The 57,671-nt window shown below is 40.6% G+C and carries 41 protein-coding genes (2 of these 41 running past the window's edge); 24 read left to right on the forward strand and 17 right to left on the reverse strand.

Annotated elements, in window-relative coordinates:
• The 3 genes from fba to AC1EU0_RS02010 all read left to right on the forward strand — a co-directional run.
• Nucleotides 1-324 carry the 3' end of a class II fructose-bisphosphate aldolase gene (fba, locus tag AC1EU0_RS02000; protein WP_480300208.1) on the forward strand. 744 nt of this gene lie to the left of the window's left edge, so the window shows 324 of its 1,068 coding nt (coding positions 745-1,068); its start codon lies off the left edge, out of view; the stop codon is at nucleotides 322-324.
• 552 nt (nucleotides 325-876) lie between these two features.
• Nucleotides 877-1,686: an ion transporter gene (locus AC1EU0_RS02005; RefSeq protein ID WP_480300209.1), complete on the forward strand. Its 810-nt coding sequence runs from the start codon at nucleotides 877-879 to the stop codon at nucleotides 1,684-1,686.
• A 188-nt stretch (nucleotides 1,687-1,874) separates the two neighbouring features.
• Nucleotides 1,875-2,612 (forward strand): DUF481 domain-containing protein, encoded by a 738-nt coding sequence (locus AC1EU0_RS02010; RefSeq protein WP_480300210.1) that lies wholly within the window; start codon nucleotides 1,875-1,877, stop codon nucleotides 2,610-2,612.
• 57 nt (nucleotides 2,613-2,669) lie between these two features.
• Here the strand turns inward: AC1EU0_RS02010 and AC1EU0_RS02015 are convergent, their stop codons facing one another.
• The 5 genes from AC1EU0_RS02015 to pepA all read right to left on the reverse strand — a co-directional run bounded on the left by AC1EU0_RS02015 (nucleotide 2,670) and on the right by pepA (nucleotide 8,135).
• Nucleotides 2,670-3,932, reverse strand: a complete 1,263-nt coding sequence (locus AC1EU0_RS02015; protein ID WP_480300211.1) for an alkaline phosphatase — start codon at nucleotides 3,930-3,932, stop codon at nucleotides 2,670-2,672.
• A 10-nt stretch (nucleotides 3,933-3,942) separates the two neighbouring features.
• Entirely contained in the window at nucleotides 3,943-4,893 is a 951-nt protein-coding gene (gene gshB, locus AC1EU0_RS02020; protein WP_480300212.1) for a glutathione synthase, read from the reverse strand.
• A gap of 74 nt (nucleotides 4,894-4,967) precedes the next feature.
• A complete protein-coding gene (gene rsmE / locus AC1EU0_RS02025; protein WP_480300213.1) occupies nucleotides 4,968-5,696 on the reverse strand; it encodes a 16S rRNA (uracil(1498)-N(3))-methyltransferase in 729 nt (242 codons plus the stop codon).
• Between the two features lie 13 nt (nucleotides 5,697-5,709).
• Nucleotides 5,710-6,438, reverse strand: a complete 729-nt coding sequence (locus AC1EU0_RS02030) for an endonuclease (RefSeq protein WP_480300214.1) — start codon at nucleotides 6,436-6,438, stop codon at nucleotides 5,710-5,712.
• 185 nt (nucleotides 6,439-6,623) lie between these two features.
• Nucleotides 6,624-8,135, reverse strand: a complete 1,512-nt coding sequence (gene pepA / locus AC1EU0_RS02035) for a leucyl aminopeptidase (RefSeq protein WP_480300216.1) — start codon at nucleotides 8,133-8,135, stop codon at nucleotides 6,624-6,626.
• A 251-nt stretch (nucleotides 8,136-8,386) separates the two neighbouring features.
• Between pepA and lptF the strand changes: the two genes are divergently transcribed.
• Both lptF and lptG read left to right on the forward strand, forming a co-directional pair.
• Nucleotides 8,387-9,499, forward strand: a complete 1,113-nt coding sequence (gene lptF, locus AC1EU0_RS02040) for an LPS export ABC transporter permease LptF (RefSeq protein ID WP_480300217.1) — start codon at nucleotides 8,387-8,389, stop codon at nucleotides 9,497-9,499.
• A complete protein-coding gene (lptG, locus tag AC1EU0_RS02045) occupies nucleotides 9,496-10,554 on the forward strand; it encodes an LPS export ABC transporter permease LptG (protein ID WP_480300218.1) in 1,059 nt (352 codons plus the stop codon). The genes lptF and lptG overlap by 4 nt, the downstream gene beginning before the upstream one ends.
• Before the next feature lie 31 nt (nucleotides 10,555-10,585).
• Here the strand turns inward: lptG and AC1EU0_RS02050 are convergent, their stop codons facing one another.
• Nucleotides 10,586-13,273, reverse strand: coding sequence for a hypothetical protein (locus tag AC1EU0_RS02050; protein ID WP_480300219.1), 2,688 nt, complete (start codon nucleotides 13,271-13,273; stop codon nucleotides 10,586-10,588).
• A gap of 209 nt (nucleotides 13,274-13,482) precedes the next feature.
• On the opposite strand from AC1EU0_RS02050, the gene AC1EU0_RS02055 reads away from it, so the two are divergent.
• Genes AC1EU0_RS02055 through AC1EU0_RS02065 form a run of 3 tightly spaced genes read left to right on the forward strand, consistent with a single transcriptional unit; the run spans nucleotide 13,483 to nucleotide 18,944 of the window.
• Nucleotides 13,483-14,799 (forward strand): hypothetical protein, encoded by a 1,317-nt coding sequence (locus AC1EU0_RS02055; protein ID WP_480300220.1) that lies wholly within the window; start codon nucleotides 13,483-13,485, stop codon nucleotides 14,797-14,799.
• Between the two features lie 18 nt (nucleotides 14,800-14,817).
• Nucleotides 14,818-17,634, forward strand: a complete 2,817-nt coding sequence (locus AC1EU0_RS02060; RefSeq protein WP_480300221.1) for a hypothetical protein — start codon at nucleotides 14,818-14,820, stop codon at nucleotides 17,632-17,634.
• Nucleotides 17,635-17,672: 38 nt separating this feature from the next.
• Nucleotides 17,673-18,944 carry an endonuclease/exonuclease/phosphatase family protein gene (locus tag AC1EU0_RS02065; protein WP_480300222.1) on the forward strand — a complete coding sequence of 424 codons (1,272 nt, stop codon included), beginning with the start codon at nucleotides 17,673-17,675 and terminating at the stop codon, nucleotides 18,942-18,944.
• 81 nt (nucleotides 18,945-19,025) lie between these two features.
• Here the strand turns inward: AC1EU0_RS02065 and AC1EU0_RS02070 are convergent, their stop codons facing one another.
• The gene (locus AC1EU0_RS02070) at nucleotides 19,026-20,489 is read right to left on the reverse strand and encodes a hypothetical protein (RefSeq protein ID WP_480300223.1); all 1,464 of its coding nucleotides are present in this window, start codon (nucleotides 20,487-20,489) and stop codon (nucleotides 19,026-19,028) included.
• A gap of 325 nt (nucleotides 20,490-20,814) precedes the next feature.
• On the opposite strand from AC1EU0_RS02070, the gene AC1EU0_RS02075 reads away from it, so the two are divergent.
• Together AC1EU0_RS02075 and AC1EU0_RS02080 are read left to right on the forward strand one after the other, a co-directional pair.
• Nucleotides 20,815-22,938: a bifunctional 2',3'-cyclic-nucleotide 2'-phosphodiesterase/3'-nucleotidase gene (locus AC1EU0_RS02075; protein ID WP_480300225.1), complete on the forward strand. Its 2,124-nt coding sequence runs from the start codon at nucleotides 20,815-20,817 to the stop codon at nucleotides 22,936-22,938.
• Nucleotides 22,939-23,152: 214 nt separating this feature from the next.
• Nucleotides 23,153-25,276, forward strand: coding sequence for a bifunctional 2',3'-cyclic-nucleotide 2'-phosphodiesterase/3'-nucleotidase (locus AC1EU0_RS02080; RefSeq protein ID WP_480300226.1), 2,124 nt, complete (start codon nucleotides 23,153-23,155; stop codon nucleotides 25,274-25,276).
• 43 nt (nucleotides 25,277-25,319) lie between these two features.
• On the opposite strand, the gene AC1EU0_RS02085 is transcribed toward AC1EU0_RS02080, so the two are convergent.
• Nucleotides 25,320-25,556, reverse strand: coding sequence for a hypothetical protein (locus AC1EU0_RS02085; protein ID WP_480300227.1), 237 nt, complete (start codon nucleotides 25,554-25,556; stop codon nucleotides 25,320-25,322).
• A 173-nt stretch (nucleotides 25,557-25,729) separates the two neighbouring features.
• Here AC1EU0_RS02085 and AC1EU0_RS02090 point away from each other — a divergent pair, with 173 nt between their 5' ends.
• From AC1EU0_RS02090 to AC1EU0_RS02105, 4 genes are all read left to right on the forward strand, one after another.
• Nucleotides 25,730-27,256 (forward strand): YifB family Mg chelatase-like AAA ATPase, encoded by a 1,527-nt coding sequence (locus tag AC1EU0_RS02090; protein ID WP_480300228.1) that lies wholly within the window; start codon nucleotides 25,730-25,732, stop codon nucleotides 27,254-27,256.
• Nucleotides 27,257-27,349: 93 nt separating this feature from the next.
• A complete protein-coding gene (locus AC1EU0_RS02095; RefSeq protein WP_480300229.1) occupies nucleotides 27,350-28,234 on the forward strand; it encodes an acyltransferase in 885 nt (294 codons plus the stop codon).
• An 8-nt stretch (nucleotides 28,235-28,242) separates the two neighbouring features.
• The gene (locus tag AC1EU0_RS02100; RefSeq protein WP_480300230.1) at nucleotides 28,243-29,163 is read left to right on the forward strand and encodes an acyltransferase; all 921 of its coding nucleotides are present in this window, start codon (nucleotides 28,243-28,245) and stop codon (nucleotides 29,161-29,163) included.
• A 523-nt stretch (nucleotides 29,164-29,686) separates the two neighbouring features.
• Nucleotides 29,687-31,258 carry a ricin-type beta-trefoil lectin domain protein gene (locus AC1EU0_RS02105; RefSeq protein WP_480300231.1) on the forward strand — a complete coding sequence of 524 codons (1,572 nt, stop codon included), beginning with the start codon at nucleotides 29,687-29,689 and terminating at the stop codon, nucleotides 31,256-31,258.
• A 280-nt stretch (nucleotides 31,259-31,538) separates the two neighbouring features.
• On the opposite strand, the gene AC1EU0_RS02110 is transcribed toward AC1EU0_RS02105, so the two are convergent.
• Nucleotides 31,539-31,796, reverse strand: a complete 258-nt coding sequence (locus AC1EU0_RS02110; protein ID WP_480300232.1) for a hypothetical protein — start codon at nucleotides 31,794-31,796, stop codon at nucleotides 31,539-31,541.
• A gap of 275 nt (nucleotides 31,797-32,071) precedes the next feature.
• Between AC1EU0_RS02110 and AC1EU0_RS02115 the strand changes: the two genes are divergently transcribed.
• The 6 genes from AC1EU0_RS02115 (at nucleotide 32,072) to AC1EU0_RS02140 (ending at nucleotide 40,409) form a co-directional block, all read left to right on the forward strand.
• Complete coding sequence (locus tag AC1EU0_RS02115; protein WP_480300233.1) at nucleotides 32,072-32,776, forward strand: GntR family transcriptional regulator; 705 nt, start codon at nucleotides 32,072-32,074, stop codon at nucleotides 32,774-32,776.
• Nucleotides 32,773-33,651, forward strand: coding sequence for a methylisocitrate lyase (prpB, locus tag AC1EU0_RS02120; protein WP_480300234.1), 879 nt, complete (start codon nucleotides 32,773-32,775; stop codon nucleotides 33,649-33,651). Before AC1EU0_RS02115 ends, prpB begins: the two co-directional genes overlap by 4 nt.
• A gap of 185 nt (nucleotides 33,652-33,836) precedes the next feature.
• On the forward strand, nucleotides 33,837-34,961 hold the full coding sequence (gene prpC / locus AC1EU0_RS02125) for a bifunctional 2-methylcitrate synthase/citrate synthase (RefSeq protein ID WP_480300235.1): 1,125 nt from the start codon (nucleotides 33,837-33,839) through the stop codon (nucleotides 34,959-34,961).
• Between the two features lie 259 nt (nucleotides 34,962-35,220).
• Nucleotides 35,221-37,812: a Fe/S-dependent 2-methylisocitrate dehydratase AcnD gene (acnD, locus tag AC1EU0_RS02130; RefSeq protein WP_480300236.1), complete on the forward strand. Its 2,592-nt coding sequence runs from the start codon at nucleotides 35,221-35,223 to the stop codon at nucleotides 37,810-37,812.
• Between the two features lie 342 nt (nucleotides 37,813-38,154).
• On the forward strand, nucleotides 38,155-39,324 hold the full coding sequence (gene prpF / locus AC1EU0_RS02135) for a 2-methylaconitate cis-trans isomerase PrpF (RefSeq protein WP_480300238.1): 1,170 nt from the start codon (nucleotides 38,155-38,157) through the stop codon (nucleotides 39,322-39,324).
• Nucleotides 39,325-39,800: 476 nt separating this feature from the next.
• Nucleotides 39,801-40,409: a DUF6988 family protein gene (locus AC1EU0_RS02140; RefSeq protein ID WP_480300239.1), complete on the forward strand. Its 609-nt coding sequence runs from the start codon at nucleotides 39,801-39,803 to the stop codon at nucleotides 40,407-40,409.
• 63 nt (nucleotides 40,410-40,472) lie between these two features.
• Here the strand turns inward: AC1EU0_RS02140 and AC1EU0_RS02145 are convergent, their stop codons facing one another.
• Both AC1EU0_RS02145 and AC1EU0_RS02150 read right to left on the reverse strand, forming a co-directional pair.
• A complete protein-coding gene (locus tag AC1EU0_RS02145; protein ID WP_480300241.1) occupies nucleotides 40,473-41,702 on the reverse strand; it encodes a hypothetical protein in 1,230 nt (409 codons plus the stop codon).
• A 216-nt stretch (nucleotides 41,703-41,918) separates the two neighbouring features.
• Nucleotides 41,919-45,215, reverse strand: a complete 3,297-nt coding sequence (locus tag AC1EU0_RS02150) for an ankyrin repeat domain-containing protein (protein ID WP_480300242.1) — start codon at nucleotides 45,213-45,215, stop codon at nucleotides 41,919-41,921.
• A 167-nt stretch (nucleotides 45,216-45,382) separates the two neighbouring features.
• On the opposite strand from AC1EU0_RS02150, the gene AC1EU0_RS02155 reads away from it, so the two are divergent.
• The 3 genes from AC1EU0_RS02155 to AC1EU0_RS02165 all read left to right on the forward strand — a co-directional run bounded on the left by AC1EU0_RS02155 (nucleotide 45,383) and on the right by AC1EU0_RS02165 (nucleotide 48,330).
• Entirely contained in the window at nucleotides 45,383-45,943 is a 561-nt protein-coding gene (locus AC1EU0_RS02155; RefSeq protein WP_480300243.1) for an isochorismatase family protein, read from the forward strand.
• 42 nt (nucleotides 45,944-45,985) lie between these two features.
• Nucleotides 45,986-47,110: a PQQ-dependent sugar dehydrogenase gene (locus tag AC1EU0_RS02160; protein WP_480300244.1), complete on the forward strand. Its 1,125-nt coding sequence runs from the start codon at nucleotides 45,986-45,988 to the stop codon at nucleotides 47,108-47,110.
• A gap of 77 nt (nucleotides 47,111-47,187) precedes the next feature.
• The gene (locus AC1EU0_RS02165) at nucleotides 47,188-48,330 is read left to right on the forward strand and encodes an ankyrin repeat domain-containing protein (RefSeq protein ID WP_480300245.1); all 1,143 of its coding nucleotides are present in this window, start codon (nucleotides 47,188-47,190) and stop codon (nucleotides 48,328-48,330) included.
• Here the strand turns inward: AC1EU0_RS02165 and AC1EU0_RS02170 are convergent.
• Both AC1EU0_RS02170 and pmbA read right to left on the reverse strand, forming a co-directional pair.
• Nucleotides 48,327-49,490: an ankyrin repeat domain-containing protein gene (locus AC1EU0_RS02170; RefSeq protein ID WP_480300246.1), complete on the reverse strand. Its 1,164-nt coding sequence runs from the start codon at nucleotides 49,488-49,490 to the stop codon at nucleotides 48,327-48,329. The genes AC1EU0_RS02165 and AC1EU0_RS02170 overlap by 4 nt on opposite strands.
• Nucleotides 49,491-49,570: 80 nt before the next feature.
• Nucleotides 49,571-50,914 carry a metalloprotease PmbA gene (pmbA, locus tag AC1EU0_RS02175; RefSeq protein ID WP_480300247.1) on the reverse strand — a complete coding sequence of 448 codons (1,344 nt, stop codon included), beginning with the start codon at nucleotides 50,912-50,914 and terminating at the stop codon, nucleotides 49,571-49,573.
• Nucleotides 50,915-51,306: 392 nt separating this feature from the next.
• On the opposite strand from pmbA, the gene yjgA reads away from it, so the two are divergent.
• Nucleotides 51,307-51,834 (forward strand): ribosome biogenesis factor YjgA, encoded by a 528-nt coding sequence (gene yjgA, locus AC1EU0_RS02180; RefSeq protein WP_480300248.1) that lies wholly within the window; start codon nucleotides 51,307-51,309, stop codon nucleotides 51,832-51,834.
• Between the two features lie 351 nt (nucleotides 51,835-52,185).
• Here yjgA and AC1EU0_RS02185 read toward each other — a convergent pair whose 3' ends face one another.
• The 4 genes from AC1EU0_RS02185 to AC1EU0_RS02200 form a co-directional block, all read right to left on the reverse strand.
• Entirely contained in the window at nucleotides 52,186-54,420 is a 2,235-nt protein-coding gene (locus AC1EU0_RS02185; RefSeq protein ID WP_480300249.1) for a hypothetical protein, read from the reverse strand.
• 159 nt (nucleotides 54,421-54,579) lie between these two features.
• Nucleotides 54,580-56,022 carry a metalloprotease TldD gene (gene tldD / locus AC1EU0_RS02190; RefSeq protein WP_480300251.1) on the reverse strand — a complete coding sequence of 481 codons (1,443 nt, stop codon included), beginning with the start codon at nucleotides 56,020-56,022 and terminating at the stop codon, nucleotides 54,580-54,582.
• A 5-nt stretch (nucleotides 56,023-56,027) separates the two neighbouring features.
• Nucleotides 56,028-56,870: a carbon-nitrogen hydrolase family protein gene (locus AC1EU0_RS02195; RefSeq protein ID WP_480300252.1), complete on the reverse strand. Its 843-nt coding sequence runs from the start codon at nucleotides 56,868-56,870 to the stop codon at nucleotides 56,028-56,030.
• Nucleotide 56,871: 1 nt separating this feature from the next.
• Nucleotides 56,872-57,671: the end of a YhdP family protein gene (locus tag AC1EU0_RS02200; protein WP_480300254.1), read on the reverse strand. It continues 3,301 nt past the right edge of the window; the window shows 800 of its 4,101 coding nt (coding positions 3,302-4,101); the start codon falls outside the window, past its right edge; the stop codon is at nucleotides 56,872-56,874.

The following is a 57,671-nucleotide window of genomic DNA, read 5'->3' on the forward strand; positions in this document are numbered from 1 at the left end:
GGCGGAGAAATGCCAGAAACATATGGTGTACCAGTTGAAGAAATCGTAGAAGGCATCAAGCACGGTGTGCGTAAAGTTAACATTGACACTGACTTACGTTTGGCCTCTACTGGCGCAGTGCGTAAGTTCCTTGCTGAAAACCCAAGCGAGTTTGACCCTCGTAAATTCCTAAAAGCGTCTATGGAAGCCATGGCTCAAATCTGTACTGACCGTTACGAAGCCTTCGGTTGTGCGGGAATGGCATCAAAAATCAAGCCTAAATCATTACAGGCAATGTACAAGTCATACCAAGCGGGTGATCTTGATCCTAAGATCAACTTGTAAACAGTATTAACTCTTACCAAAAGCCTGCATCATGCAGGCTTTTTTGTTAACGAGATTTAAGCATAGCAAGTACTAAGAACAGCTAAGCTTTTGAGTATTGGATCAATACTACCTGATTTTACCGACACTAATATCAAGTCTTTATTCATTGAGACCGGAAGGTAAATTAATTGGAGCTTAGACATCATGGCGGCTGTAAATCAATCAACTTCATTATCCAAATCAGGCTGGTCGATTAACATTGAACGATCGAAGGCTTACGCTGATGAGGCTTGCTTTGATGGTATAAGTCGCACAATTATGGCCAAAGCTATTCGCTCACTAAAATCTCATGTCTAACGACTTATTAGCAAACTAGATTCGAATGCAATTAGCTGTGTTTTTATCAAGAAAGCGTTAAAGTAGAAGACGCAATGCCAATAAGCTGCAAAGATATAGTTAGTTGGCACGAATGGTGTTACATAAAATTACAATCTTGTATTTTTTAATTCACTTACTCTCGTTAAACTATGCCATTAGATTAAACCAATATCGCTACGCAGCCGTCAAAATATGAATACCCTCAGACTCCAAGCCCGTTTTTATAAATTACGCACCAATAAAGCCTTCGAGCTTTTTGTGATCAGTGTCATTATCCTTTCAGCCATGATGATAGGTGTGAAAACCTATGAACTACCGACTCAGGTTGAAGGGGCTATTCGCCTATTAGACTTTGCCATCACCCTCTTCTTCCTTTGTGAAATCAGCGTGAGGTTTATTGGTGAAAATCGAAAATTAAAATTTTTCAAATCGGCGTGGAATGTCTTTGATACCACCATTGTGATTTTGAGTTTAGTGCCAATTGAAAACAGTGAAATGGCAATGATCGGGCGTTTGATCCGTGTATTTAGAGTGCTGAGAATGGTGTCTATCATTCCAGAATTGCGCATGCTGCTGAACTCATTACTAAAAGCCTTGCCACAACTGGGCTATATCGGCTTATTGATGTTCATCATCTTCTACATTTATGCCGCCATTGGAACTACGTTTTTCGCCAGCATCAACCCTGAACTCTGGGACAATATATCCATCAGCATGCTGACCTTGTTTAGGGTAATGACTTTTGAAGATTGGACGGATGTAATGTACGAGACTATGGCACATTACCCGTTAAGTTGGATTTACTATTTAAGTTTCATCTTCCTAACAGCATTTGCTTTTTTAAATATGATCATCGGTATTGTGGTCAATGTACTGGAAGATGAACGCCAAAAAATAACTGCTTTGAAAGCTAAGAAAGAAGCACAATCACAGCCAAGCTTAACTGACTTACAAACGCAACTTGAAGAAGTAAAAGCCTTACTGTTAAAACAACAAAAATAAAGGTTATTCTTGCACCACTGGCATAGCTCTGCACTGAGCGCTTTTTAATCAAGATTGGTATACGCCAGCTCTCGAAGCTGGCGTATATTCAACCAAAAAAATCTAATTTTATCGGAAAGTGGCATTGACAATTATGCCCAAAAAATTAACCTATGCAGACTTTGATCACACTATGGGTTACTCACGTTATGAAACACATCATCGGTTCTTTATTTATTCTTCTACCTTGCACAGCCTTGGCTAACAGTAATTGGGTGCCTGGTCCAGCTACTTTTGGTGGTACGACAGAATTCGGTGGCACTTTTACAACGGGAAATACAAAAACCACCTCAATAAAAGGTAAAGTCGATCTAAAGCATGAGCTTGGTAACTGGGAGAATGAATATATTCTCGAAGGACTATATAAGAAAGACGAATCTAACGGTGAAAGTGAAACCACTGCATCACGTTATCAAGTAGGCGCACAAGGCAACTATCGTTTTGATGAAGGTAACTATATGTTTGCCAATGGTACCTATGAAGACGATAGATTTAGAGGTTTTGACTACAGAATCTCTACTGCGGCTGGTTACGGCCACAAATTCATCGATGAAGGTGGCGATCTTCTAAAAGCTGAATTTGGTCCTGGTTATGTGTACACCAAGCCATTAGCTGATAGCTCAGCAAATAAAAACGATAAAAATCTAGTTGCTCATATCAATGCTGAATTTCAAAAGAAAATCAGTGAAAGCGCTACTTTTTCACAGAAAGTCACCGCTGACTGGGGCGATCGTTTAGATGTTGTCGCTGAATCAGCATTAAGCACTAAAGTCATTGGCGCCTTAGCAATGAAGTTTGGAGTAACGGTTCGCTACTCTAATAAGCCAATAGATGATAAGAAGAGTACTGATACTGAGACAACATTAACCTTGTTGTACTCATTCTAGCTTCTCAAGGTTTCGATCAAAAAGAGGAAGCTTGTGCTTCCTCTTTTTGATTTATGTCTAAAGAAAACTTGCCAGCTTCTTAGCTAAATCAGTGTTGTCCTGTGAGCCAATAAACTGTTCATAACCTTTACCGAAAGCAAACACTTGAACATCAGTCGCTGTATGACTTCCAGTAGTCCAGCCAGTATTACTGCGAATATCAATGACACGTTTGATCTCATCAGTAAACTCACTTTCACCTTGACCACGAGCTTTGTTCAATGCTTTCCATTCGTGCTTATTGGGTTCAAATCCAAGCAATGAGGTTAATTCAGGCTGCCACTTTTTCACTTCTTTTAGCTCACTGACAATATGATCCGGTGACGCTTTTACATTTCGAAGTACTTCAGGGTGCCACGCTTTTTTGCCGTTAGCACCGACAGTAAGGCCGCCTGTCGAATGATCGGCGGTCACAACCAATAAGGTATCTGGGTTTTGCTTTACAAATTGTTCAGCCACTTTGATTGAACGAGCAAATTCATCCATTTCGCCCATAGCGGTTACAATATCATTGTTATGTCCAGCCCAATCGATCAAAGAGCCTTCCACCAGCAGTACAAAGCCTTTTTTATCTTGAGATAGCAACTCTAAAGCTTTTTGTGTCATTTGACTTAGTTTATGAGCTTTAGGCTCATTGACCACCCAAGGTAATTGAACATCAGCAAACAAACCCAACACTTTGCCCGATTTAACACTATCCAACTTATTGATGTTATCCAAATAGCGGTAGCCTTTGCTCTTAAATTGGTTGACCAAGTCTTTTGAGAAATACTTTTGCCCACCACCTAAAATAACATCGGCATCTGAATCTAAATATGCTTTAGCAATTTCAACATAGTTACGACGGTATTCATTGTGGGCTAAAAAGCTCGCTGGCGTGGCATGGTTTACTTGTGAAGTAACAGCAACCCCCGTAGCTTTGCCTTTGGCTTTTGCTTTTTCAAAGAGAGTTTCTACAGGATGCTTATGTTCATCTACCCCAATTGCACCATTATAAGTTTTTACTCCCGTCGCCATTGCGGTAGCAGCAGCCGCTGAGTCTGTGATGTAACCATCAACCTTGGCTGGAGAAGTCCGCGACATGCCGACCAAAATCCTATCAAATACGGTTGTTTCAATATCTTTAGTAGCAGGATCGTCCTTATAAAAACGATAAGCCGTGGTATACGTTGGTCCCATACCATCGCCAATCATAAAGATGATGTTTTTAGGTGAGTTATCGGCTTGTGCCGAAAACGACAAACATAAACTTAGCGCAAGTAGGGTAGATTTTATTTTCATTAAGATATCTCTAATTCATTTTTAATTTTTGCTCAATGGCCTCGTACATCATACCTGTAATGTCCACATCATATGCCGCTTCAATTTGAACAATACAGGTTGGGCAAGTGACATTGATTTCTGTTAATTTGTCACCAATCACGTCAATACCAACAAACAGCAATCCACGTTTTTTAAGCTCAGGTCCTAAGGTGTTTGCAATCTTCCAGTCTGATTCAGATAGTGGTTGAGCGACACCTCGTCCACCAGCCGCTAGGTTGCCACGAGTCTCACCTTTAGCCGGAATACGCGCTAACGAATACGGCACAGGCTCACCATCTACAATCAGAATACGTTTATCACCTTCTGTTATTTCAGGGATATATGCCTGAGCCATCGCATAAGTTTGACCGTGATTGGTCAAGGTTTCAGTGATCACACCAAGGTTCGGATCACCGGCTTTCACTCTAAAAATAGAAGCGCCCCCCATGCCATCCAGTGGCTTCATGATCAAGTCACCTTCAGCGTCGTGGAACGCTTTAATTCGAGCCGCATCTCGGGTTACGATGGTCTTTGGTGTAAACTCACTGAACCATGCCGTAAACAGCTTTTCATTGGCATCACGTAGGCTTTGAGGCTTATTTACAACAAGTACTCCTTCCATCTCTGCACGTTCAAGCATATAAGTGGCGTAGATAAACTCTGTATCAAACGGTGGCTCTTTACGCATTAAGATCACATCAAGATCGGCAAGAGGAGCTTCTACTGCTTCCCCTAACTCATACCACTTATCATCATTTTGCTCGACGGATAGCGGGAACATGCGAGCGATCGCTTTGCCATTTTCTAAGGCTAAATGTTGCATTTCCATATAAAACAGCTGATAGCCACGAGCTTGTGCGGCCAGCAACATTGCAAAGCTAGAATCTTTTTTGATATTGATGTCTTGGATGGGATCCATCACGATGCCGAGCTTGATCATTTAATTGTTTACCTTATTACGTCAGCGGTAAAACCGCTGAGATGAGAATATTGAAGCTATGTGACAGTTTGATGTTACAAATCGCCAAATTTAAGCTGAAGCGCACTGATTGCCGTTAATGCCGCTGTTTCTGTTCTTAGTACACGTGGACCAAGCAAAATATCGGTGAATTGATATTGCTCTGTCATTGCAATTTCTGTGGCAGACAAACCGCCTTCAGGTCCAATTAATAGACGCACTTTTTTATCAATTAATTTCAAACCATTAATGCCGTGGTTTGCTCTTGGGTGCAAGTTTAACTTAAGCGCATTTGATGGTTCTGCGCACCAAGCTTCAAGCGACATCGCTTCACGCACTTGTGGCACATGACTTCTGCCTGATTGCTCACAAGCACTAATGACTATCTTCTGCCACTGCTGAATTTTCTTTTCTAATCGTTCACCGCTGAGTTTTACTCCGCAACGTTCTGAAAACAGTGGCGTAATTGTATTCACGCCAAGCTCCACCGATTTTTGCAAAGTAAAGTCCATGCGATCGCCACGAGAGATCACTTGCCCTAGGTGAATGTTTAATGGTGATTCTGAAGGATTTTCAGTTTTTGATTGGACTTCAACCGAAACATTTTTTTTGTTCGCGGCAATGATATGACACAAGTAATCGTGACCATCACCATTAAATAATGCAATTGATTCGCCTTCACCCATGCGTAATACACGACCAATATGGACTGCACCATCTTCATCTAATTGAGTTTGCTGCCCAACGAGCAAATCACCAGACTGATAAATTCTTGGAATTCTCATTTCAATTTAATTCTTAATTGTTATAACAATGTTTCGCCACGAAAGGATTATGATTGCCTTGCTTGTTAGCAATGAGTGAATCGCGTTTGCACTCAAATCGAGTCACAGGATAACTGTTATTCCATGCTTGAAACAACCTTAGCTGCTGTTTAGCAAGACGAAAACCATACTGTTTTTGCATATATAAGTAGGTGCGAGCGATTTGTCCACGAGTTTCGGATGGCGGTTGGACTTTTCTGCCCTTAAAATCCACCAGCATTTGGCATTGTCCATATTGGTTTGGGCGGCCATTCCACTGACTGAATCGGTAATTACTACGATCACCATTCACTTCGCCAATGGCAGGCACAAGGTTATGTAAATCCGATTCCATTACCTTAAATTCAACACTGTTTCGTTTACAATTTTTGCGGCCACCCTTTTGCCAGCATTGCAATTGATGCCCCATCTCCCAAGCAGGCACAACATGCTCCCATTCAATGCGATTCGCTCTGCGCTGTTGCTTTCTAACTTTATAGCCACAGGAAGACAAAGTAGGCGACCATTTTTTGCCTTTAATTTTTATATCACAACCACAGTAAAAACTTCGATGAGCGGGCAGAGATTGATAAATGGTTCTCGCTTGTTTTTTTGCTTGAGTAAAACTTGATGGATGCTTAGGTGAAGCTTGCACACCAAAGCAAAGTAAAGATGCACTGATCCCACATAAAAACATACAGCTTAATTGTTTTTGATACCACATCTACAACAAACCACAGATGACGACTGATAGGTTAATGGTAGGGTTTAGCGGGTGCTAAATCAATTTTAATACTTTGGAGCTAAAACTTCTCAGACAAAGATGATATATGCCAATTCATCATATCCTAGACAAAAAAATACCCGATATTAATATCGGGTATTTGATTCAGGCAAAACCCAAACGGTTTACTCGCCGTTTTGCTCTACACCTGAACGATTCAATAGGAATTGAGCTAAGATTGGAACAGGACGACCTGTCGAGCCTTTATTCTTACCACTGTTCCAAGCGCTGCCTGCTACATCTAAATGCGCCCAGTTATACTTTTTAGTAAAGCGAGATAAGAAACACGCTGCAGTGATAGAACCCGCAGGACGACCACCTAAGTTAGTGAAGTCAGCAAATGGACTGTCTAGCATATCTTGGTACTCATCCCACAATGGCATGCGCCATGCGCGGTCACCCGATTGCTCGCCCGCATTTAAAATCTCATGTGCAAGTGGGTTATGTGATGAGAATAAACCAGAAGCATGCTTACCGAGTGCAATCACACATGCTCCCGTTAGGGTTGCTGTATCGATCACAAGCTCAGGATCAAAACGCTCAACGTAAGTTAATGCATCACACAATACCAAACGACCTTCAGCATCAGTATTTAGCACTTCAACCGTTTGACCAGACATGGTCGTTAGAATGTCACCCGGGCGGTATGCGTTACCCGCAGGCATGTTTTCACAGCCAGCCAGAACACCAATCACATTGATAGGAAGGTTCATTTCGCAAAGCGCGCGCATGGTACCGATAACGCCTGCTGCACCACCCATATCGTACTTCATTTCATCCATGCCTTCGCCTGGCTTCAGTGAAATACCACCTGAGTCAAAGGTTAGACCCTTACCAACAAGTACAATCGGCTTTTCGTCAGATTTAGCTGCACCTTTGTACTCCATAATGGTCATAATGGATTCATTGGCGCTACCACGACCTACCGCTAAGTATGAGTTCATACCCAGTTCAGCCATTTGCTCTTCACCTACCGTAGTGACGTTAAGTGAATCATAGCTTTCTGCCATTTGGCGTGCTTGAGATGCTAAATAAGCAGGGTTACAAATGTTTGGTGGCATATTAGCTACGTCACGACATAAATGAGAACCTGAAGATACTGCGTTTCCATGCTCAATTGCGCGCTCGCCGATGGTTAACTCTTTACGAGTAGGTACGTTAAAGACTAGCTTACGAAGTGGGCGACGAGTTTCACCTTTGTTCGACTTCAATGCATCAAAGCTGTATAGCGTATCATTGGTGGTTTCAACCGCTTGGCGAACTTTCCAATAAATATCACGGCTCTTCACGTGAAGTTCAGATAAAAAGCATACCGCTTCCATCGAACCCGTTTCATTTAAGGTATTGATGGTTTTAGCAATAATTTGCTTATATTGGCGCTCATCAAGTTCGCGTTCTTTGCCGCAACCTACCAATAATACTCTTTCGCTCAGTACGTTAGGTACATGGTGCAAAAGTAGCATTTGGCCAGGTTTACCTTCGAGATCACCTTTGCGAAGAAGGTTACTGATGTAACCATCACTGATTTTATCAAGTTGCTCAGCGATACCCGATAATCGACGTGGTTCGTATACTCCAACCACGATGCAAGCTGAACGTTGCTTTTCTGGGCTACCGCTCTTTACGCTAAACTCCATGAGCACTCCTAGATTCTTAAAGACAAATATTTATATTTATAAGATAATGTCGAACTGTAGTAGCCTTTTCGGCTAGTATTACAGCGCGATATTAATGAATTAATTTCTATGTACCCATGCTTCATATTTAAAGACAGAATTATAGGGAATTCTAATAATGCGCACAGGTCAGAACACATTGGAAGTCGACAGTTTACATGATTCTTATTCCGATAACAGTAAAAAGACAAGCTTAAATTCCGGACTCACTAGTGATTGTATTTAAATATTTAATCCGAGAAGTTTCAAAGGCTCAACTGGCCGTTTTAACCGTACTTCTTACTATTTTTGTTAGCCAGCATTTCGTTCGTATTTTGGCAGACGCCTCTGACGGCGATTTTCCTGCTTCATTAATTATGACCCTATTGGCACTCAACCTCCCTGAGCTTGCCATGCTCATTTTACCTTTGAGTTTATTTTTAGGGATCATGTTGGCACACGGCCGTATGTACGCCGAAAACGAAATGGTGATATTTCATAGTGTTGGCATTAGTGAATGGTACGTCACTCGAGTAACGTTAGTCGTCACTTTAATTAATATTATCGTCACTGCCACATTATCTCTTTATATCGCTCCTTGGGCCGAAGAACAGCAAAATGTTGTGTTAGAAAAAGCACAATCTGAAGCAGGGCTTTCTTCCCTAATAAAAGGCCGCTTTCAAACCAGTGCCAACGGACAAGCGGTATTATTTGTTGAGGATATCAACAACAAAAATCACTTATCTAATGTATTTGTAGCCCAAATTCCTAAAGCCGATGATACCAGTGGCACCACTAACTTAGTGGTTGCCAATAAAGGAAAAGTTGTTGAACTCGCTGATGGTCAGCAGCAATTGCAGTTAGAGTCAGGTACTCGTTATCAAATATCTCCTCAACGTTTGGACTATCAAGTCATTGAATTTGGTGGATACCAAATGCAAATTAAAGATCAAGAAGTGGAAGCTAGACGCCGCAAACTCTCCGCCATGCCCACTAGCCAGCTGTTATCCATTCCAGGTCCAGAAGCAGCGGCTGAATTTCATTGGAGATTAGCGATTCCGATAGCCATTTTGATGATGACCTTTATCGCCGTACCTATGTCCCGTGTGAATGTTCGTCAAGGGAAATTCGCCAAGATGTTCCCTGCTATCTTACTGTTCCTTGGTTACTTTGGAATGATGATCGCAGGCCGAAAGGCTATCGCAGATGAAGTCCTCCCAAGCTATCTTGGCTTATGGTGGATCCATGCTTCAGCTTTCATAATGGGCATGTTATTGCTCAGTAAAGAGCGACCTATAGGAGCTAAAATTAAAGGCATATTCGGTGCGAAAGGGGCTAAACAATGAAAATAATCGACCTCTATATTGCACGGGTTTTAGTTAGCTCTTCTGCACTTTGTTTATTGGTACTCACTGGTCTTTCAGGGATCATTAAGTGGATAGATCAATTACGTCACGTCGGAAGAGGCAGTTATAACCTTGTCGATGCCGGTATCTATGTGTTGTTTCTTGTACCACGTGATATTGAAATGTTCTTTCCCATGGCGGTACTACTGGGTGGCTTAATTGGTCTTGGTATGCTGGCTTCTAACTCTGAGTTAGTAGTAATGCAAGCTTCAGGCATGTCCCGTTTGCAAATCAGTTTATCCACAATGAAGACAGCGATTCCTTTAATGCTTCTGGTTATGGCATTAGGTGAATGGGGGGCTCCAATCGCTGAGCAAAAAGCCAACGAATTGAAAGCCACCAAAATTTCTGGTGGTAGCCTAATAAAATCTCAACAAGGCGTATGGGCAAAAGATGGCGATTTGTTCGTAAATATTGGCCAAGTGGATGACATCAACCGTTTGCGCAATATTACTCTTTACCGTTTTAATGGGCAGCATAAGCTCACAGATTTAACCTTTGCCAAACGAGCCGATTTTATTGATGGAGCATGGCGTATGCATCAAGTCACCATCTCTCATATTGGGCCGCAAAAAGTAACGAAAAAAGAGTTAATTGAATACGACTGGCACTCATCGCTAACTCCCGATAAATTAGGCGTGGTTTCGGTGAAGCCTGAATCTTTATCCATTCAAGGGTTAGTCGGATATTTAGAGTATTTGAAAAATAACCGCCAAGATCCTAGCCGCTATGAATTGGCATTATGGCGAAAAATCGTGCAACCCGTTACGGTGGCTGTGATGCTATTAGTTGCTTTGTCATTTATTTTTGGGCCGCTACGAACTGTAACAATGGGCGCTCGCGTATTACTTGGTGTCATTGCTGGCTTTAGCTTTTACATCAGTAACCAAATCTTTGGTCCATTGAGTATTGTGTATTCAATACCTCCAGTTATTGGAGCCATCGCTCCTAGTATATTATTTACGGGTATCGCGGTTTACTTTATTAGAAAGTAGATTCGAATTGAGTGAAAAGTTAGGAGGGATTCTAACTTTTCAATTTCAGATGCGTATTAAACTTTTTCAATTTTTCAGTAATTTCACGCCATTGAAAAACCAAATCTAAAACTTCAACTTTTACATATTGAGCTTTCTCAAGCGGTTGAGCAGACAGTAATTGCTGTTGAGGTTGAGTTTGGGGTTTATGCTGGTGCTGCGATTGAGTTTGAAAAAAATCACCTAATGTGGCTCGTGGCACTTGCCGAGGCGGCAATCTTTGCGCTTTTTCGAGGGCTCTCTCTATGTTTGCACTATTATCGGCACCGACAAGATAGTGTTCTTGAAATCTTCGACTGTATGTATCTCCCTCACCTCTTTGAACTCTTTGCCTAATTGGAGGGCAAGGTCGCGCAGTCGATGCTGCGCTTTTAGCCTCAGATTCTTTCACTGTTACAGACCAATAAGACTCTTGAATTCTCTGCCTTACCTCATCAGTTTTGGCTATCGATACTTTATGTTCTTTGGTTTGATAGGTTAACAACGCTGATAATTTCGATTCTCTATCTTGCAAAGACTCTAAGGTAAGCTCTACTGCGATTTGAAAATCGCCCTCTAATCGTCTGATATCACTCTTAAGTAATTCAACTAGCGAAGCATTGGCATCTTTTACCATGTCTTCAAATTCTTCTTTCAAGCTTACTAATTGCTGTTGTCGCTCGTTTCTTTTTTGTTTAATACTATTGAGTTGCTGTACCTCTAAACTTGTCTGCCATGCAGAACCTACGTACTTTTTCTTACACCGGACAATGGCCTTAATCAAATCAAAGCTATGGCATAAACAGCAATCAATCACATACAGGTGGGCTTTCAATTTATGAGTTGGAGGGTTACGACGATCACTAATATATTCCTTTAGGTCGTTAAGGCTAGTTTTATAAGTTTCCCTAACCTTACTGCCCAATTGATCTACGATGTCTTCGACTTCAGGAGTTGCTTCAGTTGCAGCAAGCAATAATCCATCCATACTATCGTTTTTTTCTTCCTTAGTTACCATGGGGCGTTTAGCGTTTGCTTTTTTCTTATTGCTTTTCTTGTGCTTTGATTGTTTTTGAGGAGGGTTCGCTCTTATCTTTGTTTTGTCTTTTTTCATCCATTGAGGAAGTTCATCTTGCCCTTTTTCAAGGAGCTGTTGGCTTTCGATCTCTTTCGCCCTTTCAGCCTCAACTCGAGCTATTATTTCCGATTCAAATTTTAAAACCGTATCGATAATTTTAATCACTGATTCATTGAACATGTTTACGCCTTCAACAACAGCCTTTAAATGCTGAAGTTTAATAGAACTAGGATCAGTTTCTTGTGCTCCTTCCTCATCCATTGCTTCCTTTTGCGCCGTCATATACCGCTGCAGTTCTGGAGTAAAAAGTGCTGAATATGAATGCTCAAGGGTGCCCTTATGAAAGCTCTGATTCAGCATTCGAGCAATGCAAATAGTGTTATAGAAGTCAGGAAAACTCGTATCAGGATCACAAAATGCAGAGAGTAGAAAATCGCCAAGTTGTGTAAGTTCATGGGAATATTCTTCCAATTTCAAACATTCGCCCCCCAATTGATCTAATTGGCTAAAAACCAAGGCTACCGAATCGAAATCATTGGCTCTTAAACAAATCTTGAGCCGTTCAAACCAATACACTTTTGCTTTTGGCTCTGTGTTTTCGCTCCAGCTGAAATCCATAAAATCAAGTGTCGTTCTGCAATAGCCACCAAGAAATAATCTTACTTCTGAGGTTTCAGCTTCACTTAATGATTCTTGAGTCATCCATAAAGCATCTGACATTACCCCTAGAGCCAATATTAAGTTTAGAGCGTGGATGCGAATTGACGGGATGTGGTAAGCAAAAATGCCCTGATCGGATAAATAGTTAGGAGGGAACTGCTTATAAATTTTATCAAGACACAATGAATGATCAAATTGCTCGAACCAAAAGTCAATATAGGTTTCAAATAATTCTCTTACTCTCTTATTTGTGAGGGGCTCGACCCTAAACGCTGATACTACGTCATTCACTCTAGGGAATTGCTTCTCCGACTTCCACCCCCTAATGCTTAAGATGGAAATAAGGCTTCTAATGTGTTGCAGTCTAATTCCAGGGTCATATTGTCCATCATGTAACACATAGACATACTCCCCTTTATTTATCTTATTAAAGCGGCGATAGCCCTCTATAAGCTCAGAAAAGTGCTGATAAAACTTCTGTAATTGATCTTCATTCTCCTTTTTGACCATTCTTATTCGGTTGAACTCTTCAAACGCTGTTCTCAGCCCTACAGCAATTCCGTTCAATACTTCTGGCCCTGCCCCATCAGAATAACCTCGAATAAATGAGTTTTTACCACTTGCTTGCCTTAACTTTTCCATTAAATCTGCTCGACAAAGCTTATTCGAAACATGGTCAGGGTTAAGTTTCACCCTAAACTTTTTATCGCTTGCCGAGACTGGGAGCGGCTCAGGAAATGGTGTCGTAGATTTATGGCAAGCTGCTGTTTGCTTAATATCTTTTGGTTTCGTTAATTTCGATTCATCATGAGAAGCGCTGGAGTGAAAGCTATGGATTAATTGTGAAGATTCAACAGGCTTGACGCACCTTTCATCTTCCTCTTGTTTACGAGAGAGTTTATGTTCAAATTCTGGCCAGCACTCTTTAACCAGTTCTTTAGATTCATCTATTGCGGAAGCCATAGCTACTAACGATTTACCAATATCTTCAATGACTTTTGTAACATAGATACAAACCGTTCGTGATTAAATATCGTACATTTTTAAATAATCGAAATGTTCCATAAAATGCCCATTCAGCAATGGTTAAGCATCTGAATAATATAGTTATGTAATGCAACCGTTAACGAATATTTATCACCTTGTCTAATCTGATAACAAGCAGTCAATTCATGCAGCCATTCCAAATGGCACAATCTCTAGGGGTTACTGAAAGTAATAAATACACTTTTGGCTGTAGTTTACCCATATCGCCCTATTTGATTAAAACTACGGCTAAGTGCGCTGTACACAGCTTGGTTGCCAATTTTTTTGGCGGACCCATTGCGGCTACCGCTGTAGGAATTACTTATCTCGGTGGCTGCATTCTTGACTGCGCTTTCCCTAGCGATGGCAATCCCCCACAAATCACAACTCACCATGAATCTAAAAAAAGTAAAAAGTATAGACAGATTGCAGCCTATCAGACACTTCAAAGCTCAAGCGCCGGAAAAAAAAGCACAAAAGAGGGACAGCAAAATACAACATTACGCATAGCTGAAAGTTTTTTTCGAGGCCAAGGCTGTACTCAGTCGATGATAAAGGCGTCAAAAATACTATTACCAGTAGCAACAAATTATGTAATTTCTTTGGTGATTGTAGGGCCTAACTTGAGTATTTTTGAGCAAATTCCCGTTGCGCTGCTAGCACGCGCACTACAAGAATACGGTGAGCAAAAACTCGATGAGTTGCTTAAAGATACGGTTTTTAAGAAAAGTAGAGTGTTAAGATTTGTTGCCGTAAAGTTGGTTGGTATTGCTATTCAATCTAGTGTGCATTCTGGATATCAACATTCTAAAGCTTTAGCAATACAAGCTGCATCTAGAGCTTATCAATATACTGTGGATTCATTCACCTCACATGTTGAACCTCAAGACTTTAATCCATTAGCCGTAGCGTTGTCATCAGAAGAAATCCTTAACTCAAAAATTGTAGACTATCACTTGATAGGAGTTATAGACGAAAATGATACTCAGCAACTCATTGATGGTAAGGATTACATTTCATATAGGGGAGTACAAGCTTTTGAAACAATAGATCCACAAGGCATTCGTGAAGCGTATAAGACAAGTGATGGAATGGGCAACTCTCGCATTGCTGATACTGAGTTATCAATTGATTTACTTAGAAAAGTAAGCGGTCAAGAAGTCAAAGCAAAAATGAGCTGTTATATCAAAATTTCACCAGAGCAAGTCTCACGCTTAACTGAAGGACAACAGTTTTACGTGCCTAAAAAATACATATTTTCACGCCCTACTCCAAGTGAATTAAAGCACACTCATCCTATCGGAAATTGCCGTATAAAATATTTAGGGAGTACTGATAGCAATGGAGAACTTATTCGCCAGTTCAGTGTTTATCACCAACGAAAGCCAGAGTTTTATGAAATGCCAGTTGATGATATTTACCGGAGCCTTAAAGTAACTCCAGACGATCAACAGCAAACTTAATACGGGAGATCAATGTCAATGGCCAGTCTCGACGCTCTCCTACTCAAGGCTCAAACAAACCCTAATATTTCAGAGAGAAGCAAAGTTGATGCTCCACAAGATTGCGCCCCTTTTAAAGACGTAACCTTAACACCTGCAAAATCCGAAAAAATTACTGATTTTTTATCTCATGAAAACAAAGACGATGCCAAAATCCCCGCTTATGAAGCAATAGCAGTTACTCTTTTAAGGCATTACCCTGGTCAAATTACTGACTTCCCAGAGTTATCAACAAATCATGACGCAAGCGGTCCCCTCGTAACCTCAGGAAGAAAACCAAAAACAGAGCATCAAAAAACAAAAGAGCGAGAGAGAAAAAAACGAGCTAGAGAAAGAAAGAAAAACCAAATGCTCACTACCATCGATGAACAAGACCCTACCATTTCAACCTCAGATACAAAGCCTAAGCGACTTGAAGCAGCACCAAAAGGGCAATTACCTGTTACTGAAATACAATCGGTAGACCCCTTAAAAAAGCAATCAAGCGATGTCAGTACCCCTGTATCTTCTAAAGATGCTTACTTTATCAAAGTGAATAAGCTGCAAAATCTTACACAGGAAGTCTCTGATAAAGAAGCAGTGTCTGCAAAACTTGAAGCCGAAACCGTTGAATTAAAGCGTCGCCTCGCCGACAGCACTATTAAGCATCAGCAGCAAAGTGGACGATTAAAGCCTAGCCACCAAACTGGGGACAACTCCACTCTTAGCTGTGAAATAAAGGGACTAGAAGTGCTAGTAACAAGCAGTAATGAATGGAGGATTTTAGCAAGAAAATCAGCAGCCCGCAGTCTATCAGACGATCTAAAGATACGGCTAAAAAACCTACTTGAAAGGTACCAAAAATATTTAAATGACCATCCCAATGCACAATATGCCATCTTTACTCAAGGGCAGTGCACCCCAGAGGTCCTTAATGCTCACCTTAATGTATCCTTAACCATCCTCATTGGATATACCGACTTAGTTGCACAAAGCTCTGACAATTTTGAAAGTTTCGCAAGCAGTTTGTATCGACAAGAAAAACCTTTTGAGTTGATAGTATCTGAACTCCTTGATGCAACAATATTGTTAAACATCCATAAATTACAGGCTCAAGGCCGAGTGATTGGACTTTACAATGCTTTCACTCCAAGCCAACGCCGGCATTGCGTATGTAAGCCTGAACAACTACCCGACATAAAACGCCATTCCGTTGCCACCTTATGTGCAGCCATTGAGGTGATAAATCGGTATGATGACTTAGGCAATACATTACTCCCAACTCAACAAGCCCAGCTCTATATTACTCTCAGAAATCAAATCATCGATATATTTGGTGACGAGTTCACCAAAATAGATTGTGTATGGAGTACTTGGGATGAAACAACAAAATCAGAAGCACTCAATTATTGGATATGGCGTTTACGGTTTTCTTTACTTTGCCATGATTTAATTTCAATGACTTATATCTTCCAAAAATTAGATCAATGTGCTGATGTTGCCATAGACTTATCAATGCTAACGAACCCCATATCAACATTCAGCAAGAGCTTGGAATGCTTCTGGCAAACACATCTGAAGGGACAAAGATTTGACCATACGGTGCATCAGTTTGTCATGGCAATAAAATGCAGTAATGAACAGGGATTTTTAAAGTTATATGGTGTCTACGAATTTGATTTCAATAGTTTCCTAACCCAATTTCGTGAAGTAGACACAAGCACCTTATCATTAGAGGAAACAACAAAAGCATCAGCAGAGCTAAGAAAATACAAACTCAGACGAAGCTTGTACGACTTATTATTTCTTTGTCAAGAGATTGAGGCTGACAGCTTGATGCAAGAACAGAGGAGTTTTCTTGCCGAAATCAATGCACAGCAACAATATGACGCTTATTTACACGCAGAGTATCAAAAAGCTGAGCAAGCAAAAGCTGAGCTAGAACGATGCCTAGCAGAGCAAAAACCACAAAAACCAACCCCCTCACATCATCGTAAAAAAACAAAAATTCATAACCGTTCTAAACCTAGTGCTGCTTACAATAAACAAAGAACTCATTACAAAACTCCCGACTCACTTTCTGAAAAGGAAACCAAAGACGTTGAAGAAAGTGAACTCATCATGGCGTTTGAATACAACCATAAAGATTTAAAATCCAGCTTAGCTAAGTGCATCCAAACGATAGACTCAGCTGAAGATAAATTTAGAAAGCAGCAAGCTCAGTTAAATCTTTTAGAACTCTATCTACTTTTAGGGGGAAACACCACTGACAGCCTGTTATTGCACCGAAGAAAGGTGATGCGATATCAAGAACATATATTAAATGGGAAGCTAGCTCCAAAGCACTTAGACGACAGTTTTCAACAAGCAATAACTGAGCTGCCTGAATTAAAAGCTTCAGCAGACACTTATTTAACAGAAGGAATAAAAGTATTAAGGGTTATCAACACGTTTGACTTAACTTCACTTCCCAAGGAGTTTTTAACTTCAATCACATTATTAGTTGAGAAAATAAAGCCATTAGAAGATAAATACACCACATTGGAAAAATTTACTGTCGATCTCCTTAATATTTACCAACAAAGGGGGCAGGTATTAAATTTGCACAAAATACACAAACAAGGACAAGATGGATTAAGGACTATCTCTTTACATAAAGTAACGGTTGAAGTGGCAGCTCAAGCTGATAAAGACATTATTCACTCTATTGCTGATTGGAAAAAATTTACAGAGCAGACTCGGCAGTTTATCGAAAGCGTTAATTTGGTCGATGAAGAGGAGTGGCCGGCTCTGCCACCAGCATCAAAACCTCTTTAAAGAGCTGTTCTCGTTCACGTCATCAAGCTGTTATAGTTATGCCAGAAAATACCCTATACGCCAAAACAATAATCATAACTATGAAACTTAAAACCCTTGCAGCCGTTTGCTTAGCAATAGCTGTCACCACAGCTTGTAACCAAAAAGAAACTGAGACTAACGTGAACAAAATCACTGTCCGCTTTGCCACTTTTAATGCCTCTTTTGATCGAACATCTGCGACTCAGCTCGCAAATGAAATGGCACAAGGTACACACCAACAAATCAAAAACGTGGCCGAAGTCATTCAACGAGTGCGTCCTGACGTTCTACTCCTTAATGAGTTTGATCATGATGGCATAGGCAAAGACGATAAAGCCGTTCAAGATTTCTTAAGCAACTACTTAGCAAAATCTCACAATGGTTCAGAGCCCATTGAGTATCCTTACTTTTACATTGCACCAACCAATACAGGCTTAGCTGAAGTTGACCTTAATGGTGACGGTAAGGTTACTATTCCCGCTGACACTTATGGCTTTGGCATGTATCACGGTCAATATGGTTTTATCGTACTTTCCAAATACCCATTAAAAAACGACCAACTGCGTAGCTTCCAAACCTTCCGCTGGAAAGATATGCCTAACGCGGCACTACCAGTGAAAAAAGACGGTTCTAGTTACTATTCTGCCAACACGCTAAAGCACATGCGCTTGTCATCTAAAAATCACATCGATTTACCCGTGACTATTGGTGATAAAACCATTCATGTACTGGCGATGCACCCTACTCCCCCCGTATTTGATGGCCCTGAAGATCGCAACGGACGTCGTAACCATGATGAAATCCGCTTATTCAGTGATTACATCAGTACTGATAACAATCAATATCTTGTTGATGACCAAGGCAATAAAGGCGGTTTAAAATCTGATGATGCCTTTGTGATCATGGGCGATCTGAATGCCGATCCTATCGATGGTGATTCTTATCAGCGATCCATATTGCAATTATTAACGCATCCTAGAGTTCACCAAAAAGCGGCTCAATTTGTGGACGTTCCGTCATCAAAAGGTGGCTTGTCTTACAAAACCAAAAAAGAGACCAAAGGTAACCCAGCCTACTGGACTCACACCTTTCCATTGCGCCTAGATTATGCTCTGCCGTCAGCCAATCTAACCGTAAGTGACACGGGAGTATTCTGGCCTGAGAAAGGTTCTAAGCTGCGTTACTTGGTTGAAGATAAACAAGGCAATCAAGGCAATCAAGGCAATCAAGGCAAAGCAGTATCATCCGATCACCGCTTAGTTTGGGTTGATGTTAAGATCAGTAAATAGCAGTATTTAAAGCGTGGCTTCTTATTAGGAGCCACTTGTATTTGCCTAAACCGCCTTAAGAGATTACCAACGTTCTCTGACTCATGACGTTTCAGAAATTTTCAGCGTTAATCCATATTCCTCACTCTGCTGTGAAATTTGAATTAACGCTTCAGCGGAAAGGCCTTGCATAAATTCATTTATTTCTTGCTGAGTCAAGCCAGCAACATAAGTAACCAAGCATTGTAAATTAGGTTTACCTCTCCACATTAATGACTCGATTAAGCCTGAAACTTGTTTCGCAAGAGTTTTGACAGGAAGATTTCTAAAGAATGAAGACTCATTAAAATTAAGTATGTTATCAAACAAGCATATTGTGACTGGATTAGATTCCTTAAAAATAGATTGCATATTTTCAAGTGACACTTGCTTTAATAATTCATAACAATTAGTAAAACTGAGCTCTCTACAATACAGTCTTAAATCCTGAGTCGGTATTGAATTAACATGCGAGAACAAGCATTCTTGATGACTCATCGCCAAGTCTTTCATGAAGTCATTGATTTCTTTTATAGCAAAAAAACCAGCTTGCAATAATGATAACTGGATGTCCTGTTTAAACATCCAAAAAATTATTAGTTTTAGTTTAGTCCCTTGTCTATTTAATAAGTGTGCTATCACCTTTGCAGATAACTTTGATAAATGTGTAATCACTTGTTGCTGTTCTAACCTTCCCCATAAAGTAGCGAAATAGTCAGGACGATGGCAATGTATATTTTGAACGGTTAACAAAGGAACAATGCCATCGTTTGCACTATTTCCTTTGAGCTTTATATCTGTAAATAGCGCTAAAAATGCCTCGGGGCTATCAGAGAATAGATGCTGATAAAGGCTAATATTAACTTCAGATGGTCCCGCATAGTTACATAGTGATTTAAATAATTTCAATGGAAAAGAATGGCTTAAATAGGTTACCAAAGGGCCTGTGGCCGAGCTTAAAAGATGATAAACCCTCCCATAATGATCCTGACCACACGCATTTACAACGGCTGAAAATAGGCTATTAACCGTATTCCCAATAACTAGACCATCAGGCGTATCTTTCTCAATCATCATTAACGACTGAAATATTAATGCGAACCTAGTACCATTTTGTTTTGATTTATCATAGAAATCACGACCCGAAAATAATAAAAAATCAACACAAAACTGTTCTGCAACTTCTGATGAGGTTACCGCTAGCGTTCGCGCGGTAACTTCAGGGGCCGCATATTTATACAATACTTTAAGAGTGATTGCTTTTTCTGTTTCATTGTTAGGAGTGGTAGTCGTTTCTAATTTAGCGTATTTCAGCTGTCGATCACCAAAAAAAGTAGACCACAGCTCAGTTTCAATTTGATTATTTTTCAAAGTAACACGATATTGACTACCAAAAAAACTTGCCTTTCCCATAACGCTTACTTCAACACCATCACTTTCATTTTTTATTTCGGCAAGACGAGTACTATGTTCTTCCAAACCACTTAAATCAAACTCTTGAACAAACTGATCGAAATTAACAGTCATAACACTATTCGGTGTATTTGATAACGAATATGGCATCAAACCATCGAATAAAGCAAAAAACCAATGAATATTAGTTTAAAAACAAGACAAAATTGAATCAGCAATTTAAAAAAATAGGCTTGTAACACTAATGATTTATTTTGTGTACATTAACAACTCACCTTTATAACTTTTAAACAACCGATTGTTGAGTATTTATTCAATTGAATACAATATTCATAGCGTCATCCATATCTCGTGATATAAGTCTCAACGCCAAAAAAAGTGATAGATAATAATCGCCAAGAAATTTGCATTATAAATACGATAAAAACAGGGGTATAACATGAAGGCAAAGAAACTGCCTATGAATTCAGGTAAAGCGCTACTCGCGTTAGCCATTTCCGCTTCATTGGGTTTAACCGCTTGCGGTAGTAATGATCACCATAAAGACACGGTTAAATTACGTGTATTAGAAACCACAGATCTTCACACCAACATCATGGATTACAACTATTACAGAGATGATGGTAAAAGTTCACACAGCGGTGACGATCCAACGATTGGTTTTGCACGTGTTTCTAACTTGGTACTCGCCGCACGTAAAGAAGTCAAAAACTCTGTATTAGTCGACAATGGAGATTTACTTCAAGGTAGTCCAATGGGTGACTACATGGCTGATGAGTTTAAGAAAAACGGCAATACATTACCTGATACTCACCCTGCTTATAAGGCAATGAACCTACTAGATTACGATGTAGGCAACATCGGTAACCACGAATTCAACTTTGGCCTTAGCTTCCTAGATGCTTCGTTAAAAGGGGCTGATTTCCCTTACATCAACTCTAACGTAGTGTGTGATACTGAGTGTGAAAAAGAAGACGCTAAAAAAGGTGACAATCGCTTCACACCATACATCATCAAAGAAAAACAAGTCATGGATACCGATGGCGATATCCACACCATCAAAGTCGGCTACATTGGCTTTGTGCCACCACAAATTATGTTGTGGGATGCCAAAAACCTAACAGGTAAAGTGACGGCAAATGACATTTTAAAATCAGCGAAAAAATATGTACCTGAAATGAAGGCTAAAGGCGCTGATGTTATCGTTGCCATTCCTCATTCAGGAATTGGTGAAGAAGATACCACCAGCAAAGATGCGGAAAATGCGGTTTGGGCATTATCAACCGTTGAAGGTATTGATGCCATTATGTTTGGTCACAGCCACGCCGTATTCCCAAGTGCAAAGTTTGAAAAAGTCAAAAATGCCGACATTGAAAAAGGTCAAATCAATGGTACAGCAGCAGTTATGCCAGGCCGCTGGGGTAACAACCTAGGGATCGTTGACTTAACGCTCGAGAAAGATGGCGATAACTGGAAAGTCGTTGACTCTCAAAGCACTACCCGTCCAATTTTTGATGGCAATAAAAAAGAATCACTAGTTGAAACCAACTATGAAGTGCGTGACACCATTTCTTCAGAGCACGAAGGCACTCGTCAGTACGTCAACGCTCCTATCGGCAAAGCCTCAGCTGATATGTACAGTTTCTTGTCAATGGCACAAGATGATCCAAGTGTACAAATCGTTGCTGATGCACAGAAGTGGTATGCCGAAAAGAACTTAGATGTTTTGAAAGAGCATAAAGACCTTCCTATTCTTTCAGCAGCAGCGCCATTTAAAGCAGGCGGTCGTTACTCTTCTGCCGATGACTCCTACAGCTATGTTCAAGTACCTGCGGGTAAACTCGCCTTTAAAAACGCAGCGGATTTATACCTGTACCCAAATACCATGGTTGCGGTAAAAGTCACTGGCGCAGAATTAAAAGAATGGCTTGAATGCAGTGCGAATCAATTTAAACAAATTGATCCTAATTCAACTGAACCACAAAGCCTTGTTGAACGTGAAAATCATCGCACATACAACTTCGACAGTATCGAAGGAGTGACTTACAAAATTGACGTAACCAAGCCATCAAATTACGACAATGATTGTAAAAAGCTAAACGTAGACGGTGGTAGCCAGCGCATAGTTAATTTAACTTACACCAAAGGTGACACAAAACTCCAAGGTGAAGAGCTAGCAAAACAAGACTTTATTGTCGTGACCAACAACTACAGAGCTTACGGGGCTAAGTTTGCAGGCACAGGTAAAGATCATATTGTTGCGGACTATGCGATTGAAAACCGCCAAGTATTGATTGATTACATCAAAGAAAAGTCAGGCTATAAAGCTGACACTGGTGAGTCTTCAGGTGAAGTTGTCACTTCTGCCGACAATAACTGGGATTTCAAAAACATCGAAACTGACACAGCTTTGGATATTCGTTTTGAAACTCAAGACAGTAAAAAAGCGGCTAAATTTGTAGAGCAAAATAAACGTCGTGCAATGAAAAAAATAGATGCTAAAGCCAAGTTTCCAGGCTTTGCGGTATACAGCATCGATATGAAGAAAATTATAGAAAAGTAAACCTAGAACTTATATCCCCCTCCTCACTTCTGAGTGAGGGGAATACTTAAACATCCACGTAACTCTCACTACTATTCAGTTACATCTCCTACCTTAAAATGTGACAAGCTTAATTAATCATTGTTGTTATGTGATCTTTCCCTCTTTTTTAACTTGAACCAAGCACAATAATTGCCCGATTCCTTTTTTCAATAAATAGCAAAAGGGTAAGACGATGATAAAACAAAAGGTAGCAACAGGATTATTGTTAGTTGTAGCTGTAACACTAGGCCTAACAGGGTGTGGTGGTAAAAGCCATAAACATCACAATGATGTTGTTAAACTTCGGATTTTAGAAACCAGTGATCTTCATACCAATATTATGGATTACAACTATTACAAAGATGATGGTAAAAGTGATCAGAGTGGTAATGACCCAACCATTGGTCTTGCACGTGTTTCTAGCCTAATTAAAGCAGCAAGAAAAGAAGTAGATAACTCAGTTACTGTCGATAATGGTGACTTACTCCAAGGTAGCCCAATGGGCGATTACATGGCTGATGTCTATAAAAAAAATGATAACTCACTGCCAGAGACACACCCTGCTTATAAAGCAATGAATATCATCGACTACGACGTTGCTAATTTGGGAAACCATGAATTCAATTACGGTCTTGGCTTTTTAGATGCCGCTTTAAAAGGAGCCAAGTTTCCTTACATCAATTCAAACGTAATTTGCGATACCGACTGTGGCGTAGACGGTAAAAGCAAGGGTGATAATCGCTTTACACCTTATGTCATTGAAGACAAGCAGGTGAAAAATAAAAACGGGGATATGGAAACCCTAAAAATTGGCTATATCGGATTCGTACCACCGCAAATTATGCAATGGGACTCTGAAAACTTAACCGGTAAAGTCACTGCCAACAGCATCATTGATTCAGCGAATAAATATGTTCCTGAAATGAAGCAAAAAGGCGCTGATATCATCATTGCCATTCCGCATTCAGGAATGGGTACGCCAAACGACGATAATAAAATGATGGAAAATGCCGTATGGGCACTATCAAAAGTCGCTGGAATCAATGCCATCACCTTTGGCCACAGTCATGCGCTCTTCCCAAGTGATAAATATAAAGACGTCGATCAAGTCGATATAGCAAAAGGGACGATCAATGGCGTAGCCGCTGTCATGCCAGGGCGCTGGGGAGATAACTTAGGCGTTATCGATCTCACGTTAGAAAAACAAAATGGAAAATGGAAAGTTACTGATTCAAAAAGCGCTACTCGTCCAATTTATGACGGAAAAGATAAAAAAGCATTAGTCGACTCAGATCAGCAAATTCGCGACGCGGTTTCCAAGGAACATGCGGGCACTCGTACATACGTGAATGCCCCTATTGGTAAAGGATCATCGGACATGTTCAGCTTCTTATCAATGGCACAAGATGATCCAACAGTTCAAATCGTTGCGAATGCCGAAATGTGGTACGCCACCAACAATAAAGATGCAATCAAAAACGAAGCCGACAGAACCCTCCCCATTCTCGCAGCCGCGGCGCCATTTAAAGCAGGAGGTCGGTTTGAAACCAGCAATGACGCGGATCAATATGTACAAGTCGCTTCTGGTGACTTAGCATTTAAAAATGCGGCCGATTTATATCTTTACCCAAATACCATGGTGGCGCTAAAAGTCACCGGAGCACAAGTCAAAGAATGGTTAGAGTGCAGCGCTAACCAGTTTAATAGAATCGATCCCGCATCTACTGCGCCTCAAAATCTAATCAATAGAGCAGGTCACCCAACCTATAACTTTGATACGATTAAAGGGATTACTTACAAAATTGATGTCACTCAGCCATCCAACTATGACCGAGATTGTAAAATTCAAAATGTCGCAGGTGGCAGTCAACGGATCAAAAATTTAACTTACACGCCTACCACTGGAGACCCCATTACTGGCGATGCCTTCGCTAAACAAAACTTTATTGTCGTTACCAATAACTACCGTGCTTTCGGTGGTAAGTTCGCTGGAACAGGCAGAGACAATGTTGTTGCTGACTACGCTATTGAAAATCGTCAGGTTCTCATTGACTACATCAAAGATCAGTCTGGATTTGATCCCGCTACAGGAAACTCATCAAAAACGATAAATACCCAAGCAGATAACAACTGGGATTTTGACAATATCACTCCAGCTTCAACGCTTGATGTTCGCTTCGAAACCCAAGATAGCGACAAAGCAGCTCAATACATTACAGCCAATCAACGACGAACGATGAATAAACTGGATGTCACAAGTAACGTTCCAGGCTTTGCGATTTACAGTATTGATATGACCAAATTAAAAACTCAGTAATATTTTCTTCGAGTGCAGGTTAAACAGCCTGCACTTTTTAAACTCATTTTTGTTTCAAAAACTGATTTACTACTTCAACCACTTGACCAACTACTGTATTGAAGCGTAACTCAGGTAATTTTTCATCTCTCTCAATACGCTCTGTCATTCGTTGTTTACGAGATTCAGAACAGGCATAAATAGCCTTACCATCTATAAAGAACACTTCAAATTCTTTGTTTATTGCTAACCTGCAAGTCCACCATTTAGACGAAAACTCAGCACCAATATCAGTTTTCATAAACTTCAAATCTTCTATCGAAGATTGTGATAAACACACATGAGGTATCATTTCTATCTCGCTTTAAATATGTTGGCCGAGCATTTTTCGTATATTCACCTTAGGGACTTTCGGTTTACAAGCATCCTCTTTTTCCATAATCTGTAACAAATCGAACAACATAAGGATATGTTATGGCGATCGCCTGTGTTCATACGCGAGCCAGTTGTGGAGTAGAAGCGCCTGCGGTGACGGTAGAAGTACATTTAAGTAACGGATTACCCGCATTTAATTTGGTAGGTTTGCCTGAAACCTCAGTAAGGGAAGCCAAAGAGCGAGTTCGAAGCGCACTAATAAACTCAGGCTTTGAGTTTCCGATGCAAAGGATCACCGTAAACCTTGCCCCCGCTGATCTTCCTAAACAAGGTGGGCGTTACGATCTCCCTATCGCTATTGGTATTTTAGCGGCATCAAACCAAATTCCTCCACAAAGTTTAAAAGATCATGAATTTATTGGAGAATTAGCTTTATCAGGTCAAGTCCAAGCCTGCACGGGTATTTTACCCGCCATAATTTCCGTGAAGGACTGTAATCATACTCTGATAATGCCACAAAACAATCGACATGAAGCAGAGTTAGTCGATTACCAGAAAGTCAAATTTGCCAACCATCTGAGTCAAATATCGGCTTACCTTCACGGTCAACAACCGCTACCGGGAATAGAAAACGGCGCAGAATGGTTATCAGATAATGATGAAGTAACGAGCCAAGTTTGTTTAAGTGAAGTGATCGGTCAATATCAAGCCAAGCAAGCATTAGAAATTACGGCTGCTGGAGGTCATAACCTTCTGATGCTTGGTCCTCCAGGAACAGGTAAGACTATGCTTGCCAGTCGTATCATGTCGTTATTACCTCAGATGAACTATGAAGAAGCCTTGGAAGTTGCCGCCATTCACTCTGTGGCTGGGATGCATTTATCACCAAAGCAGTTTTTTCAACGTCCATTTCGTTCGCCACATCACACCAGTTCTTCTATCTCATTGGTTGGCGGTGGAAGCGTGCCAAAACCCGGTGAGATCTCATTAGCCCATCGTGGTATCTTATTTTTAGACGAAGTGGCCGAGTTTCCAAGAAAAGTGCTCGACTGCTTACGTGAGCCAATGGAAACCGGAGAAGTTATTATCTCTCGCGCTGCAGCCAAACTTAAATTCTCCAGCCGTTTTCAACTTATTGCCGCGCTTAATCCAAGCCCTTGTGGTGATGCCGAGGGCAACAGTCGAGCCTCACTCAATGAAATAAAACGTTATCTTGGTCGATTATCTGGCCCATTTATAGATCGTTTTGATCTCACCATCGATGTACCTAAATTGCCAAAAGGCACTTTAACCCAAGTTCCTACCAACAATGAAACCAGCGCAGACATAGCCAAGCGAGTGCTCAACGCTAGGGAAACACAGTTGTCACGAGCTGGAGTACTTAATAGTCAACTTTCAGGCAAGCTATTAAAGCAAACCGGTGGCTTTAACAACGATGATTTGGTGTTTTTAGAAAACAGCGTCAACAAACTAGGCTTGTCAGTTCGTAGCTATCATCGCCTTCAGCGGGTCGCAAGAACCATTGCAGATCTTCAAGGGGAGCAAAACGTCAGTCGCAGTCATCTTGCTCAAGCCCTAGGTTATCGAGCCATGGATAAGTTACTGGCACGTTTGAATCAACAATAGTAAATACTCAAAACCTCCAACCAGAGCAGCATACCTTTATTGGGTGATGTATAACGGTTAAGATAGTCCTTTTTAAAATTAAGAGTAAAGTCTGTGCCAATTATTCGAGGTTCAATAGCTTTTAGCTGTTACGTTATTAACACCTTTTTTTGGATGTGTCCCATTATCATTTTTGGGCTATTTAAGCTAATTCCCTTGAAAGCTTCACAAACCTTGGGCAATTACATACTCGACCATTGTGCTTCGGGTTGGATCACAGTAAATGGGTTTATCGAACGCCTATTTCACTCAGTTCAGGTTGAAATTTCTGGTACACAAAAATTTCAAAAAAATGAATGGTATATGATCACCGCTAACCATCAATCATGGGTTGATATTCTGATATTACAACGAGTATTTAATCGCAAAATTCCATTCATTAAATTTTTTCTCAAAAAAGAGCTGATTTACGTGCCTGTATTAGGCCTAGCATGGTGGGCCTTAGATTTTCCGTTTATGCGCCGCTATACCAGTGCTCAAATACGCAAAAATCCAAAGCTTAAAGGCAAAGATATTGAAGTAACGCGTAAAGCCTGTGAAAAGTTTAAACACAAACCTGTGAGCATCATGAACTTTGTTGAAGGCACACGCTATACGCCAGAGAAGCATCAACAGCAAAACTCACCTTATCAACATTTATTAAGACCAAAAGCCGGTGGGTTAGCCTTCGCACTTTCCAGCATGGAAGGTTGCATGAATAAAATGATTGATGTCACAATTCACTATCCAGAAGGCATTCCAAGTTTTTGGCAGTTTATCAGTGGGCAGATGCAAGATGTTAAGGTCCATATCGAAGTGTCCGATATTGACCAAAGCCTGATTGGTGATTACGCCAACGACAGACAATTTAAACAAAGTTTTCAACAGCAGCTCAGCCAAAAATGGGAGCGAAAAGATAAAATTTTACATCAATTAAAAACATCATCAAAAGAGAGTTAGTCGTCATTATGTTTCGTTTTCTTCCTTCCCCAATTTTATTTTTGTTAAGTAGCTTATTGTTGATCATAAACACAGGTTTCTGGTCAGCAACCATTTTTACTGGTGGTATATTTAAGCTATTGCTTCCTATCAAATCCGTCCAAATTACTCTCGGCAAGTTAATGGATAAACTCATGTGGTGTTGGGTATGCGGTAATGGTGTAATTTTAAAGCTTACTTCGAACATTGAATGGGATATTCAAGGTTTAGAAAACCTTGATAAAGAGTCATGGTATTTAGTGATAAGTAATCACATCAGTGGTTTTGATATTGCAGCCCAAACCTACGCACTCCGTAACAATATCCCCATGTTGAAGTTTTTTTTGAAAAAAGAACTGCTCTATGTGCCCTTAATGGGAATAGCCTGCTGGGCACTAAATATGCCATTTATGAACCGAACCAGCCCGGCTAAACTAAAGAAAAACCCAGCGCTTCGCGGTAAAGACTTCGAAACCACCAAACGCTCTTGTGAGAAGTTTAAAAATCTTCCAACTTCCATTATGAATTATTGTGAAGGCAGCCGTTTCACACCAGAAAAACAAAAACGACAAAACTCACCTTACAAGCATTTACTTCGCCCAAAAGCGGGTGGAGCCGCATTTGCACTTTCAGCCATGGGAGATCAGTTTAGTCATGTTCTAAATATGACACTGGTATATCCTGATGCGGAAAAAGATGTCTTAAAAACAGCCATGAGTGGCAGACTAAAAAAAGTCATTATTAGGGTTGAAGTCTTACCAGTGCCAGAAGTTAACCATGCAAAATACGTGAGTGATAGTGAATATCGCGTAGAGTTTCAACGCTGGCTAAACGGTATCTGGGAAAAGAAAGATCAGCAAATAGAGCAAATAATGAATCACTCCACCCTAGAGGGGCGAGACAGCGTTTAATCTTATCGCCACTCCAGCGAAGGCTGGGGTCTAGCGCCTTTATCTTGTTTAGAGAAAGTCTCTGGATACCTGCCTTCGCAGGTATGACAACAACTACACTTCAAAAACATAAAGTTAATTCAATCCGAGGGGTAAGGAATTAAACCAGAAGAGATTAAAGCAGAGTAAAAAACTGATTAACATTTAAAGATAAACAATATAAAAAATACAAAGACTGAGTATTTACTTGTTATTTAAATATAACGTAAACACTCTAAAAAAACAGAATCAAACTGCCTTTCATAAAATCATAAAAAATAAATTCAATAGAGCTATAGCTCTGGTAAGAGTTCTTTAACGTAGTGTTTAACTTATAATCAACAAATAAACCAAAAGACCGATAACTTTAAATTAAAATCCTATTCAATATTTATTTCAAAAAATAAATACTATCATTGAATTTTTCATTTAAATTAAATTATCTTAATCTGTGTTTATATTAGAAAACTAATTAATAGCATTCCTTAATACTCATGGGGTATATATGTTAAATAAATCAATAAAAAAAATCAGTTTAAGTATTGGATTAATATTATCTACTCCATTGAGTAGTTATGCTGGTGAAATTTCATATTTCAAGCATTTTACAGGTCTTGAGCAATATACTGCACAAAGTCATGCTGGGGCTTTGGCTTCATCGCTAGTACCAATGAGATCTTCAGTAGAACGACCATTATGGGCAAGGTATGACGTTTCTCACCAACATTCTTCTGAGTTGAAATCGATAAAATGGTACGGCATTTATCGAACCACTCAAAAAATACCAAACGATCACGAACGCGTTTTTCTTGAAGGTTTAACCAACTTAGAAAAATTCAAAAATTTAGATTTTCAAATCAAACTAAGATCCCAACGAGATGCTAAAGACCAAAATAATTCTGACTTACCTACACTTGTAGAAGCTGCTGAATTTATTGGTAAACCTAAGGTAAAGTACTTGCAAAGCTGGGTTGTTAATACTCCAAGTACAGATACACTCACAGAGCAGCCTGCTGAAACACATATAGTACAAAGTGTGTCGGCAACCCGTAGTAATATCCGTCTTTTCTTTTTTGAGTTTACGGCAAACTTACCTAGCACAGTTCATAATACAGACGAGCTTTTTGCTACCGTCAACCCTGTCATGGATAGTAGCTTTATTGAAGGGGCACGTTCAGATTGGTTATATATGCTCCCTGACATGGAAGTCGGCAGTGCTCGATACATCGAAAGAGAACTCAGCAACCCAGCCAATGAAGCTAAAGAGCTGGCACCAGCACTTGTTGACAATGATGGTAGATTCTTCCCCTTTAAAGCCTCTGGCAATGCAGAATACAGTGCTTCTATCGGTTTATTTGATGACGTATTAGAAGACACACCAGTGCTCACAAAAGTTGAAGGTGTTAGTCAGGTTAAAGAGATCGCTTTTCTTAAGGATGCGAAATCCACCTTAGAAAATGAAAAGAGTACCTTGCTGGTTGAAAAACAAAACTTACAGTCATCTTTAGCACAAGAGCAAACTGAAAAGAATCTGAAAATCGGTAAGGTTAATCAACTTACCATTAAAAATAATGACTTAACTGAGCAAAAAAATTACCTTGTAAGAAAAGTGGATTCTTTACGAGAGTTACACTTGCAAGTTCATAACCAAGTAATCTCATTAAACCGTCAAATGAGTCAAGGCTTTAGCTTAAAAGATAAACGTTCAGGTAAGTGTATGGATGTTAGTGGTGCTCAATACCACAATGGTAACAATATACAACTCTACCAATGCAATCAATCTATTGCACAGCGTTGGCATTATAATTTCCATACAGGACAAATTAGAAATGTCGTTGGTAATAAGTGCTTAGATACACAAAATAACTTATTTAATAACGGTAACTTAGTTATTCATGACTGCCACTCACTTGAACATCATGATATTCGCCGTCAACAGTTTGATTTTGTTGGTGGAACCATTAGAGTCCGTTTCAACAAAAATCTTGCCATTCATACCAATGGTGTTGACAATGGCTCGAATGTATCTTTATACCAGCACCATGGTGGTGCAAACCAACAATGGTCTAAATTTTAAGTAAAGCGTCCTTTTATTTAATTGTAAACCACATTTAGGGTGCGAATATAACACTGTTATATTCGCACCTTTCATCTCAATTTCTTTCTAAGAATTTTGCCTAAAATTAATAGCTCTGAATTGATAACTTAATTCCAACCCTTGTTTTAGTTTTGGTTCAATGCCCCCTAGGCACACTAACAAGACATTGCACCTCTCAACCCCTTTATGAGATTGAGTTACAGGCAAGTGCCACCACTTTCCAGAACTCTTTCTAATAATTCTTTTTGAGTCAACTCATCTACTTTGATAAAGCCATACTCATAATATTAGATCCCAAGTGTCGCCAGTATATATTCTCAAGCCTATTGATTCTTACTTCTTGTAAAATCACATCAGCTAGCTCAGTAATGACTTTCGAGTTACTGTGCCAAGTGAAAAATGCAGAATTACCACCTAATTTATTTTGTGCTTTATAACTTTGACAGACTGACTTTCGCTCAATGGGATATTGCTGCACCATCGAACTGTCAATTCTTCCTGTGCTCGCTACTGTCATGGCTTGATCAATACTATGCTCACGGTTGTTGACAATATTAACCCCATTTCTATCATAGCCAGCGTTAATTGCAGTTAATATTGCATTTCACGCATTGTCTACAATCCATAAGTATCCCAAGTAAAAACCTTATAAGAGCCCCTTAAAAATCACGGAAAATATATAACCAAACATACAAGCCTAACGTTAACGTAAACTTATTGTTGACAATCCAAGCTATAATCAATATTGTAATTGCATCTTAATTGAACGATTTGTTTAGGAATCATGCCACTATGACCGAAAAGTCACTCACTCTAGCTGATCAAATTTTGACGAGAATTCAAAATAGCATCATCACGGGTGAGATTGAGGCAGGCAGTAAGATTAACGAACAAACTATTGCACAGAAGTACGGGATCAGTCGTGGCCCTACCCGTGAAGCCTTGCAGGCCCTTGAACGTCAAAGGCTAGTTGTTCGAATTCCTCATGTCGGTGCCAGAGTCGCTAAGCTATCCGTCAGCGAACTTAATGAGCTTTACCAACTTCGAAGCGTATTAGAAGCCACAGCCTGTGAGCTTACCGCTCACAACATCACTCAAACTCAACTCGATCAAATGCAAGATCTGTTAGCTCGTCAACAACAAGCCTTAGATAAAGGTGACGACGAATTTTTGTTTATGAGTGATATCGACTTTCACTATCAAATCATTCAAGCCTGCGGTAATCGATATTTACAAGAAACCTTGATCGCGGGTGTTTATCACCTTATCCGTATGTATCGCTATCAATGCCGTGGAAAAAAACGCCCTGAGCTTGCGATTAAAGAACACAGACAAATCTTTGAAGCCATTGCTGCTGGTGATGGTGAACTCGCAAGCTTGTTAATGCGTCGCCACATTGAACGTGGTCGTCGTAATACCGAACAAAAATTAATTGAGCAGCAACAAGCTCAAGATTCTCTCCTTACACCCTACAGCCAGAAGGAAATCATTTCATGAAGACCAGTGCCGGATTCCGTTTTCGTCATGCCTTAGCTAACTCAAACCCTCTACAAATTGTAGGAACCACCAACGCCTATTTTGCCTTGATGGCTGAGCACACAGGCTTTAAAGCCTTATATCTTTCTGGCGCTGGTGTCGCTAACGCTTCTTACGGTTTACCAGACTTAGGTATGACATCAATGAACGATGTCGTTACCGATGCCAGCCGTATTACTTCAGCAACTGACTTACCTTTGCTTGTCGATATTGATACAGGTTGGGGCGGCGCATTTAACATTGCTCGCACCATTAAAGAGTTTGAAAAAGCAGGTGTAGCTGCGGTTCACATGGAAGATCAAGTCGCACAAAAGCGTTGTGGTCACCGTCCTAATAAAGCCGTTGTGAGCACCGAAGAAATGGTCGATCGCATTAAAGCTGCAGTTGATGCTCGTACCGATGAAAACTTTGTGATCATGGCTCGCACCGATGCCGTAGCCGTTGAAGGTCTTGAGTCTGGTATCGAACGCGCACAAGCCTATTTAGAAGCGGGTGCTGACATGATTTTTGCTGAAGCGCTGACAGAGCTTGATCAATATCGTCAATTTAAAGCAGCGGTTAATGCTCCGATTCTGGCGAATATGACCGAATTCGGTAAGACTCAGTTGTTCAGTAAAGACGAATTAGCCGAAGCGGGTGCTGATATGGTGCTTTACCCACTCAGTACTTTCCGCGCAGCCAACCAAGCCGCATTAAATGTGATGCAAGCACTGATGAATGATGGTCATCAACGTAATGTTGTCGACACCATGCAAACGCGTGCTGACCTATACGAGCACCTTGGTTATCACGACTTTGAAACCAAATTAGATGAACTGTTCAGTTCAGATAAGTAACAGGCTGATTTTTATATAATCATTTTTGACGTCATGCCTGTGAAAACAGGCATCCAGTGCCTTGAGTCAAGCCTTATAAAGTCACTAGACTCCTGCCTTCGCAGGAGTGACAAAATAACCACAACAAGAATTGTCATAAAAGACGGTCAGGATAGAACATAAATTAACATTAAAGGGCATTTGCAATGGTAGATAAAAAACTAAGTGGCGCAGGACTTCGTGGTCAAAGCGCTGGTGAAACCGCACTCAGTACAGTTGGAAAATCTGGCTCAGGCTTAACCTACCGTGGTTACGACTTAAAAGACTTAGCAGACAATGTTAGCTTTGAAGAAGTTGCATACCTTATTTTAAAAGGCGAACTGCCTAACCAAGCTCAATTGGATGAATATCGAGTAAAAATCAAAGCGAATCGCGGCTTGCCTCAAGCACTAAAAGAAGTCCTAGAGCGTATTCCAGCCTCTGCACACCCAATGGACGTAATGCGTACTGGTTGTTCAATGCTAGGTAACCTAGAAATGGAAAACAGCTTTGACGAGCAAGGTGATGTTGCTGATCGTTTACTCGCTGCGTTCCCATCTATCATTTGTTACTGGTATCGCTATAGCCACGACGGTGTTCGCATTGAGACTGAAACCGATGATGAACATATCGGCGCGCATTTCTTACACCTACTACACGGCAAAAAGCCAAGCGATCTTCACGCAAAAGTAATGGATTCATCTCTGATCTTATACGCTGAGCATGAATTTAATGCGTCAACCTTTACTGCTCGTGTATGTGCCTCAACCCTTTCTGATATGCACTCTTGTATTACTGGTGCGATTGGTTCACTGCGCGGTCCACTGCATGGTGGTGCCAACGAAGCCGCAATGGAGCTGATTGAAGATCTGAAAGACGAACAACACGCTCGCGATACCCTAATGGGTATGCTTGAACGTAAAGAAAAGATCATGGGATTTGGTCATGCAATCTACCGTGAGTCAGATCCTCGCAACGCTATCATTAAAGGCTGGTCTGCTAAATTGGCTGACGACTTTGGTGATGATCGCCTATACAAAGTGTCTGTTGAATGTGAATCTGTCATGTGGGAGCAGAAAAAACTCTTCTGTAACGCTGACTTCTTCCACGCTAGTGCATACCACTACATGGGTATTCCAACCAAGCTGTTCACACCGATTTTCGTGTGTTCACGTCTAACAGGTTGGGCTGCACACGTAATGGAGCAACGTTCTAATAACCGCATTATTCGTCCAAGTGCGGATTATGTTGGTGAAGAACCACGTACAGTTAAACCAATTGCGGAAAGATAAAAACAACCTATAGATGAATTATTGAAAATATATCGATAACACAGGCAGGAATAATAGTGTGATAAGGCAACCGTCCGTGACAAGACGTCACGGTCGTCAGCACATGGATGTGCGCTTCTGTTGACGTTCACACTATTGCTCCTTGTTAAAACTAAAAATAATTCGCCAATGAGTTAACACCGCGTTCCAATCCCGTGGCTGGCAGATGGTTTCCCGTGTCTGACCAGCCACATTCTTATGCAATGTTGTGGAAAGATCTATGAATTCTCAATACCGTAAAGCGCTTGCTGGTACTCAGCTCGACTATTTTGATACTCAAGCTGCGGTTGATGCCATTAAGCCAGATAGCTACAAGCACTTACCCTACACCTCTAAAATTCTTGCTGAACAATTAGTTCGTCGCTGTAGTCCTGAAACTCTAACCGACTCCTTAAACCAACTTATCGAGCGCAAACAAGATTTAGACTTTCCTTGGTATCCTGCTCGTGTGGTTTGCCACGATATTCTGGGTCAAACCGCACTGGTTGATTTGGCCGGTCTGCGTGATGCCATTGCCGAAAAAGGGGGCGATCCAGCGTTAGTTAACCCTGTTGTTCCAACCCAATTGATTGTTGATCATTCTCTGGCTGTCGAAGCTCCGGGATTTGATCCTGAAGCCTTTGATAAAAACCGCGCCATTGAAGACAGACGTAACGAAGATCGCTTTCATTTCATCGAATGGACAAAAACCGCGTTTAAAAATGTGGATGTGATCCCAGCAGGGAACGGCATTATGCACCAGATCAATCTGGAAAAAATGTCGCCTGTCATTCAAGCTCGTGAAGGTGTTGCGTTCCCAGATACTTGCGTAGGTACGGACAGTCATACGCCTCATGTTGATGCACTTGGGGTTATTGCATTAGGTGTTGGTGGTCTTGAAGCAGAAACTGTCATGCTAGGTCGCCCATCGATGATGCGCCTTCCTGATATTGTCGGCGTTAAATTAGTTGGTCAACGCCAACCGGGTATTACCGCTACTGATATCGTTCTTGCGCTTACTGAATTCTTACGCGAACAACGCGTAGTCTCAGCTTACCTTGAATTCTTTGGCGCAGGCGCTCGTTCATTAGCTATTGGTGACAGAGCCACGATCTCTAACATGACGCCTGAATTCGGTGCTTCTGCTGGTATGTTCTACATTGATGAACAAACCATTGATTATCTAAAGCTGACGGGTCGTGAGCCAGAACAAGTAGCACTTGTTGAACACTACGCTAAGACCACAGGTTTGTGGGCTGACGATATGGTTGAGGCTCAATACGAGCGTGTACTTGAATTTGATTTATCCAGTGTTGGTCGCAATATGGCAGGACCGTCAAACCCACATCGCCGCTTACCAACGTCTGATCTTGCCGACCGTGGCATTGCGACAGAATGGAAGCAAGAAGGCGATTTAATGCCTGACGGTGCAGTGATCATCGCAGCTATTACTTCTTGTACTAACACGTCGAATCCTCGTAACGTGGTTGCCGCAGCTTTGCTAGCCAAAAAAGCCAATGAACTTGGATTAATGCGTAAGCCTTGGGTAAAAACCTCGTTTGCTCCGGGTTCAAAAGTGGCCAAACTGTATCTTGAAGAAGCAGGCTTATTGAGCGAACTTGAAAAGCTTGGCTTTGGTATTGTCGGTTATGCTTGTACCACTTGTAACGGTATGAGTGGCGCACTTGATCCAAAAATCCAACAAGAGATCATCGATCGCGATCTTTATTCAACAGCGGTACTTTCTGGTAACCGTAACTTCGATGGTCGTATTCACCCTTATGCGAAACAGGCCTTTTTAGCATCACCTCCACTTGTCATTGCCTATGCCATTGCAGGGACGATTCGTTTTGATATCGAACAAGATATTTTAGGACACGATCAACACGGCAACCCGATCACCCTTAAAGATCTGTGGCCGAGTGATGAAGAGATCGATGCAGTCGTAGGCAGTGCCGTAAAACCTGAACAGTTCAAACAAATTTACATTAAGATGTTTGATCTAGGCGAAGCAGAACAAGCTCCTAGCCCGTTATATGACTGGCGACCACAATCGACATACATTCGTCGCCCTCCATATTGGGAAGGCGCATTGGCAGGAGAGCGTACCTTAAAAGGCATGCGTCCATTAGCCGTATTAGGTGACAACATTACTACCGATCATCTATCACCTTCTAATGCGATCCTTGCCAGCAGTGCCGCGGGTGAATACTTGGCGAAAATGGGTCTGCCAGAAGAAGACTTTAACTCTTATGCGACTCACCGTGGCGATCACTTAACCGCGCAACGTGCGACTTTTGCTAATCCTAAGCTTTTGAATGAAATGTGCCTTGATGATAAAGGCGAAATCGTTCAGGGATCAGTGGCTCGAATTGAGCCAGAAGGCCAACAAACTCGAATGTGGGAAGCGATTGAAACCTACATGGATCGCAGACAAAACCTGATCATTGTCGCCGGAGCGGATTATGGTCAAGGTTCCTCTCGTGATTGGGCGGCCAAAGGGGTTCGTTTAGCGGGTGTAGAAGCCATTGTTGCCGAAGGGTTTGAGCGCATTCATCGTACGAACCTAGTAGGTATGGGTGTTTTACCATTAGAGTTCCGTCAAGGTATGAACCGTAACGTTCTAGAGTTGGATGGCAGTGAAACTTACGATGTTGAAGGAACACCTGCACCTCGCGCTGAATTGATGTTGCACATCACTCGTAGAAATGGTGAAACCGTTACAGTGCCTGTGATTTGTCGCTTAGATACCGCAGAAGAAGTTTCAGTCTACAGTGCAGGTGGTGTACTACAACGCTTTGCTCAGGACTTTTTAGAAGCGAATGCTGAATAAAGCCGATTTAGACGAGAAAAAGCAGACAATGAAACGCTGACACGCTGTGAACCCATCCATGGGCGCTCAACCTCGGCATCCATGCCTCGGATGGTCAGCTTATTCATCATCTGCTTTCAACTGTGTTCTGAACAACTAATACTAAAACTGCCTGTGATATAGATAAAAGTAAAAGTGCGGTAAGACAACAGCCCATAGTAATGGTTGACTCAAAATAAACATTCTCGTCATGCCTGCGAAGGCAGGCATCCAGTGTCTTTACCCAAAGTCACTAGGCACCTGCTTTCGCAGGTGAGACGAAGCAAAAACATTCTAAATTTTAGAACCTAGGTAATATACAAGATGACATTTGCTCCACAAATTAAAGTTCCTGCCACTTATATGCGTGGGGGCACCAGTAAAGGCGTTTTCTTTCGTTTAGAAGACTTACCTCAAGCCGCACAGCAAGCAGGTGAAGATAGAGATCGATTATTACTGCGAGTGATCGGCAGTCCCGATCCTTATGCCAAACAAGTCGATGGTATGGGCGGTGCAACATCAAGCACCAGTAAAACTGTCATCGTCTCCCCAGCCACCGATGACGAACACGATGTCAATTATCTGTTCGGTCAAGTGGCCATCGATAAAGCCTTTGTCGACTGGAGTGGTAACTGTGGAAACCTTTCATCAGCGGTTGGTGCATTTGCGATTCACAGCGGTTATGTCGCGAAAGAAAAGCTCCCTGAAAACGGCATTGCCACGGTTAAAATTTGGCAACAAAACATTGGTAAAACCATTATCGCTAAAGTGCCAATGTCTAATGGTGAAGTACAAGAAACGGGTGATTTTGAATTGGATGGCGTGACTTTCCCTGCCGCTGAAATTGAGCTTTCCTTTGTCAAACCCGTTGATGATTCAGAAAGCTTATTCCCTACAGGTAACCTAGTAGATGTGTTAACCACACCTGAATTTGGCTCTATCAGCGCCACTATGATCAACGCAGGGATTCCAACGATTTTCGTCAATGCTGCAGACATAGGCTATACAGGCACTGAACTTCAAGATGACATTAATAACGACGTTGAAGCGTTAGCAAAATTCGAGTCTCTTCGAGCTCATGGCGCGATGAAGATGGGATTGATATCTGACATTAAAGAAGCCGAACAACGCCAACACACACCAAAAATAGCTTTTGTTGCCGAACCAAGAAGCTATAAAGCTTCAAGTGGTAAGAATATTCTAACTGAAGATATCGATCTGCTGGTTCGCGCTTTGTCTATGGGTAAGCTACACCATGCAATGATGGGGACGGCTGCGGTAGCCATTGGTACCGCAGCTGCGATTCCCGGCACGTTGGTTAACCAAGCCGCAGGTGGTGGACAGCGTGAAAGCGTTCGTTTTGGACATCCATCTGGGACATTAAAAGTTGGTGCTGCTGCAAGTTTCAATGGTGATACTTGGAAAGTAGATGAAGCCATTATGAGTCGCAGTGCGCGTATTTTGATGGAAGGTTGGGTAAGAGTGCCATTTTAAGTTTAATGGCTTTGTTAACTGTAAGAATTTCTAAGAAATTCTAGAAAACCTTGGTACTGCGTACCAAACCGTCCAAAGGGGAAGCCTCCAGCTGCTTCCCCTTTTGAATCCCCTGAGCCGCCCACAAAGTTAAGCGTTATTCTTCTTATGATAAAAAATACCTAACGCTTCCGATGCTACATCCATGTAGCTCGGAATCTAGCTCAGCATCCATGCTGCGCTTACGCAATTTTTCACCAACGACGAATAACAACTTTGAAAGGGGAAATATCGTAGCCTGCAAGGTTATAGGGAATAGCCAAGTTTATCCTTCAATGATTTACCATTATCTGAAATTTGCAAGTTGGATACCATCTCCAGTTCCGATGCTTGCTGATAGCATGGTAGCCTAACAATATATAAGTAAAAGTATGGAAAATCTTTGGGTTAGCAAGGATTCCTTAATAATTAAGCAGTCATAGCTTCAAGAGGTCAGCTTGAACCAAAATCAAATAATACTTGAATATTACAAGGCAATGAATAAAGATCTTAATGATTTTTCTTACACTCTTAATCGAAAAAACTCCATAACTCTCCCTTTACTATCTTCAGCAATTGAACATTGCATTTCTATTTTTTTCTTAAATAAAGAACAGCTTACGTCTTCTATGTATGCCTTAATTAGACCTGCTATAGAAAACTACTTAAGAGCAATGTGGGTCAAAAATTGCATTAATGATAGCGAGATAAATAACGAACTGTCCTCCATGCATTTTCCAAAGAAATTAGAATATCTAATTCAAGAAGTCGATAAAATAATTCCTGAATTTAATGAGTGTAACTTTCTACAAATGAGGTTAGAACCTCTAATAACAAATCTCCATGACTTCACTCATGGAGGAATTGAAAGCATTTCAAGACAATACAAAGACGGTAGCACGCTTACTAACCTTAGAAATGAGAGTGAAATAAATTCAATTTTAAATATAACGATTCTAATTTCGTCTTTGTCTTATGTAGAATTAATAACTGACAATATCAAATCAAACGTTAATAACTCTGAAAAAATCAAAGTTATGGCTCAGAAATTATTGCGGGAACTATAACAAACACTAAAGCGATGGCATCGCGTTTGCGCCTATAAAAATGTACGCTAGTAATAAAAACAGCTAGTGCCAGCTATCATTGTGACCAAAATAGGTATAGTTAACCTGCTGAATATATTCTAGTTTACGAAATTTCATTATTAATTCACGTCGTGAACAGGGCGAAAAAGCATGTTTATCGAACGTTAAATAGTCATGCTGACTCGATCTCAACTTTGGGTTCTCCCCTGCTTGTAATTTAGTTCTTATTCGCATAACCGCATTAAGGTTCATTGAGTAAAAATTTCGATATGACATGAATGTTAATGGGTTAGCTTCAAACTGAGTATTAAATAAATCAAGTAATAGTTGAGTTCTTTGTTGTTGAAAACTCTCAAGCTGAGAACCCGTCAAGATCGTCTCATCACGAGGTTGATATTCAGCAATATCAGTCGCAACATCATAAGTTCTATCTTTGTTAACCTGTTGTCTGAATGTAACAAGTTCGCTCCCGTCGAATAGCGACCCACACATAATCCCCCCTTTAGCCAAAAAGAATGGTGGGCGCTTAATGAATTGGTCATCTATGTCATGATAAGTAACACTTTGCCCACCAAACCTCTTCAACCGTGCAGCAAAATCGGCTTTATGTTGCTTAACGGCTTCTCGCTCAAGCACCTCGAATACTTCGGGAAAATCCATCAACACAGACACCCTCAATCCATCAATATCAAAAGTTCCAAAACCATCCTTCTCGTAACTGCACTTCTCAGAGTAAGAATAAGCCATGGGCAAATGAGACAAATGTTTTTCGACGCTAAGCACCATGATATTTGGGTGTGAAACGAACTGAGTAGCCATTTCTTGCTTCTGTTCATCAGTCATACCTTTTTCGGTATAAACCAGAAATAAGGGCGTGTCATATTCTAATAAAAAGTCAGCTTGCTCAGTGATGCGTGATACATAATCTAGCCCTTTAGGATTATTGCTGCCATTAAAAAAGGATGCTCCACGATGAGCAACCCATATATGAAAAATAGGGGCAGGCGGAATAATTTGTAGATCAAGTTCTCTTGCTTCACTTAGCGTCGAAATACCAGCAAACTTCAAGCCTAACGACATATTCAGCAGAGACTCACGATCAATGGTATCCAAACTTATGCACTGACTATCGCAAAGATCGCGAATGATGCCAATTTGGGCTTCAAATCCATTTGGGAAATTACCTAATTGAGTGAGAGATAATGCTAGCTGATGGTTAGACTCTATAAAACTATTACAACGTGTTGTAAAACTAGAGATACATGATGTCAAAATCTTTTTCCTTACTATTTACAGAGTAGTTTTACCTTTTAACTAAAACTTGCTAACTGGTTCAGGTCTTTCAACATTTATGAATGAAGGTTAGTATTGAATTGCATTTTGATTAGTTTTAATTATCCCACCAAGAAGTTTGCCCAGTGAACATTAGATGTGACTGCCTGAAAGTCTCTGTAATACTGTAATCATCAACATATCGACCGCTTGTACTCATTGAGCGCGCGCGTTCAATCGCGCGTATTGCTTTTTTAGCTGTTGGTTCTCCTCCTCTAAACGAGTTTTGGTTGACTCTAGTGTCTTGAGCTTATCTCTCACTCTTTGTTGTTCAGCTTCAGCCTGCCTTTGCTCAGCATCAATCTCAGTTTGGGTTTTGGCCCCTAGGCTTTTAAGCAAACCCTTGTTCGTTTCACAAGCAAGATCCAATACAGTGCACTGCAATTGCGAATCATTGATCGTGACCGGAGTATTAATACCTAATGTTGTCGTAACTCGCTGACATAAAAATTCTAAGATAGTATGGTCACCATATTGAGCCGCAAAAAATAATACTGGTAATTCACCATCAATGGGTTGGCTAGGGTCGAAAAGCCCACTATTAACCAGCAATTTAACTGCATGTAATTGCTTAGCTGCAATAGCTACAGCCAAAACATTCCTTTTTGTATTAGTGACTTCTTTCCAGTGAATCCTCTCTATATCCCAAACATGTTGGAACACTTTTTCATCTGAACTTTGGGCAGCCTGCAGCAATAAATTAAATCCAGCTTTATTTCTTAAACTCTTATTCGCTCCAGCCCTTTCAATAGCTTTGTAACACTCTAAATTGCTATTCTCTGCGGCGAATAATAGTGGTGTGGTACCGTCTGAAGATGGATGATCTAATAATTGATATTTCTCATTGAGGAAAAGCTCTATCATTTCTTTTTTCTCGATGCTCGCAGCATAGTGAAGTGCACTGACACACACGCCATTTTGGCACCTATACACATCTTTTACATTCGCACCGTTTTCTACCAAAAGCTGCACCTTGTCTTTTTGACTATTAAAAATGGCAACTGAAAGTGGTGAGTTTCCTTGATTGGTTTTCTTGTTTATCACTGCTTTACAGATAGGTAAAACTTTTTCAGCAAAATCCATCCCATGTATTCTGAGCGCAAGAAATAGCAAGCTTTGCCCTGAAACATTAAGCGATGAACCATCAATTTTGTCTAATTCGAGCAAATAGACAAACGCATCATATCTTGCAGATATTTGACGACCTGAAGAGTGTTCATGACTCAACACAATATGAAGCAAGGTGTTTTTGTCTTCATCAAGCACTTGAACGTCAGCACCTGCTTCAACGAGCTTTTGAATCAATTCTTTATTGGCTTCTTTAGCAGCATAAATCAATGCCGCATCTTTCACCTCTTGGCTACAAGTAGCGAAAAAAGCTGGAGAAAGCAGCGTCAACACTTCAATGTTTTGATAGCTTGTGTCGGTAGCAGGCGTTACCCCTAGTTCTGCTAATCGCTCAAGTCGAGCAACCGTTAATGATGGTTGCTCAAAACTCAATGAAAAATAGTTTAGCAGTTGAATATTTGGCTCAGACTTCAACCTTTCACCTAATTTATTGAGTAACTCTTGATTTTCAGTAACCAATTTATCGATTACTGTTTTTACTTTTTGTTTAACAGCCATTAAGTCAGGCAACATATCTTGATATTCGACAAGCAAAGACAATAACTCGAATAGTTGTGAAACGTCCCGAATGTTCGCGCTATCGATAAAAGCTACAACTTGAGACTGAACAATTTTAGTGATTTCAGACTTAATGGAGTCAACACATTCTATGTCTAACCATTGCAATATGGCTTGCAGTTGGTTGAGGTCTGATAAAATAGATGTTTTAAGTTTTTCTAATAATTGCGATGACGTTTGATTCATTAGCTCAGTGTTACCTTGCATAGGAATAACACGGCGCATAAAGCAGTCCTTTATCATCTCTGGAGTACTCATTCTTGCCAGCTCTTGGTTCAAACAAGAAGCATAGAAATCAGCAAGCATCTCCACAAGCTCTTTAGATAATCCGCTATCTACACGTTGCAGCTCAAGCATTTGCAATGAAGAGTTTTCATTTTGATTGTAAATACGCTCAAACACTCTAAACAACTGCTGTTTTCGTTTTTTGAGTTCACCTGAGTCTGTTATGAATTCTAAATACGTTGGCGCTCGGTTAGATAAGGTAGGCCAATCAACCTTGACAGAATTAATGGCCTTTTGGCATTCATTAAACTTGATAATGCCAACTATTCTCGGTAACTCTAACCTTGGTAAGGCCTCAAGTACTGGCTGACAGGGGGATTCTGGCACACCATAAAAAACATCAAACTTAATCAATCCTTGTCTTGCGAGAGTCTGTAAGCGTGCACGAACTGCAGAAGTGAGATAAGCGCCAGCATGCCCTTCTAATTCAATTAATGAAGCATGCTGCTCAAAAAAACATTCGAACTGTGCTAATTCAGTAAAGCCGTTCACCAGCTGAACAGCGATATCAGCTCTCAGTTCTTGAGGAGATAGCGTTGAAAAATCAAAATTCTTTAAATCCTCCACCGCCATTGGCCTAAGCTGGTCATTTTTCTTAATGAAATAACAGCCAAGCACCTCAACCAATTTAGCGATAACAAGCCCCTGCGGTTTCTCTCGTTGAGTAACAACCACCTGTACATGTTGAAACTGATTAAACAGAGGAGCATTAACCACCATCTCCATTGGCGATAAAGCACCTTCACCCTGTGGTTTAGGAACCATCATCATATTAAGTCTTTGTAATTGCTGATAGGGTGAACACCAAGTTCTTGCCCATTGATGACAAACTTTTTCAGCGGCAATTGAATCATCGGAACGAGATATAATCATGGGCTTAGATTCTGAACATTCCACCCTGCATGCTTTATAAGCCGCCACTCTTAAATGCCTTTTCTCTTTTTCGGTTAGCTTCGGATAATGAGTTTCGATTAGCGCTTGAACGGCTTCATCAATAAGATTACCTTTGATTTGCTTTAATGCTTCAGCTTGTTGTCGTGAATGACTATATGCATATAAAACAGCGTCATCAATGGAGGGATAATCAGCATCTGTAGCAAGATTGATTGGAGACAGCCACATTTTTAAACAATTGCTTAGCAAGATATTATCTATGGGCTTTTTTAAAAAGTTATTTAACAAAAAGTGTACTTTTGAATAATATGCCAACCTTACATCTGTCATTTGAGAGCTTTCAGCTGTCTTTTGCCTCATTTTCTCTAAGGCTGCCTTGGCTTGTGATTCAACACTGATGTTTGTTTTTATGTAAGCTAACGTAGAGCTGATTAATGATGAAGTATTTAAAACCAATGCCATTTCTGGATCATGTGCTGTTTGAGAAGAACCATCTTCAGCAACTAGAAAATCTTCTCTAGTTACCTCACTAGTATAGTTTGTGAGGTCCAGACCAGCGTCCACTTCTGTCAGTTCACATTCAAACATCAATAACACTCTATTGGATATTAATTAAGCGAATATAAGCCCTTAATAAAGCAAAGGCGAGTGAATAAATGTTAACAAATCAACCATTTTCGCGTTGGATATAATTTATAAAAAGGTCAAATTTTGTGATAGCTTAGAATCACATTGTCAATACTAGGACGTTTATCATGAACCAAGCTACACCTTTTATTACCACTGAAGATACTGGTCTGCTCATCATTGATGTTCAAGGTAGGCTCGCCCATTTGATGCATGACACTCATCACCTTCACCAACAATTATCGACTCTGATCCAAGGTGCAAAATTGCTTGAACTCCCTATTATTTGGGTTGAGCAATTACCAGAAAAACTTGGTGAAACCAGCCCAGATATAAAACAACTGTTAGCGCCAGAGCTAAGCCCAATAGAGAAGCATACTTTCAGTGGTTGGCATAATGACGAACTTCAAAAAGCCATTAAAGCTGCAAATTGTAAAAATTGGCTATTAGCTGGCATAGAAAGCCATATTTGCGTGTACCAGACCTGTAAAGCTATGCAACTTGAAGGTTATCAAACTCATGTTGTCAGTGATGCGGTTTCATCTCGTACCAAAGAAAATAAAGAGTACGGAATACAAATGATGTTAAGACAGGGAGCACTTCGTACTAATGTTGAGTCGGCCTTATTTGAGCTTCAACAGTGTGCAAATAACGAAAGGTTTAAGTCACTTGTAAAGCTGATAAAATAAATTGAATTAATAGATAACATGCCACAAAAATAAGGATAATGAATGCTAAAGTCTTTTACCATTGCGCTATTGTCTATACTCGCTTTTTCAAGCCAAGCCGTTGATTATAAGCAGCTGAAATTTATTCCAGTGAAAGCTGATACCGTAACCATCACTGATGATGTCAAAGTGCCTTGGGGCATGGTTCAACTTCCGAACCAGGATATTTTAGTTACAGAACGAAGCGGTAAACTTAAGCTAGTCAAAAAAGGCAGCAGTAAAACAACAAGTATTTCTGGTTTACCTAACATCAGCGCTAGAGGCCAAGGTGGTCTGTTGGATGTGGCACTTCATCCACAATTTGAGAAAAACCATCTTATCTACCTGACTTTTAGCTCTCCACAAGGAGAAAGAAAAGGCAGCAATACGGCATTACTTCAAGCGAAATTAAACCTTGAAAAGCAGCAGTTAGAAAATATCAAAACTTTATTTAAAGCCAGACGAAATACTACCAGCACCCGTCATTTCGGTAGTCGTATCGCTATAGATAATAAAGGCTACTTGTACTTTTCAGTCGGTGATCGCGCTAACCGTGATGTTAATCCACAAAACCTCACAAAAGATGCAGGTAAAATCTATCGCCTTCATCTAGATGGTAGCGTTCCAAAAGATAATCCATTTATCAATCAAAAAGACGTCAGTCCTGCAATCTACAGTTATGGCCATCGAAACCCTCAAGGTTTAGCCGTAAACCCAGAGACAGGCTCAATTTGGTCACACGAGCATGGGCCGCGAGGTGGCGATGAAATCAATCTTATTAAAAAAGGCGTGAACTATGGCTGGCCTGTTGTCAGCTACGGCATTAACTACATAGGAACAAAGTTTACAGAACTGACTGAAAAAGAAGGTATGGAACCACCTCTGACACAATGGACGCCCTCGATTGCACCATCAGATATGGTATTTGTTACTTCAGAAAAATACCCAGACCTTAAAGGTAAGTTATTAGTTGGCTCGCTCAAGTACCACTTCATTTCAGTGATTGATTACAAAGGCGATAAAGTAGTTTCTCAAGCAAAAGCATTTGAAGATATTGGTCGTGTTCGCAGTTTGATGCAGGGAATTGACGGCTATTTATATGTAGGTGTTGATGGTAAGGGCATTGTAAGACTACAACCCCGAAAATAGAGACCTTTACCTTGATTTTGTAGAACGTCCATTGTCGTCTATGGTTATTACTAACGATCGAAGATGATGGAAGTAATATGGCAGTAAAAGCAGAAGCTCAGCACCATTTCAAATTTGAATATGATGCTAAAAAGCAAACTTATAACATAAACAGCAAACAACTTTCTGAAATGGCGCGTACACAGGGGCAGCCATTCACTGTTGAAATACAAAAGGATGGTGTAACTCATTCACATGTATATACTTTAATTCATTCGAATGAAATGCTCTTAGAAGGTTGGCATATAACCCCAAAAGCAAGTTGGTTTAGGGTAAAAAAGCCCCTTGTTCCAATACCGCACCAAGCAATAATAAAACAACTAGAGTGGCAGTTTGCACAAAGCTTTAAAATATGGAGTTTACTCGACGCTAAACGTGAAGAACACTTGCGAGTTCGAGCGCACGCTAAAGCTCAAGCACAGGTACAAACTTCTCAAGATCAAATTGAATTAAAAACAACGGCTGAGCACTCTCAAGCTTCTCTAAATAAAGCTAAGTTAAAAGAAGCCGGTAAACAGAAGCCTTATCTCTGCGAACAAGACCAAAAAATCGCTGAATTTATACGACAAGGTCATTGTTTAGAGACTCCTAGAAATGAGTGGAATCCAAGTGTTTATCGTTATACTCCGTTGCAATATTGCTGCGTATATGGGGAGGCTCAAACAGCCATACATTTACTTCATGCAGGGGCTAGTGAAAGCTTTCATTTTTCAGATAGTGAAGCTACCCGAACTCCAGCGCTTCATTTAGCCGTCGAATACAATCATCAAGGCACAATACAAGCTCTAAAAACGCAAAATATCGATATCAATATCACGGATAAAGAAGGTAGAACGGCTTTGCATGTTGCAGCCGAACATAACTCAGAGCGCTCTATTCACGAACTACTCACTGATGATGCCAAATTAGATGCACAAGACAAGTTAGGACAAACACCTTTGCATATAGCCGCAAAACATGGCCACTTAGAAATTTTTCGAATTCTAGTTAACAAAGGTTCGAAAGTACTACCAAATAACAAAGGACGCTACCCAATAGAATTGGTCAATCGAAAGTACAAGCAAGATTTTGAGAAGATAATGAAAGAGCATTTTAGTCGATCAGAAACCATCAATTATAAAGCTGAAACTGACGACGGATGGAATATTGTGACTACTGGTAATGATGGTACTGATACCTAACGATTTTCAGCCTTAGAAAAGCTTTGTTGTAAATTCATCACTAAATCAAAAACAGATTGGTTTTGATGGTTGGTAATTCGAGGGTTTGCCCCTGCACCGACCAACATTCTATAAATCTGCGTGTTATTCGCTATCACAGCCACATGCGCAGCGTTATTTCCATGCTTATCTTGCTGATTCACATCTTTGACAGTAGCGACATCTAACAACTGTTGCATCACCATGGAATTCGGTTGTTTCGCTGCCGTATGAATAGGCGTTTGACCATTATGATTTGGCTTAAACATCTGATCGCCTAAAGTCGCAAGCAAAACATTGACCGTTTCCAACGACCCACTACTTACAGCCCAATGCAAAGCAGTATTGCCCTTATCATCCAAGGCAAGTGGGTTTATGCTTGGGGCTCTTTTAGCCAAAATTAACTCAGCAAGATCGGCTTGCCCTTTCATGCTCGCTAAATGCAAAACATTCCGCTCATGTTCATCAGTGTCAGTAATAGGTAACTTTGCTGATGGGTGGCTTAATAAGCTACACGCCACATCAAATTTATTTTCTTCAATAGCCACTAACAATGCCGAATGTTCAGCTTCTTTTGCTTGTGCATTTGCTAACTGGCGTGCGTTTTCTTGAGATTTTTTAAGGCACTGAATCGCTACTTGAGTACAATATGAAATCCATGCACTGCCGTTATCACGTTCAGGTAGCAATAGAATCATCGCTCGCATAATATCTTGGCTATTAAGTTCTTCACTGCTTTGGTTGAGAATACCTACAAATTCACCAAAATCATCTTTCACTCGAGTATAAATATGCTCTTGCAACTCGTCATCAGAAAACACACTGAATCGTTTATTGCTGTTATCTAATGCATTTAACAAAAAGCGATCGAGAAATATCGACATTACCGCCCTCTCATCAGCAGAGCACTGAGTCAATGACTGTTGAATATGTTGTTTAATGGATTCTTTTTGGAGGCGATATTCTCGAGAGAAGTTCTTGAATTCTTCACTGGCTTTAAACTCAGCCATAGTCATAATAGCGCCAGATCTTAATAACTCTTTGACGCCTTCTTTATCGATTAGGTATTGCTCTTGATCTGGCTTACGCTGATTTTTAACGTGTTCGCTATAAGCATTAGCTGCAATAGGAGTGATGCCCATAAAAAGCCTTAATAAACTTTACACTATGACTTTTAAGTTAGAACAGCCATCTCCTAACAGCAATGAAATATGAAAAAAGCTTAATTCCCAGCTACCTGCAACTCATCAAGTAACATGCCCCCCGTGCGAATGGAAGAACGCAAATCACGATCTTTCGCAACTGCTTGAATGCTAGCAAACATGTCTTTAAGATTGCCCGCAATAGTCACTTCTTCAACGGGGTGAACGATTTGGCCATTCTCAACATAGAAACCACCTGCACCACGAGAATAATCACCTGTAACAGGATTAACACCTTGCCCCATTACTTCAGTGACAATTAGGCCAGTTCCCATTTGTTTGACTAATTCATCAAAGGTTTGGCCGCTATCACTTACTGTCCAGTTATAAATACCACCAGCGTGACCTGTATTTGGCAAATTCAACTTGCGAGCTGAATAACTGGTAAGTAAATACGTCATTAGGGTGCCAGCTGCAATGATGTCGCGTTCAGTCGTCGAAACTCCTTCAGAATCATAGTTAGCACTTGCTAACCCACCAACTAAATGTGGCTGTTCATGGATACTGAACCACTCTGGAAAGATTTGGGTGTTAATGGCATCTAGCAAAAACGTCGATTTGCGATACAGACTGCTACCACTAATGGCACTCACCAAGTGACCTATCAGTCCAGTTGAGATTTCCGGCGTCAATAACACTGGCATTTTAGCTGTGGCAATTTTACGAGCGCCTAGGCGATTAACGGTTTTTTCTGCCGCTTTGCGACCGACGATTTCAGGTGTCCATAATTCATTGAATTTACGTGCTACCGTATAATCGTAATCACGCTGCATACCACCTTGTTTGTCTTCACCAATACCCACACAGCTTAAGCTATAACGAGAACTGCAACGCCCTTGTAAAAAGCCATGGCTATTACCATAAACTTTAATGCCTGTATGAGCGTTCGCTGAAGCACCATCAGAGGCTTTCATGCGTTTATCAAAATCAAGCATGGCGGTTTCAGCATCAATGGCTAATTGGGTTAATTCCGCCGCATCGAGTTCTTGTGGGTGATATAAGTCGAGTTCTTTAAATTCTGTCGCCATTAGGTCGGCATCCGCCAAGCCATGACAAGGATCTTGACTGGTGAGTTTGGCAATATCATCAGCGGCTTTAACAGCTTGCTTAATCGCCTCAGGGCTAAGATCAGATGTAGATGAACTGCCTTTACAACCATCACGATAAACAGAAATACCTAGAGCACCGTCTTTATTGAATTCAACGGTTTCCACTTCTTTATTTCGAGTACCAACGGAAAAGCCTTGTTGTTTACTGATGGCTGTTTCGGCCGCAGTCGTACCTAGCTGATGTGCACATTCCAATGCCATCGAAACGGCATCTTGTAGGTGTGAAAGTTCGGAGTCTAATTGATGTTGAGCCACAAAGGTTCTCTTTAAATTGGTGCTAATGACTTTAGGTTATCATAAGTTTGCTATGTATGCTGAGGGCTCTTTAGAAATTGAGTCAAACCTTCTTTAGATTGCTTATCAAATGAATCCATTTCACTTAAGGCTTACGTATTTCGATAGTTGAAGAGTAACTCGTGGATCATTGGGATACGATTCAGGACAATACTTCATGGCATACGCTTCGATAAAACAGTAAACACCAGTTTTTGAATTTTAGATAAATGGTTTCAAGTCGTTATTAAGCTTTGTTCATGGTTTAACGCACTTTTTGAGTGACAAGGATACTCTGGAGGATACTCAACTGTTTTGTGTAAACTCCTGCAATGTTATAATAAGCAATATTCCTAAAACTCATTCCACTCAATATGAACGTAATCGATGAAGCTCTGCTGAATAAACAGCCATTTGATCATGATGATGAATACATCAGCCGTACAGAGTTCAAACACGAAAGTGCTGAAATCCAAAAGTTTGGTGAGCAATTAGCGGCATTATCTAAAAAGCAGTTGCAAATGATGGAGCTTGATGAGTTCTTATTTGATAACTTAGTTAAAGTAAAAACCATCAAACCCAAAACTGAAGCCTATCGCCGCCAAATGCAGTATATTGGCAAACTGATGCGCATAGCAGACTTGGATGAAGTGAAACAGAAGTTTCAAAAACTGCATTTACTTACGGGTAGTGAGAGCATTCAAGTTCAAAAATTTGAACGTATTCGCGATGAAGTATTAGCTGAAGGTGATAGTAAGATCCATGAGCTAATTTCAGAACACCCACAGCTAGATCGCCAAAAATTAAGACAACTTGTTCGTCAGGCGAAAAAAGAACTGGCTAAAAACCCTGAGTCCAAAGCCAATAAAGAGTTATTCGTTTATTTACGTCAAAACTGGTGAGGTGTATAAAGGCAGTAACTAGAGCTTATTACTGCCTTTTCTTATCAGTAACTTATATCTATAGCTAAATCAATATAAAATGACATTCTCAGAGCTTTCTGTGGAGGCACAATTTGAGGCGCATCAATGCAATAATGTAGATACCTTATAAATTGATGTAACAAAAAAGTGTGCCCCCACAGAAGCTCCTTACAGGCTGGTTTAAAAGAAATTTATGCTGCGTTAAATCGTCTCAACGTAGCAATGTAATAACGACAGCTTTGTATGTCGGTAATAACTATGTAGTCACCGATTTGCCTTGCCTAAATTTCTTTTAATTCCAGCTGAGTGCGTCATTTTATATTGATTTAGCTATAATTGAGCCTTCAGGTTTTCGACTTCTTGTTCCAATTTCCGTAAAACTTCTGCTCTTACTACGTCATCGGCTTTTATATGGGATAGTGCTTTGAAGCGGTTTTCAATTTGTTGATATTGTTCTATAGCTGACTGAAGCTTAGATTTATCTTTCGTATCAATACTTTTTCGTAGTTCAGACAGTGTTGCAAAAACAATTTCCGCACTTAGCTCTAGCGCTGCTTTGCATTGTTCAACTTCCTTGAGTTCCCACTGAGACAAGCAAATTAACCTCTCTACGATTGGTTCAACCTCATCCCAACCAGCATTAGACTTTTTTAGCCCTTCCCATGTCAGTTGCTCTTGGGCGAGTGTTTTTTGAGATACTAACCCAGCCCATTTTTGCAAATTCTCCATACTTTTCTGTGCAGATTGACTATGAGGTGAGTGTTTTGTGCTTAGCCTTCCTTCAAGGAGCGACACCTCTTCAAGAAAATTCTGATAAATCTCCAAACTTTCAAGAGCCACTGGTGTTTTCAATTCACTGTAGTGTTTAGCCAATACTTCACAGTGAATAAGGGTTGTGTTCAATCTATCTATGTCACTTGGGTCACGAGACAAGCGAACTTTTCTCGATAATGTCGATACTGCTTTCATATGCATATCAAGAAGCTTTGCAGGATAAGCACTCGTTTCACGCATGATGTATCTATCCAGTAAATAAATACTGAGTTCTTTGAGTTTCTGAGCCGCAGCTTGGCTCGCTGGAGAAAAATATTCCTCAACGTCTTCACTCTGTTTTTCTAACAGTTCAAGTAATGCTAAAAGGTTTTTACCTGCAAGTTGTTCTTGTTTTATCCAATCATGAGGAGGAGTGTCACTGTCTACATTATCGATAACTTGTTGAGCTTCAACACTCAATAAACCAATATATTTTTGTTTTATAGTTGCTAATATCCCCTTTAACTGAGGAATTACCTCAAACAATTGCTGTCTTCGAGATTGAGGAAAATTATTCGAATCGGTAACATCAACAAATTGACTAAATTTATTGGCGAGCACAATATAATATTGATGAAGTAACTCAGGATTTTCTAACGACGTAACTCGTTCAAACAAGCCAGTAAAATTAAAAAGGAAACCACTCAGCTCGTCAGCCGTTAAGCAATCATCAATCGTATAGAGTTGCTGAGTGACACATTGCTCTATACAAGAATTTATTTGGCTCTTTACTTCTCTAGTATTGGTACCATAGTCTTGCATCTTGTTTAAATAATCAATCGCAAATACCAAAGCAGCACATGTTGGATCACTTTCATCAATTTTTGCACGATATTCATCAACCATCATATTACACACTTGGCATAAGGCTTTTTGAATTTGCTCCAAAGGAGAGATGGTTGAAGTTGCTTCAGCTTCGCCTAACTTAGCTGCTTGGTTTTGCTTTTTTGCTCCTGCAACATCTGAATGCTTAGAATCAACGTATGAACTTTGCTCTGTTTCAAAGTCACTTTTTAATAGGCTCAATTCACAATGGAGGTTATTTAATTTGGCTAAATAAGCTTCTGAAAACATTTTAGCCATGCTCTTGCCCTTAACCAATACTTCAAGTTGATGCAAGTTGTCTTTTAGTGAACATTTACTATTAAAGCTACTGCTGTTTTCCGTTTCATCGGCAAGATTGACTGGTGAAGATGATGATGAATGATCTGTACTTTTCTTCCTGTCATTCGATTTTGCTCTGGAAATTCTACGTTTAATAATTGAGAGTGGATTCTTAGATGTGCTTTCAGGGATCTCGCTTGCCATATTCGAAGCTTTAAGAATTTCATTTTCTGTAATGACTTCCACGGACGAGCTGCTCAATAAACTACTATTATCAGATTCAGTTTTAAATGGCTCATTCTGCCAATATCTCATACCTTTACATAATCGCTGAACCTCTAATAATCCATCTAGAGCGCTTTTTACCGATCTTCTTATTTCAGGTGAACTGACTTCCTGTTTTTCACTAGTCAGTAAGTCTTTTGAATGCTCATCTTCTGATTCAGCTGCAACTGAGTTATGTTCATCCGTTTCAGCAGTAAGATACTGTACTGCAGCAGGTCGGAGATCAACTATGGTAACCTGATAACAATATTTTTTTGCGTTGATAGAAATCTCTAATGGTTGAGAGACTTCCCCGCTTTTAGGGAAGTCTTGTTGGCAAAATTGTTGTAAATTTGGATTACCGCTTATTGCGTCTATGGACATAGGGCTGTTAAGTCATGAATTAAGAGGAATGATTTAACTGAAAGATAGTGTTTTTCAAAGAGAAATATTGAACTCTGAAGTAAGATTAATTTAAAGGAAAGGTTATAGAGATAGATAATAATGGCTCAGCTAGGACTCTGAGCCATGAAAATATAAAGGTTAAGCGGTACCACCTACAGTAAGGCGATCCAGTTTAAGCGTAGGCTGACCAACGCCAACAGGCACACTTTGACCATCTTTACCACAAACGCCAACACCATGATCTAAGGCTAAATCATTACCGACCATGCTGATCTGACTCATGGCTTCTGGGCCATTACCAATTAATGTAGCCCCTTTGATAGCCTGTGTGATCTCACCTTTTTCAATTAAGTATGCTTCTGATGCCGAAAACACAAACTTTCCTGAAGTAATATCCACTTGTCCACCACCAAAGTTAGGCGCGTAGATGCCATTATCAACTGACTTGATGATCACTTGTGGATCGCTGTCGCCCGACTTCATATAGGTGTTGGTCATTCGCGGCATAGGCAAATGAGCATATGATTCGCGTCGGCCATTACCCGTTGACTCCTCGCCCATTAATCGAGCATTGAGTTTGTCTTGCATGTAGCCTTTAAGAACACCGTCTTCAATCAAGGTCGTTTTTTGAGTTGGCGTCCCTTCATCATCAACAGTCAGTGAACCACGACGATGCTCGATAGTACCATCATCAATTACCGTCACTAAGCTTGAGGCTACTTGTTCACCAACACGACCAGAAAACGCACTACTGCCTTTACGGTTAAAATCACCTTCAAGACCATGACCTACTGCTTCGTGTAACAACACTCCCGGCCAGCCATTACCTAAAACTACGGTCATTTCGCCAGCAGGTGCATCAATCGCGTGTAAGTTCACTTGTGCTTGTCGCACGGCTTCACGGGCAAATTTGAAACTCACTGGCAACCCTTCATCATCGGTTTCCATGAAAGCTTCATAGCTATGACGGCCACCGCCACCAGCCGCCCCTCGTTCACGTTTGCCATTTTCCTCAATCAAGACACTGCAATTGAATCGAACAAGAGGGCGAACATCGGCGCTCAAAGTGCCGTCACTGGCTGTCACTAAAACCTCTTCGTAAACACCAGATAAGCTGATAACCACTTGGGCGATACGGCTATCTAAACTACGAATGTAGGCATCGGCTTGTTTGAGTAAATCGATCTTTCGCGATTGCTCCATCGCTTCGATAGGATCTTGGCTACTGTATAACGCGGGTTGAATTGTGGCTTTAGCCGCTTGCACAGAATAACTGCTTCCCCCGCTTGCAATCCCTCGTGCCGCTAGTGATGCCGATTCCAGTGCTTCAGGGGTAATTTCATCGGCATACGCAAAGCCTGTCTTCTCGCCAGTAATGGCTCGAACACCGACACCACGTTCAATATTAAAGCTACCTTCTTTAATGATGCCATCTTCCAGCACCCAAGATTCATGGCGACTGCCCTGAAAGTACAAATCAGCATAATCAATATTATGTTGATGGATAAGGGTTAAATAGTTTGAAAGGGTATCTAGACTTAGCTTATCGCCAAGTAAACTTTGTCCCACTTGGGTTAACATCAAATTTAATTCTCTATTGATTTCAAGATGGCCGACTGAAAGCGTTTATGCTTTAACACTGGCATTTCATTGCGAATTCTGTTCATTTTAGCGAAATCTGGCCTCGCCTGCACCCACCCTGTATCAGAAGGCTTCTCTGCAATAATTTCACCCCAAGGGTTCACAATCATACTGTGCCCCCAAGTTTCTCTGCGACTGCTTGGGTGTTGCCCCCACTGAGCTGCTGCGACGATATAGGCTTGGGTTTCAATGGCTCTCGCTTGCAAAAGCGTTTGCCAATGGGCTTTCCCTGTAACCTTAGTAAATGCAGCAGGAATTGCAATCATGTCAGCGCCTTGCTCTCTCATGGCCTGAAATAATTCAGGAAACCGCAGATCATAACAAATGGCTAAACCAATTTTTCCTATTGGTGTATCGACCACAACGACCTGTTCACCCGGACAAAATGTTTCACTCTCACGATATTGCTTAGTGCCATCGGCCACATCCACATCAAACAAATGCAGCTTATCATATTGCCCCATAACCTGACCTTGAGGGCTAAATACATAACTGCGGCTATAATAGCGACCATCTTGTGCTTTTTCAGGCACTGTTCCAGCCACTAAGTACACTCGATATTGTGCCGCTAGCCTTGATAATGCTTGAGTAAAGGGATTATCTTCGCCTTCTCCCATTGCATCCACCTGCAAGCTTTCATGACCACCAAACAGTAATACACACTCAGGCAGGACCACCAAATGATCTTGGTTTTCATTTTTTGAAAGCGCTTCAAACTGGTCGTGCAAAAAAGCTAAGTTTTCTTCAAAATCGCGCCCACTAGAGCATTGTAATACGCTGATTTGCATCTTAACCCTCTTTAGAAGTATTGGTTACAGGTTCGTTTTCCGGTTTAGCTTTAGGTTCTGGTTTGTTCTCAATTTTGACTTCTGGTTTTAATGGCTTAGATGATTTTTCTGGCACGGTTTCAGCCTTGGGTGATTTATCTCGAACCGCACTTGGATTAACTTCACGTAAAACCGCATCAGGGATCTCAATTTCCTTGCGCTTACGCTCCACTTCTTCTAAGTGAGGATTAGACATAGTCCCCGTTAAGCGGAAACGGATTTCTGAAATCACCTCAATCACTGGCTCTAAAACTTTAGTCAGTGCAAAAGCTCCCAAGCCAATAGCCCAACCGGGTGTGCTTAGTAATACCACAGTCGGAACACTCGAAGCCAATTTAGGTGAGAAACGAATATCGTAATTTAAACTTTTTTGGGTTAAATCCGTGTAGCCTCGAACTCGCATCGTACCAGCCACCGCATCCATCTCAGTATTAGTGGTTTTAACAACACCATTATCAACCCGTAAATCCCCAGTAAACGAATTAAAGTACAAGCCTTTGCCAAATACATCAGAAAAATCAAATGACAATTTTCTCAATAACGAGTCCAAACTGAATAATGAGAAAATTCGAGCACCTTTATCGCTCACTTCGGTTAAATGGCCTTTGCCAAGATTAAAGTTAACATCGCCATTAAGTCTAGATAGGTCGAAATCGTAAGGAGCACCTTGCCAATGAGTGTTTAAGGTGACTTTCAATGGCGCGTCTTTAATCCCCGGACTTACATCAAACTGCTTTACCACTGCATCGAATTCTTGTGCGT

Source organism: Parashewanella sp. 2210YD4-3 (assembly GCF_056591735.1).

Excerpts from the sequence above, each read along its gene's own strand:
- AC1EU0_RS02005 (WP_480300209.1), top strand. The coding sequence starts at position 877 with ATGAATACCCTCAGACTCCAAGCCCGTTTTTATAAATTACGCACCAAT.
- AC1EU0_RS02010 (WP_480300210.1), top strand. The coding sequence starts at position 1,875 with ATGAAACACATCATCGGTTCTTTATTTATTCTTCTACCTTGCACAGCC.
- AC1EU0_RS02015 (WP_480300211.1), bottom strand. The coding sequence starts at position 3,932 with ATGAAAATAAAATCTACCCTACTTGCGCTAAGTTTATGTTTGTCGTTT.
- gshB (WP_480300212.1), bottom strand. The coding sequence starts at position 4,893 with ATGATCAAGCTCGGCATCGTGATGGATCCCATCCAAGACATCAATATC.
- rsmE (WP_480300213.1), bottom strand. The coding sequence starts at position 5,696 with ATGAGAATTCCAAGAATTTATCAGTCTGGTGATTTGCTCGTTGGGCAG.
- AC1EU0_RS02030 (WP_480300214.1), bottom strand. The coding sequence starts at position 6,438 with ATGTGGTATCAAAAACAATTAAGCTGTATGTTTTTATGTGGGATCAGT.
- pepA (WP_480300216.1), bottom strand. The coding sequence starts at position 8,135 with ATGGAGTTTAGCGTAAAGAGCGGTAGCCCAGAAAAGCAACGTTCAGCT.
- lptG (WP_480300218.1), top strand. The coding sequence starts at position 9,496 with ATGAAAATAATCGACCTCTATATTGCACGGGTTTTAGTTAGCTCTTCT.
- AC1EU0_RS02050 (WP_480300219.1), bottom strand. The coding sequence starts at position 13,273 with ATGGCTTCCGCAATAGATGAATCTAAAGAACTGGTTAAAGAGTGCTGG.
- AC1EU0_RS02055 (WP_480300220.1), top strand. The coding sequence starts at position 13,483 with ATGCAGCCATTCCAAATGGCACAATCTCTAGGGGTTACTGAAAGTAAT.
- AC1EU0_RS02060 (WP_480300221.1), top strand. The coding sequence starts at position 14,818 with ATGGCCAGTCTCGACGCTCTCCTACTCAAGGCTCAAACAAACCCTAAT.
- AC1EU0_RS02065 (WP_480300222.1), top strand. The coding sequence starts at position 17,673 with ATGCCAGAAAATACCCTATACGCCAAAACAATAATCATAACTATGAAA.
- AC1EU0_RS02070 (WP_480300223.1), bottom strand. The coding sequence starts at position 20,489 with ATGACTGTTAATTTCGATCAGTTTGTTCAAGAGTTTGATTTAAGTGGT.
- AC1EU0_RS02075 (WP_480300225.1), top strand. The coding sequence starts at position 20,815 with ATGAAGGCAAAGAAACTGCCTATGAATTCAGGTAAAGCGCTACTCGCG.
- AC1EU0_RS02080 (WP_480300226.1), top strand. The coding sequence starts at position 23,153 with ATGATAAAACAAAAGGTAGCAACAGGATTATTGTTAGTTGTAGCTGTA.
- AC1EU0_RS02085 (WP_480300227.1), bottom strand. The coding sequence starts at position 25,556 with ATGAAAACTGATATTGGTGCTGAGTTTTCGTCTAAATGGTGGACTTGC.
- AC1EU0_RS02090 (WP_480300228.1), top strand. The coding sequence starts at position 25,730 with ATGGCGATCGCCTGTGTTCATACGCGAGCCAGTTGTGGAGTAGAAGCG.
- AC1EU0_RS02100 (WP_480300230.1), top strand. The coding sequence starts at position 28,243 with ATGTTTCGTTTTCTTCCTTCCCCAATTTTATTTTTGTTAAGTAGCTTA.
- AC1EU0_RS02105 (WP_480300231.1), top strand. The coding sequence starts at position 29,687 with ATGTTAAATAAATCAATAAAAAAAATCAGTTTAAGTATTGGATTAATA.
- AC1EU0_RS02110 (WP_480300232.1), bottom strand. The coding sequence starts at position 31,796 with ATGACAGTAGCGAGCACAGGAAGAATTGACAGTTCGATGGTGCAGCAA.
- AC1EU0_RS02115 (WP_480300233.1), top strand. The coding sequence starts at position 32,072 with ATGACCGAAAAGTCACTCACTCTAGCTGATCAAATTTTGACGAGAATT.
- prpB (WP_480300234.1), top strand. The coding sequence starts at position 32,773 with ATGAAGACCAGTGCCGGATTCCGTTTTCGTCATGCCTTAGCTAACTCA.
- prpC (WP_480300235.1), top strand. The coding sequence starts at position 33,837 with ATGGTAGATAAAAAACTAAGTGGCGCAGGACTTCGTGGTCAAAGCGCT.
- acnD (WP_480300236.1), top strand. The coding sequence starts at position 35,221 with ATGAATTCTCAATACCGTAAAGCGCTTGCTGGTACTCAGCTCGACTAT.
- prpF (WP_480300238.1), top strand. The coding sequence starts at position 38,155 with ATGACATTTGCTCCACAAATTAAAGTTCCTGCCACTTATATGCGTGGG.
- AC1EU0_RS02150 (WP_480300242.1), bottom strand. The coding sequence starts at position 45,215 with ATGTTTGAATGTGAACTGACAGAAGTGGACGCTGGTCTGGACCTCACA.
- AC1EU0_RS02155 (WP_480300243.1), top strand. The coding sequence starts at position 45,383 with ATGAACCAAGCTACACCTTTTATTACCACTGAAGATACTGGTCTGCTC.
- AC1EU0_RS02160 (WP_480300244.1), top strand. The coding sequence starts at position 45,986 with ATGCTAAAGTCTTTTACCATTGCGCTATTGTCTATACTCGCTTTTTCA.
- AC1EU0_RS02165 (WP_480300245.1), top strand. The coding sequence starts at position 47,188 with ATGGCAGTAAAAGCAGAAGCTCAGCACCATTTCAAATTTGAATATGAT.
- AC1EU0_RS02170 (WP_480300246.1), bottom strand. The coding sequence starts at position 49,490 with ATGGGCATCACTCCTATTGCAGCTAATGCTTATAGCGAACACGTTAAA.
- yjgA (WP_480300248.1), top strand. The coding sequence starts at position 51,307 with ATGAACGTAATCGATGAAGCTCTGCTGAATAAACAGCCATTTGATCAT.
- AC1EU0_RS02185 (WP_480300249.1), bottom strand. The coding sequence starts at position 54,420 with ATGTCCATAGACGCAATAAGCGGTAATCCAAATTTACAACAATTTTGC.
- tldD (WP_480300251.1), bottom strand. The coding sequence starts at position 56,022 with ATGTTAACCCAAGTGGGACAAAGTTTACTTGGCGATAAGCTAAGTCTA.
- AC1EU0_RS02195 (WP_480300252.1), bottom strand. The coding sequence starts at position 56,870 with ATGCAAATCAGCGTATTACAATGCTCTAGTGGGCGCGATTTTGAAGAA.